Source organism: Streptomyces sp. CA-146814 (genome assembly GCF_050942385.1).
Taxonomy (GTDB): domain Bacteria; phylum Actinomycetota; class Actinomycetes; order Streptomycetales; family Streptomycetaceae; genus Streptomyces.
This window is the reverse complement of sequence record NZ_CP192068.1, coordinates 890,343-946,602: the sequence shown is the minus strand read 5'-3', so window position 1 is coordinate 946,602 and position 56,260 is coordinate 890,343. Positions and strand designations below refer to the sequence as shown.

51 protein-coding genes, 7 tRNA genes and 2 pseudogenes (2 of these 60 only partly in view) are annotated in these 56,260 nt (G+C 71.8%); 39 read left to right on the top strand and 21 right to left on the bottom strand.

Going from position 1 to position 56,260, the window contains the following annotated elements; genetic code table 11:
* Both cobA and ACQP09_RS04130 read left to right on the top strand, forming a co-directional pair.
* Positions 1–530 carry the final stretch of a uroporphyrinogen-III C-methyltransferase gene (gene cobA / locus ACQP09_RS04135; RefSeq protein WP_433396066.1) on the top strand. 766 nt of this gene lie to the left of the window's left edge, so the window shows 530 of its 1,296 coding nt (coding positions 767–1,296); its start codon lies beyond the left edge, outside the window; its stop codon occupies positions 528–530.
* An 83-nt stretch (positions 531–613) separates the two neighbouring features.
* On the top strand, positions 614–1,432 hold the full coding sequence (locus ACQP09_RS04130) for a TrmH family RNA methyltransferase (protein ID WP_433396064.1): 819 nt from the start codon (positions 614–616) through the stop codon (positions 1,430–1,432).
* Positions 1,433–1,454: 22 nt separating this feature from the next.
* On the opposite strand, the gene ACQP09_RS04125 is transcribed toward ACQP09_RS04130, so the two are convergent.
* Positions 1,455–2,789 (bottom strand): protein kinase domain-containing protein, encoded by a 1,335-nt coding sequence (locus ACQP09_RS04125; protein WP_433396062.1) that lies wholly within the window; start codon positions 2,787–2,789, stop codon positions 1,455–1,457.
* Positions 2,790–3,383: 594 nt separating this feature from the next.
* Here ACQP09_RS04125 and ACQP09_RS04120 point away from each other — a divergent pair.
* From ACQP09_RS04120 to ACQP09_RS04110, 3 genes are all read left to right on the top strand, one after another.
* Positions 3,384–3,590, top strand: coding sequence for a hypothetical protein (locus ACQP09_RS04120; protein WP_326706790.1), 207 nt, complete (start codon positions 3,384–3,386; stop codon positions 3,588–3,590).
* 530 nt (positions 3,591–4,120) lie between these two features.
* Positions 4,121–5,092 carry a phosphotransferase family protein gene (locus tag ACQP09_RS04115; protein WP_433406484.1) on the top strand — a complete coding sequence of 324 codons (972 nt, stop codon included), beginning with the start codon at positions 4,121–4,123 and terminating at the stop codon, positions 5,090–5,092.
* Between the two features lie 65 nt (positions 5,093–5,157).
* On the top strand, positions 5,158–5,463 hold the full coding sequence (locus ACQP09_RS04110) for a zf-TFIIB domain-containing protein (protein ID WP_030574246.1): 306 nt from the start codon (positions 5,158–5,160) through the stop codon (positions 5,461–5,463).
* A 56-nt stretch (positions 5,464–5,519) separates the two neighbouring features.
* On the opposite strand, the gene ACQP09_RS04105 is transcribed toward ACQP09_RS04110, so the two are convergent.
* From ACQP09_RS04105 to ACQP09_RS04085, 5 genes are all read right to left on the bottom strand, one after another.
* Positions 5,520–5,594: transfer RNA gene (locus tag ACQP09_RS04105), tRNA-Val, on the bottom strand.
* A gap of 33 nt (positions 5,595–5,627) precedes the next feature.
* A tRNA-Val gene (locus ACQP09_RS04100) sits at positions 5,628–5,699 on the bottom strand.
* A gap of 37 nt (positions 5,700–5,736) precedes the next feature.
* Positions 5,737–5,808: transfer RNA gene (locus ACQP09_RS04095), tRNA-Val, on the bottom strand.
* Position 5,809: 1 nt separating this feature from the next.
* A tRNA-Cys gene (locus ACQP09_RS04090) sits at positions 5,810–5,883 on the bottom strand.
* A gap of 38 nt (positions 5,884–5,921) precedes the next feature.
* A tRNA-Gly gene (locus ACQP09_RS04085) sits at positions 5,922–5,994 on the bottom strand.
* 174 nt (positions 5,995–6,168) lie between these two features.
* Here ACQP09_RS04085 and ACQP09_RS04080 point away from each other — a divergent pair.
* The 3 genes from ACQP09_RS04080 to ACQP09_RS04070 all read left to right on the top strand — a co-directional run bounded on the left by ACQP09_RS04080 (position 6,169) and on the right by ACQP09_RS04070 (position 8,955).
* Positions 6,169–7,227 carry a chorismate-binding protein gene (locus tag ACQP09_RS04080; RefSeq protein ID WP_433406483.1) on the top strand — a complete coding sequence of 353 codons (1,059 nt, stop codon included), beginning with the start codon at positions 6,169–6,171 and terminating at the stop codon, positions 7,225–7,227.
* Entirely contained in the window at positions 7,224–8,045 is an 822-nt protein-coding gene (locus ACQP09_RS04075; protein WP_433396059.1) for an aminotransferase class IV, read from the top strand. Before ACQP09_RS04080 ends, ACQP09_RS04075 begins: the two co-directional genes overlap by 4 nt.
* Positions 8,046–8,118: 73 nt before the next feature.
* On the top strand, positions 8,119–8,955 hold the full coding sequence (locus ACQP09_RS04070; RefSeq protein ID WP_433396057.1) for a GNAT family N-acetyltransferase: 837 nt from the start codon (positions 8,119–8,121) through the stop codon (positions 8,953–8,955).
* A gap of 27 nt (positions 8,956–8,982) precedes the next feature.
* Here the strand turns inward: ACQP09_RS04070 and ACQP09_RS04065 are convergent, their stop codons facing one another.
* Entirely contained in the window at positions 8,983–9,498 is a 516-nt protein-coding gene (locus ACQP09_RS04065; RefSeq protein WP_433396055.1) for a DsbA family protein, read from the bottom strand.
* A gap of 181 nt (positions 9,499–9,679) precedes the next feature.
* Here ACQP09_RS04065 and ACQP09_RS04060 point away from each other — a divergent pair, with 181 nt between their 5' ends.
* Positions 9,680–10,147 (top strand): hypothetical protein, encoded by a 468-nt coding sequence (locus ACQP09_RS04060; RefSeq protein WP_433396053.1) that lies wholly within the window; start codon positions 9,680–9,682, stop codon positions 10,145–10,147.
* 324 nt (positions 10,148–10,471) lie between these two features.
* Here ACQP09_RS04060 and ACQP09_RS04055 read toward each other — a convergent pair whose 3' ends face one another.
* Together ACQP09_RS04055 and ACQP09_RS04050 are read right to left on the bottom strand one after the other, a co-directional pair.
* On the bottom strand, positions 10,472–11,074 hold the full coding sequence (locus tag ACQP09_RS04055) for a CGNR zinc finger domain-containing protein (RefSeq protein WP_433396051.1): 603 nt from the start codon (positions 11,072–11,074) through the stop codon (positions 10,472–10,474).
* A gap of 267 nt (positions 11,075–11,341) precedes the next feature.
* Positions 11,342–11,755, bottom strand: coding sequence for an SsgA family sporulation/cell division regulator (locus ACQP09_RS04050; protein WP_003959770.1), 414 nt, complete (start codon positions 11,753–11,755; stop codon positions 11,342–11,344).
* Between the two features lie 190 nt (positions 11,756–11,945).
* Here ACQP09_RS04050 and ACQP09_RS04045 point away from each other — a divergent pair, with 190 nt between their 5' ends.
* Positions 11,946–12,410: a TIGR02611 family protein gene (locus tag ACQP09_RS04045; protein ID WP_433396049.1), complete on the top strand. Its 465-nt coding sequence runs from the start codon at positions 11,946–11,948 to the stop codon at positions 12,408–12,410.
* A gap of 78 nt (positions 12,411–12,488) precedes the next feature.
* Positions 12,489–12,560 (top strand) — tRNA-Val (locus ACQP09_RS04040).
* Positions 12,561–12,652: 92 nt separating this feature from the next.
* Here ACQP09_RS04040 and ACQP09_RS04035 read toward each other — a convergent pair.
* The gene (locus ACQP09_RS04035; protein WP_433396047.1) at positions 12,653–15,160 is read right to left on the bottom strand and encodes an SCO7613 C-terminal domain-containing membrane protein; all 2,508 of its coding nucleotides are present in this window, start codon (positions 15,158–15,160) and stop codon (positions 12,653–12,655) included.
* Positions 15,161–15,379: 219 nt separating this feature from the next.
* On the opposite strand from ACQP09_RS04035, the gene ACQP09_RS04030 reads away from it, so the two are divergent.
* A tRNA-Val gene (locus ACQP09_RS04030) sits at positions 15,380–15,451 on the top strand.
* Between the two features lie 62 nt (positions 15,452–15,513).
* On the opposite strand, the gene ACQP09_RS04025 is transcribed toward ACQP09_RS04030, so the two are convergent.
* Positions 15,514–16,239, bottom strand: coding sequence for a 3'-5' exonuclease (locus ACQP09_RS04025; RefSeq protein ID WP_433396045.1), 726 nt, complete (start codon positions 16,237–16,239; stop codon positions 15,514–15,516).
* A gap of 195 nt (positions 16,240–16,434) precedes the next feature.
* Here ACQP09_RS04025 and ACQP09_RS04020 point away from each other — a divergent pair, with 195 nt between their 5' ends.
* From ACQP09_RS04020 to thrS, 3 genes are all read left to right on the top strand, one after another.
* Positions 16,435–17,025, top strand: coding sequence for a DUF4365 domain-containing protein (locus ACQP09_RS04020; protein ID WP_433406482.1), 591 nt, complete (start codon positions 16,435–16,437; stop codon positions 17,023–17,025).
* Positions 17,025–18,275, top strand: a complete 1,251-nt coding sequence (locus ACQP09_RS04015; protein WP_433396043.1) for a hypothetical protein — start codon at positions 17,025–17,027, stop codon at positions 18,273–18,275. Before ACQP09_RS04020 ends, ACQP09_RS04015 begins: the two co-directional genes overlap by 1 nt.
* 100 nt (positions 18,276–18,375) lie before the next feature.
* Positions 18,376–20,352, top strand: coding sequence for a threonine--tRNA ligase (gene thrS, locus ACQP09_RS04010; RefSeq protein ID WP_433396041.1), 1,977 nt, complete (start codon positions 18,376–18,378; stop codon positions 20,350–20,352).
* 29 nt (positions 20,353–20,381) lie between these two features.
* Here thrS and ACQP09_RS04005 read toward each other — a convergent pair whose 3' ends face one another.
* Positions 20,382–21,059 carry a potassium channel family protein gene (locus tag ACQP09_RS04005; RefSeq protein WP_433396040.1) on the bottom strand — a complete coding sequence of 226 codons (678 nt, stop codon included), beginning with the start codon at positions 21,057–21,059 and terminating at the stop codon, positions 20,382–20,384.
* A 66-nt stretch (positions 21,060–21,125) separates the two neighbouring features.
* Between ACQP09_RS04005 and ACQP09_RS04000 the strand changes: the two genes are divergently transcribed.
* Positions 21,126–21,686, top strand: coding sequence for an HIT family protein (locus ACQP09_RS04000; RefSeq protein ID WP_404067919.1), 561 nt, complete (start codon positions 21,126–21,128; stop codon positions 21,684–21,686).
* A 51-nt stretch (positions 21,687–21,737) separates the two neighbouring features.
* On the opposite strand, the gene ACQP09_RS03995 is transcribed toward ACQP09_RS04000, so the two are convergent.
* Both ACQP09_RS03995 and ACQP09_RS03990 read right to left on the bottom strand, forming a co-directional pair.
* Positions 21,738–23,408, bottom strand: coding sequence for a hypothetical protein (locus tag ACQP09_RS03995; RefSeq protein WP_433396038.1), 1,671 nt, complete (start codon positions 23,406–23,408; stop codon positions 21,738–21,740).
* A gap of 179 nt (positions 23,409–23,587) precedes the next feature.
* On the bottom strand, positions 23,588–25,810 hold the full coding sequence (locus tag ACQP09_RS03990; RefSeq protein WP_433396036.1) for an elongation factor G-like protein EF-G2: 2,223 nt from the start codon (positions 25,808–25,810) through the stop codon (positions 23,588–23,590).
* A 267-nt stretch (positions 25,811–26,077) separates the two neighbouring features.
* Here ACQP09_RS03990 and pgsA point away from each other — a divergent pair, with 267 nt between their 5' ends.
* From pgsA to ACQP09_RS03915, 15 genes and pseudogenes are all read left to right on the top strand, one after another.
* The gene (pgsA, locus tag ACQP09_RS03985) at positions 26,078–26,740 is read left to right on the top strand and encodes a phosphatidylinositol phosphate synthase (protein WP_433396035.1); all 663 of its coding nucleotides are present in this window, start codon (positions 26,078–26,080) and stop codon (positions 26,738–26,740) included.
* Positions 26,737–27,648: a phosphatidylinositol mannoside acyltransferase gene (locus ACQP09_RS03980; protein ID WP_433396033.1), complete on the top strand. Its 912-nt coding sequence runs from the start codon at positions 26,737–26,739 to the stop codon at positions 27,646–27,648. The genes pgsA and ACQP09_RS03980 overlap by 4 nt, the downstream gene beginning before the upstream one ends.
* A 106-nt stretch (positions 27,649–27,754) precedes the next feature.
* On the top strand, positions 27,755–28,915 hold the full coding sequence (locus ACQP09_RS03975; RefSeq protein WP_433396031.1) for a glycosyltransferase family 4 protein: 1,161 nt from the start codon (positions 27,755–27,757) through the stop codon (positions 28,913–28,915).
* Between the two features lie 65 nt (positions 28,916–28,980).
* Complete coding sequence (locus ACQP09_RS03970; RefSeq protein ID WP_433396029.1) at positions 28,981–29,529, top strand: hypothetical protein; 549 nt, start codon at positions 28,981–28,983, stop codon at positions 29,527–29,529.
* Positions 29,530–29,663: 134 nt separating this feature from the next.
* Positions 29,664–30,584 (top strand): pyridoxal 5'-phosphate synthase lyase subunit PdxS, encoded by a 921-nt coding sequence (pdxS, locus tag ACQP09_RS03965; protein ID WP_030589655.1) that lies wholly within the window; start codon positions 29,664–29,666, stop codon positions 30,582–30,584.
* Between the two features lie 6 nt (positions 30,585–30,590).
* The gene (gene pdxT, locus ACQP09_RS03960) at positions 30,591–31,184 is read left to right on the top strand and encodes a pyridoxal 5'-phosphate synthase glutaminase subunit PdxT (protein ID WP_433396026.1); all 594 of its coding nucleotides are present in this window, start codon (positions 30,591–30,593) and stop codon (positions 31,182–31,184) included.
* A gap of 61 nt (positions 31,185–31,245) precedes the next feature.
* Entirely contained in the window at positions 31,246–31,998 is a 753-nt protein-coding gene (locus ACQP09_RS03955) for a YebC/PmpR family DNA-binding transcriptional regulator (protein ID WP_026242063.1), read from the top strand.
* Between the two features lie 169 nt (positions 31,999–32,167).
* Positions 32,168–32,770 (top strand): annotated as a pseudogene (gene ruvC, locus ACQP09_RS03950) (crossover junction endodeoxyribonuclease RuvC); the annotation flags it as partial.
* Positions 32,771–32,886: 116 nt separating this feature from the next.
* On the top strand, positions 32,887–33,513 hold the full coding sequence (gene ruvA / locus ACQP09_RS03945; RefSeq protein WP_433396024.1) for a Holliday junction branch migration protein RuvA: 627 nt from the start codon (positions 32,887–32,889) through the stop codon (positions 33,511–33,513).
* Between the two features lie 30 nt (positions 33,514–33,543).
* Entirely contained in the window at positions 33,544–34,629 is a 1,086-nt protein-coding gene (gene ruvB / locus ACQP09_RS03940) for a Holliday junction branch migration DNA helicase RuvB (protein WP_432147835.1), read from the top strand.
* 166 nt (positions 34,630–34,795) lie between these two features.
* Positions 34,796–35,290, top strand: a complete 495-nt coding sequence (yajC, locus tag ACQP09_RS03935) for a preprotein translocase subunit YajC (RefSeq protein ID WP_433396022.1) — start codon at positions 34,796–34,798, stop codon at positions 35,288–35,290.
* 150 nt (positions 35,291–35,440) lie between these two features.
* Positions 35,441–37,216, top strand: a complete 1,776-nt coding sequence (gene secD, locus ACQP09_RS03930) for a protein translocase subunit SecD (RefSeq protein ID WP_433396020.1) — start codon at positions 35,441–35,443, stop codon at positions 37,214–37,216.
* Position 37,217: 1 nt separating this feature from the next.
* Positions 37,218–38,306 (top strand): protein translocase subunit SecF, encoded by a 1,089-nt coding sequence (gene secF, locus ACQP09_RS03925; protein WP_317822612.1) that lies wholly within the window; start codon positions 37,218–37,220, stop codon positions 38,304–38,306.
* Positions 38,306–38,857: an adenine phosphoribosyltransferase gene (locus ACQP09_RS03920; protein ID WP_432147839.1), complete on the top strand. Its 552-nt coding sequence runs from the start codon at positions 38,306–38,308 to the stop codon at positions 38,855–38,857. Before secF ends, ACQP09_RS03920 begins: the two co-directional genes overlap by 1 nt.
* A gap of 196 nt (positions 38,858–39,053) precedes the next feature.
* Entirely contained in the window at positions 39,054–41,642 is a 2,589-nt protein-coding gene (locus tag ACQP09_RS03915; RefSeq protein ID WP_433406481.1) for a RelA/SpoT family protein, read from the top strand.
* A gap of 85 nt (positions 41,643–41,727) precedes the next feature.
* On the opposite strand, the gene ACQP09_RS03910 is transcribed toward ACQP09_RS03915, so the two are convergent.
* Both ACQP09_RS03910 and ACQP09_RS03905 read right to left on the bottom strand, forming a co-directional pair.
* The gene (locus ACQP09_RS03910; RefSeq protein ID WP_433396017.1) at positions 41,728–42,957 is read right to left on the bottom strand and encodes a DUF349 domain-containing protein; all 1,230 of its coding nucleotides are present in this window, start codon (positions 42,955–42,957) and stop codon (positions 41,728–41,730) included.
* A gap of 202 nt (positions 42,958–43,159) precedes the next feature.
* Positions 43,160–43,954, bottom strand: a complete 795-nt coding sequence (locus ACQP09_RS03905) for a peptidylprolyl isomerase (protein WP_433396015.1) — start codon at positions 43,952–43,954, stop codon at positions 43,160–43,162.
* A 168-nt stretch (positions 43,955–44,122) separates the two neighbouring features.
* Here ACQP09_RS03905 and ACQP09_RS03900 point away from each other — a divergent pair, with 168 nt between their 5' ends.
* Positions 44,123–44,812 carry an MBL fold metallo-hydrolase gene (locus ACQP09_RS03900; RefSeq protein ID WP_433396013.1) on the top strand — a complete coding sequence of 230 codons (690 nt, stop codon included), beginning with the start codon at positions 44,123–44,125 and terminating at the stop codon, positions 44,810–44,812.
* Between the two features lie 21 nt (positions 44,813–44,833).
* Positions 44,834–46,096, top strand: coding sequence for a histidine--tRNA ligase (gene hisS / locus ACQP09_RS03895; RefSeq protein ID WP_433396011.1), 1,263 nt, complete (start codon positions 44,834–44,836; stop codon positions 46,094–46,096).
* 55 nt (positions 46,097–46,151) lie between these two features.
* Here hisS and ACQP09_RS03890 read toward each other — a convergent pair.
* The 3 genes and pseudogenes from ACQP09_RS03890 to ACQP09_RS03880 form a co-directional block, all read right to left on the bottom strand.
* A pseudogene (locus ACQP09_RS03890) lies at positions 46,152–46,307 on the bottom strand (response regulator transcription factor); the annotation flags it as partial.
* A 71-nt stretch (positions 46,308–46,378) separates the two neighbouring features.
* Positions 46,379–46,933 (bottom strand): response regulator, encoded by a 555-nt coding sequence (locus ACQP09_RS03885; protein WP_433396009.1) that lies wholly within the window; start codon positions 46,931–46,933, stop codon positions 46,379–46,381.
* A complete protein-coding gene (locus ACQP09_RS03880) occupies positions 46,930–48,189 on the bottom strand; it encodes a sensor histidine kinase (protein ID WP_433396007.1) in 1,260 nt (419 codons plus the stop codon). Before ACQP09_RS03880 ends, ACQP09_RS03885 begins: the two co-directional genes overlap by 4 nt.
* Before the next feature lie 268 nt (positions 48,190–48,457).
* On the opposite strand from ACQP09_RS03880, the gene ACQP09_RS03875 reads away from it, so the two are divergent.
* Positions 48,458–49,096 (top strand): vitamin K epoxide reductase family protein, encoded by a 639-nt coding sequence (locus ACQP09_RS03875; RefSeq protein ID WP_433396005.1) that lies wholly within the window; start codon positions 48,458–48,460, stop codon positions 49,094–49,096.
* A 58-nt stretch (positions 49,097–49,154) separates the two neighbouring features.
* Positions 49,155–50,522 (top strand): replication-associated recombination protein A, encoded by a 1,368-nt coding sequence (locus ACQP09_RS03870; protein WP_433396003.1) that lies wholly within the window; start codon positions 49,155–49,157, stop codon positions 50,520–50,522.
* A gap of 55 nt (positions 50,523–50,577) precedes the next feature.
* Here the strand turns inward: ACQP09_RS03870 and ACQP09_RS03865 are convergent, their stop codons facing one another.
* Positions 50,578–51,279 (bottom strand): DUF2470 domain-containing protein, encoded by a 702-nt coding sequence (locus ACQP09_RS03865; RefSeq protein WP_433396001.1) that lies wholly within the window; start codon positions 51,277–51,279, stop codon positions 50,578–50,580.
* Positions 51,280–51,470: 191 nt separating this feature from the next.
* Between ACQP09_RS03865 and rpsD the strand changes: the two genes are divergently transcribed.
* Positions 51,471–52,085 (top strand): 30S ribosomal protein S4, encoded by a 615-nt coding sequence (gene rpsD / locus ACQP09_RS03860; protein WP_015607373.1) that lies wholly within the window; start codon positions 51,471–51,473, stop codon positions 52,083–52,085.
* Positions 52,086–52,102: 17 nt separating this feature from the next.
* Here rpsD and ACQP09_RS03855 read toward each other — a convergent pair whose 3' ends face one another.
* Complete coding sequence (locus tag ACQP09_RS03855) at positions 52,103–54,331, bottom strand: ATP-binding protein (RefSeq protein WP_433395999.1); 2,229 nt, start codon at positions 54,329–54,331, stop codon at positions 52,103–52,105.
* Between the two features lie 255 nt (positions 54,332–54,586).
* Between ACQP09_RS03855 and ACQP09_RS03850 the strand changes: the two genes are divergently transcribed.
* The 3 genes in view from ACQP09_RS03850 to alaS are tightly spaced (at most 7 nt apart) and all read left to right on the top strand, a layout consistent with a single transcriptional unit that may run on beyond the window.
* On the top strand, positions 54,587–55,048 hold the full coding sequence (locus tag ACQP09_RS03850; protein ID WP_390031348.1) for a DUF948 domain-containing protein: 462 nt from the start codon (positions 54,587–54,589) through the stop codon (positions 55,046–55,048).
* 7 nt (positions 55,049–55,055) lie between these two features.
* Positions 55,056–55,400 (top strand): DUF6167 family protein, encoded by a 345-nt coding sequence (locus ACQP09_RS03845; RefSeq protein WP_433395997.1) that lies wholly within the window; start codon positions 55,056–55,058, stop codon positions 55,398–55,400.
* Positions 55,400–56,260 carry the beginning of an alanine--tRNA ligase gene (gene alaS, locus ACQP09_RS03840; RefSeq protein ID WP_433395995.1) on the top strand. It continues 1,809 nt past the right edge of the window, so 861 of the gene's 2,670 nt are visible here — the first part of the coding sequence; it begins with the start codon at positions 55,400–55,402; its stop codon lies off the right edge, out of view. Before ACQP09_RS03845 ends, alaS begins: the two co-directional genes overlap by 1 nt.

The window sequence follows — 56,260 nt, the reverse complement described above, 5'->3', positions numbered from 1 at the left end:
CGGGCAAGGCCGTGGTCCGGCTCAAGGGCGGCGACCCGTTCGTCTTCGGCCGCGGCATGGAGGAGGCCCAGGCGCTCGCCGCCGAGGGCATCCCGTGCACGGTCGTCCCCGGCATCTCCAGCACCATCTCCGTCCCCGGAGCGGCCGGCATCCCGGTCACCCACCGCGGCGTCGCCCATGAGTTCACCGTGGTCAGCGGCCATGTCGCGCCCGAGGACCCGCGCTCCTTGGTCGACTGGGAGGCGATCGCCCGACTGCGCGGCACCCTGGTCCTCCTCATGGCCGTGGACAAGATCGGTGCCATCGCCGCCGCCCTGATCGCCCACGGCAAGGACCCGGCCACCCCGGTCGCCCTCGTCCAGGAGGGCACCACCGCCGCCCAGCGCCGGGTCGACGCGACCCTCGCGGACGTCGGCGAGCGCGCGGCCGCCGAGGACGTGCGCCCGCCCGCCGTGATCGTCATCGGCGACGTCGTCGCCGTCGGCCCGGACTCCGCGCCGCAGCCGGACGACGCCTCACCGGCCGAATGAATCCGCACCCCACCAAGTAACCCGCGGTTACGCATCCCATCCCAGGCGTTGGCACCGCAGACCGGACAAGGCAGTATCACCCTGTGGCAGATCTCATCACCCTCGACGACCCCGACGACCCGCGCCTGAGCGACTACATCGGGCTGACCGACGTCGAGCTGCGGCGACGGCGCGAGCCCGCCGAAGGCCTCTTCATCGCGGAGGGCGAGAAGGTCATCCGCCGCGCCCGGCACGCCGGGTACGAGATGCGCTCGATGCTGCTCTCCGCCAAGTGGGTCGACGTCATGCGCGACGTCATCGACGAGGTCCCGGCCCCGGTGTACGCCGTCGCCCCCGAGCTCGCCGAACGCGTCACCGGCTACCACGTCCACCGCGGAGCGCTCGCCTCCATGCAGCGCAAGCCGCTGCCCACCTCCGACGAACTGCTCACCACCGCCCGCCGCGTGGTGGTCATGGAGTCGGTCAACGACCACACCAACATCGGCGCGATCTTCCGCAGCGCCGCCGCCCTCGGCATGGACGCCGTCCTGCTCTCGCCGGACTGCGCCGACCCGCTCTACCGGCGCTCGGTCAAGGTCTCCATGGGCGCGGTCTTCTCCGTCCCGTACGCCCGGCTGGAAGCCTGGCCCAAGACGCTGGAGACCGTACGGGAAGCAGGCTTCCGGCTCCTCGCCCTCACGCCCGACGCCAAGGCCACCAGCATCGACGAGGCGGCCCCGCACCGGCTGGAGCGGGTCGCGCTGATGCTCGGCGCGGAAGGGGAGGGTCTCTCCACGAAGGCGCTGATGGCCGCCGACGAGTGGGTCCGCATCCCGATGGCGCACGGCGTCGACTCGCTGAACGTCGGCGCGGCGGCCGCGGTCGCCTTCTACGCGGTGGCGACGGGGCGCCCGGAGAGCTGAGACCGGGCCGCCTTCGGCGTACTCAGCGCGACTGCTCGGCCCGCACCTGTTCCTGGGCCTGCTCCTGCATCTGCGAGACCTGGCTCGGCCGCTCGCTCCCGCCCAGTCCGCGCGCCGGCCCCTGGCACCCCTGCGCGGCCGCGATCCCCAGCGCCACCAGCAACGTCACCACCACGAACACCACCAGCCGCTGACGCAGCAGCTTGGGGTTGGCCGGACGCCGTCCCGCCGAGGTCGTACGGGCCCCGGGACGCGTCCCCGGCCTGCCGTTCGTCGCGCCCGGCCGCTTCCCGGACCCCGTGGTGGAGCGCGGCGCCCGCTGCTGCGGCCGGGACCCACCGGTACGCGGCGCGTTCCCGCCCCCGCCCCCGCCCCCCGAACGCGCCGGACGCCGCCCCTGCTGCGGGCGGGACGCCGAGGACGGGCCCTCCGCGCGGCGGGTGTGCTGCTCGGTGTACGGGCCGTCGAGCCGACCGGTGGGCCGGTCCGTGTCCGGGGCCGAACGCTGGGCGGGCGGCCGGCTCTCGTGCAGGCCCTGCGCCTCGCGCGCCGCGATCTCCTTGAGCCGCATGGAGAGTTGGAGCGTGCTCGGCCGCTCCTCCGGATCCTTCGCCAGGCAGGCGCGGATCAGGGGGGCCAGAGCGTCGTGCACCCCGTGGAGCTGCGCCTCCTCGTGCACCACGCGGTAGAGCATCACCTCGGAACTGCCGTGCCCGAAGGGGGAGTCGGCCATCGCGGCATACGCCAGGGTCGCGCCGAGCGAGAAGACGTCCGTCGCCGGGGTCACCGCCGCGCCCCGGACCTGCTCGGGCGCGAGGAAGCCCGGCGACCCCACCGCCGTACCGACATGGGTCAGCGTGCTGGCCCCCGTCGCCCAGGCGATGCCGAAGTCGATGATGCGCGGGCCCTTGGGGGAGAGGAGGATGTTCGACGGCTTCAGGTCCCGGTGGACCACACCGGCCTCGTGCACCGCGACCAGGCCCTCGGAGAGCGCCGCGCCGATCGAGGCGACCTCGGCCGCGGCCAAGGGGCCTTCCTCGGCGACCTTGTCGTGCAGGGACGGGCCGGGGACGTACTGCGTCGCGAACCACGGGCGGTCCGCCTCCAGGTCGGCGGCGACGAGCCGGGCCGTACAGCCGCCCCGGATCCGCCGCGCGGCGGACACCTCGCGGGCGAACCGCGAACGGAACTCCTGGTCCTCCGCCAGGTCGGGCCGGATCACCTTCAGCGCCACCCGCTGACCCCGCCGGTCGGAGCCGAGGTAGACCACGCCCATACCGCCGGCGCCGAGCCGTCGGTGCAGCCGGAACGAGCCGACGAGACGCGGGTCCTCGCGCCGGAGCCGCATCATCGCCATCGTCTGCCCATCCCCGCTGCCTGGTCCGCCTGACGAGGCACAGCTTACGTACCCCGCGCCCGGTGCGCTCAGAGGCCGCGCCCTCACCGGGGATTCGATTGTCCGTGGCCGGCGGGAGAGGTGAAGAGCGGTCAGGGAGCGGCGGTTCCGGGGCCGTCGGCCCGGGCGGTACGGCAAAGGGCCTCCGAACAAGGGGCGTTGGTTCGAGCCACGGTGGCCGGGACGAACCGGTCCGGGGCAGTGCGGATACCACCCGGACGTACACGGTGACGTTCCTTATAGGCCGCCGGGCGGCGCGCTCCACCCTCCTACGGAGGGTGGAGGGAGTGAGTGAAGTCACCCCTCGCGGCCCTTCCCGGGGGTGGTGGCCCCCCTGCGCCCCCTCCGGGATGACCCCAAGACCGGGGGGACCGTCTCCACCCAGGGGAGTACGCCGACCGCCGACCGCTCATCCTCCGGGAGGCCCGGGATTCGGTACGCGGGCATGACGCCCCGTGCTCGCCGGTTACCTAATGTTGAGGTCAAGCGGCGGGCGCAGCACTCGTCCCCCGAGGTCACACGCCCGCCGCCCCCCATCAGGTCAGGAGAGGAACCATGGCGGACACGGCAACGCGGACCATGATCCGCACGCAGGGACGCAAGGCCTACGCCTCGTTCGGCGCCCGCCCGTCCGGCACCCGTCACCCCTTGGTGGCGACGGCCATGGTCCTGCCCCTGGCGGCCCTGCTCGCAGTCGCCTTCGGCGGCTGGGACGCGGTGGTCACACAGGCGTCGTCCGTGGCGGTGATGCTGGGGCGCTGAGCGGCGCCCGGGGTCCGGAAGAGCGGTCCGGACCCAGGCATCAAGGCCAACAGCCCCGTGGGGACGGGGGTGCGGCGGACGGCAGCGTTTGTCCGGTCAGCTGGGGAGCTGACCGGGCATCGCGCTGTATGGGGGCGGTTTTCGGGGGCCGCGTTTCTCTGACGGGTTCCGGGGGCCGCGTTCCCTGATGGGGTCCAGGGGCCGCGTCTCCGTGACGGGCTCCGGGCGGGCGATCGGCTACTCCGTGGCTGTTCGCGGTGGCCGGGGGACACGCCGGTACGGACCGGGCGCCGCCTGAGGTCCGCGCCCCGTCCGGCGGGCTCTACCGCCCTCCGCCCCGCCTGCGGCGTACGCTCGGCGGGGACCGGTGCCAGGGCCGGGACCGACCGCCGCCGGGGGAGCCGTTGCGTACCACCTCAACCTCAGCCGACCGCGAGCCGACCCTTCCTGATCCAGCGGCCGCCGAAGCAGGCTGTGCCCTGCCCGCCGTTCCCCAGCGGGCCATCCCGGACCCGGCCGCCGCCGGGACCATCACCCGCGAGCCCGTCATCCGTGAGCTGGGCGCCCTCGCCCACCGCCTCCGCCACCCGCCCGGCGCCCCCTGCGGCTGCGCGCCGTCGCAGCTTCTGGCCGACCGGCCGGACGGCACCGTGGTCCGCAGCGGCCCGGTCGTGGCCAAGGCCCACGCCGCCGACATCGACCGCGAGGCCCTGGCGGTCCGCCTCGCCCTCGCCTCGGCGCCCCAGCTGGCCGGCATCCTCCTCCCGCCGCTCGCCACCCCGGGCCCGGTCGATACGGCGGGGCCCGTCACCCGTCCCGTCACCTTCTGGCCGTACGGAGCCCCCGTCGACCCCAGGGACCCCGACGCGGCTCCCTGGGCCGCGGCCGCCGTCCTGCTCGCCCGCCTCCACCGAACCGTTTCTCCGCTCCCGGTCCCGGCCCCGCCGATGCGCGGCCCGGTCAAGGCGGCCCGCGCGGTCGCCCGGATGGTGGCCGCACTCCCCGGCACCGGCGCGGTCCTCCCCGTACAGGCCGCCTGGCACGCCCTGCCGGCCTGGGCGCGGGGTGAGGCCGCGCCGCCGGCCGCGCGGTCGGGCTTCCTCTGCCACGGGGATCTGCACCTGGGGCAGCTCGTCCGTCATCCCGTCCCGGACGGGCCCTGGTTGCTCATCGATGTGGACGACGCGGGGCTGGGCGACCCGGCCTGGGACCTCGCCCGGCCCGCCGCCTGGTACGCGGCCGGGGTGCTGGCCCCGGAGGACTGGCTGCTGTTTCTCGACGCCTACCGGTCCGCCGGGGGACCCGCCGTGCCCGCCGGCGGGGACCCCTGGCCGCAACTGGACGTCCCCGCACGCGCGCTGACGGTCCAGACGGCGGCCGTCGCCCTCGCCAAGTGCGCGGCGGAGGGCCGGGAGCCGGACGAGATGGAACAGCTGATGATCGATTCCTGTGCCCGAATCGCTACGTTCCCGCCCGAGTTGGCGGACGGGTCCGCGTCGTAGGCTGAACGGACCGCGGCCGGACGGGCTTTCCGGCGGCGGCACGACGAGGGCGAGGAGCCGAGCCGATGATGCAGTGTCCCAAGTGTCACGCGCAGATGCAGACGTACAACCGCAACGGGGTCCAGATCGAGCAGTGCAGCGGTTGCCGGGGGATATTCCTGGACTACGGCGAGCTGGAGTCGCTGACCCGTCTGGAGTCGCAGTGGGCCCAGCAGGCCCCGCCTCCGCCGCCCGCCCCCCAGGCCTACCCGCAGGCGGCCCCTCCGGCCCACGCTCCCGCCTGGGGCGCCCCGCAGTACGGCCAGCAGCACGGCGGGCACTACGGCCACCGCCGCCAGAAGGGCTTCGGTCGGATGCTCTTCTCGTCCTGACCGCCACCGGCACGACGGAAGAACCCCCGGTCGTGGAGATGACCGGGGGTTCTCGGTGGTGCGCGATACTGGGATTGAACCAGTGACCTCTTCCGTGTCAGGGAAGCGCTCTCCCGCTGAGCTAATCGCGCGGGATGACCATGCGTGTACTGCTGTGTACTGCGTGCGCGATACTGGGATTGAACCAGTGACCTCTTCCGTGTCAGGGAAGCGCTCTCCCGCTGAGCTAATCGCGCGGGTGATCCTTACGGACCGGTGATCCTTGCGGATCAGTGGACGATACTGGGATTGAACCAGTGACCTCTTCCGTGTCAGGGAAGCGCTCTCCCGCTGAGCTAATCGTCCTTGGAGGTGGAGACGGGATTTGAACCCGTGTAGACGGCTTTGCAGGCCGTTGCCTCGCCTCTCGGCCACTCCACCAGGGGTGGGGGTTCGGGAAGAATCCCCCACCTTCTGCGAGCGGACGACCAGGTTCGAACTGGCGACCTCAACCTTGGCAAGGTTGCGCTCTACCAACTGAGCTACGTCCGCTTGTCTTTCCCGGTCCGCTTGCGCGTCCCGGCGACGTGTTGAACTCTAGCGGATTCCCGGGCCAGTACAAAAACGCGTTTGCGCAGATGGTCGCCGTAGCGCCGCCGTACCGTCGCCCCGGCGCAGGTCATCGTGGGCGGTTCTAGACTCAGCAGGGTGTTCCCCCTCGCTCCCATGGCCCGCTTCGGCGGCCTCGTCGCCTCCGGTCTCCAGGATGTGACCCACGATCCCGCCGCTCTCGACTCGTCCGGGTTCTGGGCGGTATGCGTCGATTTCGAGGGCCGTACGGTCTGCGCCCGCTTCTCCTCCGTACGCAAGGAGGAGGTGCCCGCCCCCGTGCCCGGAGCCTGGCGCGGGCCCGGTGCCGGGGAGTGGGCGAGCTCGCTGGACCGTGACGCCTACACGGCGGGCGTGCGGCGGATCCGTGAATACATCGCGGCGGGCGAGGTCTACCAGGCCAACCTCTGCCGGGTCCTCTCCGCACCGCTGCCCGAGGCCGAGCCCGGCCGGGCCGACGTGGACGCCCTGACCGCCCTGCTCGCGCGCGGCAACCCGGCGCCGTACGCAGGAACGATCCGCCTGCCGGATCACGGCGTGGAGGTCACCACCGCGTCGCCCGAGCTGTTCCTGCGACGGGACGGGCGGACCGTCGAATCCGGGCCGATCAAGGGCACCGGGCGTACCGAGGACGATCTCCTGGAGAAGGATCACGCGGAGAACGTCATGATCGTGGACCTGGTCCGCAACGACCTCGGCCGCGTCTGCGCGACCGGCAGCGTCACCGTCCCCGACCTCTGCGTGGTCGAGAAGCACCCGGGCCTCGTCCACCTCGTCTCCACCGTGCGCGCCGAGCTGGCCGAAGGCGCGGGATGGCCGGAGCTGCTGACGGCGGCCTTTCCGCCCGGCTCCGTCACCGGGGCCCCGAAGTCCAGCGCGCTGCGGATCATCGAGGAGCTGGAGCGGTCGCCGCGCGGGCCGTACTGCGGCGCGGTCGGCTGGGTCGACGCCGACCGGCGTACGGCCTCGCTGGCGGTGGGCATACGGACGTTCTGGATCGACCGGACCGGCCCCGCGCCCCTTCTGCGGTTCGGCACCGGCGCCGGTATCACCTGGGGCTCCGACCCGGAGCGCGAGTGGGACGAGACCGAGCTGAAGGCGTCGCGGCTGCTGGCTGTAGCGTCGGGCACGTTCGAGCAGACAGGGTTCGGGCAGACAGGAAGGACCGCGTCATGAGGATTTGGGTCAACGGCGGACTGCGGGACGCCGACGATGCCCGGCTGTCGGTGCTCGACCACGGGCTGACCGTGGGCGACGGCATCTTCGAGACGGTCCGCACCAGCGAGGGCCGGCCCTTCGCCCTCACCCGCCACCTCGACCGCCTCACCCGCTCCGCGCGCGGCCTCGGCCTGCCCGACCCGGACCTGGACGAGGTCCGCCGGGCCGCGACGGCGGTCATCGACGCCAACCCGGCCGCCCTGGGCCGGCTGCGGATCACCTACACCGGCGGCCTCTCCCCGCTCGGCTCCGACCGCGGCACCGCCGGACCCAGCCTGGTCGTGGCGCTCGACGCGGTGAGCCGCCGCCCGGACACCACCGCGGTGATCACGGTCCCCTGGACCCGTAACGAACGTGGCGCGCTGACCGGCCTCAAGACCACCTCGTACGCCGAGAACGTCGTCGCCCTCGCCCGGGCCCGCGAGCGGGGCGCATCCGAGGCGCTCTTCCCGAACACGGCCGGGCGGCTCTGCGAGGGGGCCGGGTCCAACGTGTTCGTCGTGCTGGACGGCCGGATCCACACCCCGCCGGTCGCCTCCGGGTGCCTCGCGGGGATCACCCGTGCGCTGGCCGTGGAGTGGACCGGGGCCGAGGAGAGCGATCTGCCGATGGAGGTGCTCGCCGAGGCCGACGAGATCTTCCTGACCTCCACGCTCCGCGACATCCAGGCCGTGCACCGCGTGGACGACCGGCAGCTGGCGCCGGAGCCCGGGCCGGTGACGGCGAAGGCCATGCGGATCTTCGACGAGCGGGCCGGGAACGACCTGGACCCGTAAGGCCCCGTACACCGGACCGCTAGGGGCCGGAAATGCGCGTGACGTGCGGTCGTGCAGGGGATACAAACCCTTGATGACCACGACACTCCGGCCGTCCGGGCCGCTTCAGCAAGGCGCCGACGGCGCGCGGGCGCGCAGTTACGACGTGTGCGACAACGGCCGGCCCGTCGGCGCCGTGTCGATCAGCACCGACGACGCGTTCGGCGCCTCCGCCGGAGTCGTGCGCTCCCTCGCCGTCGACGAGGCGCGGCGCAGGCGCGGCCGGGGCACGATCGCCGCGCTCGCCGCCGAGGAGGTGCTGAGGGGGTGGGGCTGCACCCATGTACGGACCGAGGTCCCGGCGGGCAACGATCCCGCCCGGCGCCTCGCGGCCGCACTCGGCTACACCGAACGCAGCCGCAACATGGTCAAGACCCTCGGCCCCGACCCCGTACCCCTCCCCGAGGGCCTCACCGCGCGGCCGATGAGCGAGCAGGAGTACGCGGAGTGGCTGCGCGCGGCGGTCCGGTCGTACGCGCAGCAGTGGATCGAGAGGGGCGTACCGCCCGAGCACGCCCGGCTCAAGTCGGAGGCCGACCATGCCGGGAACCTGCCGGACGGTCTGGCGACCGAGAACGTACGGTTCCGGGTGCTGGTCCACGGCGGCGAGGTGGTCGGCCATGTCTGGCTGGCCCTGCGGGAGCTGGAGCCCGGCCGGACCGCCGGTTTCGTCTTCGACGTGGAGGTGCGCGAGGGGCACCGGGGCCGCGGCTTCGGACGGGCCCTGATGCTCCTCGCCGAGGACGAGACCCGCTCCTGGGGCCACGACCGCCTCGGCCTGCACGTCTTCGCCGCCAACACTCCGGCGCTGCGGCTGTACGAGTCGCTCGGCTACGCGACGACGCGGTACAACCTGGCCAAGGCGCTGTAGGCGGCCGCCGCCCTCCGGGCCCCCGCGTCAGTCCTGGGCGGCCAGCAGCCCGTCGATGATCTCCTCGATCCGCTCGCGCAGCCCTTCCTGGCTCTTGCCGCCGTCCAGCCGCTCGTCCCCGATGACATAGGTGGGCGTGCCGGTGACGCCGATCGCCTTGCCCTCCGCCTGGTCGGCGTCGACGATCAGCAGATGGCGGCCGTCGATGAGGGCGGTGTCGAACTCCTCGGTGTCCAGGCCCAGTTCGCGGGCCACGTCGAGCAGCACCGGCTCACCGGCCTTCCCGAGCTCCTCGGTCCTGGACAGGAGCGCCTCGATGTACGGCCAGTCCTGGCCCTGGACGGCGGCCTCCTCGGCGGCCTGCGCAGCGGCGTACGCGTGCCTGTGCTTCTCCAGCGGGAAGTGGCGCAGCCGGATCTCGACGCGGTCGCCGTACCGGGCGCGCACGGCGCGCACATCGCTGAGGGCGCGGTGGCAGTCGGGGCATTCGAGATCGCACCAGACGTCGAGGACGACCGGTGCCGCAGGGGTGGAATCGCTCATGGCGCCAGTCTTCCAGGCCGTGCGGACAGCACCCAATCCGCGGCTGCGGCCGTCGGCGGTGACCGGCACCTGCGGAGGAGCCGGGCCCTGAAATGTCCCTGAAGTGGACCGGCGCCGTGGCCTCCGCACCGGTCGTCGGTGCAGGATGGAGGGGACGTTTCCCCTGCGCCAGGAGGCCCCGATGCTTGCCGAGACCATCTGTTCCGCGGCGTCGGCGGCGGGCCTGGGCATCGCCGCGGTGACCGCCTACCGCAAGCGGTTCCTCACCGCGGCCAGGATCGCCGCCTACTCCCTCGTACCGATCGGGCTCGTTCTGACCGGGGTCGTCGAGTGGCTGTCGGGCATCGCGTTCAAGCCGAGCGTCTGGATCGGCTTCGGTGTGCTCGGCCTCGCCTGGGCGCTCTTCATGACCACCCGGGCCGTCGAGCGCCGCAGCGGCACCACCCGCGCCGAGCGCAAGGCGGCACGGGCCGCCGAGCGCAACGAGGCCGTCGCCCCGGGCGCCTCCGCGCCCTCGCTCGGCGCCGGCAGCCAGGCCCGTCCGGCGGCAGCGGCGCCGGCGGCGAAGCCGAAGAAGAAGCAGGAGGCCGCGGCGCCCGGCGACGACTTCAGCGACATCGAGGCGATCCTGAAGAAGCACGGCATCTGAAACGTCCGAATTTCGCCGGGCCGGCCGAATGCCTGACGGTATCTCGGACGCCGGAGCGAATTCTGAGGACCACGGGACGGTGAACTCCCGGTGCAATGACGAAGGTTGATCGCCAACCGGCCCTCAGGTGAGTCATGATCGCCCCGAGATGGTGGACACATCCCGGGGCGAGGCCCCCGCACCCCCCGCCGAAGAGCCCCGTGGCTGCCTCTTCGCGCTTTCCCAGCCACCCCTGATGATTTTCCTGACGGTCATCGGGAGCCTGCTGCTGATGGCTGCGCTGCATGACCTGTTCCTGTTATGACCCGGCCCGACGGCCTCGCCTCACGCCCCGGCCTCCCGGCGCCGGGCCCGGTACGCGGCGACGTGCAGCCGGTTGCCGCAGGTGCGGCTGGAGCAGTAGCGCCGGGAGCGGTTGCGCGAGAGGTCGACGAAGGCGCGCCCGCAGTCGGGCGCCTCGCAGCGCCGCAGTCGTTCCTGTTCGCCGGCCACGATGATGAAGGCCAGGGCCATCCCGCAGTCGGCGGCGAGGTGGTCGGCGAGCGAGGCGTCCGGCGCGAAGTAGTGCACGTGCCAGTCGTAGCCGTCGTGGTCGGTGAGCTGGGGCGTGGTCCCGGCCGCGGCCACGAGCCGGTTGACGAGGTCGGCCGCGGTACGGGCGTCAGGTGCGGCGAACACGTCGGCGAAGCGGTCCCGGACGTCCCGTACGGCGCCGAGGTCCTTCTCGCCGAGGGTGCCGACGCCGCTGATGTGGTGGCGCTCGGCGAAGGCGTACAGCGCCGCGACATCGGCGAGCCCGTCCTCCAGGCCGTCCACGAGCCCGTCCGTCGGGCCGGAGCCGTCGTCGGGCGGCTCGCTCTCCGGTGCGGTGTTCACCAGATCGACCACCGTGTCGAGGGCGATCCGGGTGTCGTGAGGGATCAGCACGCTTCGCTCCCAGGCCTCCGGCGGGCGGGCGCCTGCCGATGGCGGCTGACTCTACTGGCTCACCCGGCCGCCCCACGGCCCGGTGCGGGCCCGCGGGGGAGCGGAGGTAGGGAAAAGGCCCACCGGTCCGCTCCCGGGCCCTGGCGCACGCACAGGCGCCGTCGCCGCGGTGGGTTCCGCGGCGCCGGCGCCGGTGTCTGCCTTATGTGGTTGTCCGCGCGACGCCGTCTCCCCGAGTCGGACGGCGCCGGCAGCTCTCGGCCTGGCTCAGCTCTCGGCCAGGATGTGGGAGAGCTCCGTGTCGAGATCGAAGTGACGATGCTCGGTGCCGGGCGGAACCGCGGCGTCGGTCCTTTTCAGGAACGACTCCAGGGCTCGCGCCGGAGCCTCGAGCAGGGCTTCTCCCTCTGGAGAGCTCAGGGCGATGCATACGACGCCTTGACCGTGACTACGAGATGGCCAGACGCGGACGTCTCCGGTGCCGGTGGGCCGGTGCAGCCCTTCGGCGAGGAGGTCACGGGCGAAAACCCACTCGACCGTCTCCTCCGCTCCGGTGTGGAAGGTGGCGTGCACGGCATAGGGATCGGCCGTGTCATACCGCAGGCCCGCGGGAACAGGCAGTGAGGACTCGCTCGACACAACGAGGCGCAGGTGCAGCTCGCAGCTGACCGTGGTGTTCATAAGCGCCAGGGCCTTTCGCTCAGTGTGCGCTCGGGGATTCGCACGTCGGCGAAATCGACATGCCACCTACGGTGGCGTTGTAAACCCCTCTGACCCATTTGTGATGCTTCGGGTCCCTCGCCCAGCGGTGTGTAACTTTGAGTCATGCGCCCATTCAAGTGACGACGACGGGTCGGGTAGGTTGAGCTCCATGAATGCGGAGAGTGACGAGCGGATCGAGGCTGCCGAGAAGGCGTCCACGGGGTCCGCTCCGGGGGGCACGACCAGAGTGGAAAAGGTGGAACGCGAGCTGGGATCGCGGGCGCCGGGCTTCATCAAGGCGTCGAAGCCGCTGCACCTGAGCTGGCAGGTCGGCGTCTTCGTCGTCGGCCTCGGTGTCGTGGTGGCCGGTGTGCTGATGCTGGTGCTGCCGGGACCCGGCTGGCTGGTGATCTTCGGCGGTATGGCGATCTGGGCGACCGAGTTCGTCTGGGCCCAGCTGGTGCTGCGCTGGACCAAGCGCAAGGTGACCGAGGCCGCGCAGCGGGCGCTGGATCCCAAGGTCCGGCGGCGCAACATCATCCTCACCACGGTGGGGCTGGTGATCATGGCGGTGCTGGTCGGGATCTACGTCTGGAAGTTCGGCCTCGCCCTGCCGTGGACGGTCGGCGAGTAGGACCGCGGGCCGTCGCCGGCCGGTGCCGGGGACGGTCCGGAAGCACCGCTGACATGGGGTAATGTTTGCGGTGCGCCCGGGCGATTAGCTCAGTGGGAGAGCGCTTCGTTCACACCGAAGAGGTCACTGGTTCGAACCCAGTATCGCCCACCCGGACAGAGGCCCCGAGACATGTTCCATGTCTCGGGGCCTCTGCGTTTCCCCCGGTCCGGGGCCCCGCAGGGCCCCGGACCGGGGGCCGTTCACCGCATCCGGCCCACCACGTCCCTCAGCTTGCGCGCGTCCCGCAGCCGCTGTTCGTACGTGGCTCCCACCGCCAGCAGCAGCAGCCCGGCCAGCGCCGGCGGCAGCCAGCGCGGCAGTGCGCCCGCCACCTGGACGACGTACGGAGCCAGCTCGTGCAGCGCGACCACGGCCAGCACCGATCCGCCGAGCAGCAGCAGCGCCTGGAGCCGGTACTTCGCCCCCAGCAGCGTGATCACCAGCGCCGCCACGCCCAGCAGCAGCGGCCGCAGCCAGTCGGGGTCGGTCCAGGCCACGGCCAGGCTCGGCAGCAGCGTCGCCGCGAGCCCCGGCCCGTACGCCGTCCAGGAGGACGCCTCGGGGTCCCTGCGCCGCCGCAGTACGCCGACCACCAGCGCGGGCACCGTCACCGGCAGGGTGTACGCCTCCGGGGCCGACACCTCCGAGGCGGCCAGCCGGACCCAGGTCGCCGCCACGAACAGCACCGCCGCCAGGTACCCCGCCACCGGCCGCCGCTCCGGGCGCACCGCCGCCCCCGCCGCCAGCACCCCGCACAGCGCGAGCACCAGGGCCAGGAACGGCGCCTCCGGCACCGCGAGCCCGACGGCCACCAGCGCACCCAGCGCCCCGGCCAGCTCCACCGGCAACGCCACCGGGTGCAGCCGCAGCCGCGCCCCCAGCAGCACCGTCACCGCGGGCACCACGAGCAGCAGCGGCGCGGCCTCGTGCGGCGCGAGCCCCAGGGATCCGGCCACGCACCCGGTCAGCGCCGTGCCCCACACCACCGCGGTCACCGCGAGCACCGCCTGCTCCACCACCGCACGCGTCCGCACCGCCGCCCCGGCGAAGAGCACCACCAGCGCCCCGAACACCGCGTACGTCGCGGCCTCCGACGCCAGCGCCAGCAGCCCCACGCTCACCGCCCCGCCGACCGCGCCCACGAGCGCGGTCACCGCCACGGCGGACCGGCCACCGCCCACGGCTCCCGTCGGACCGGCGGGGGAGCCCCCCGCACCCCGCACCGCCACCACCAGCAGCCCCGCCACCAGCGCCGTCTCCAGAGCCACCGCGACCGGATACGGCACCCCCAGCACCGCCGCCGCCAGCAGCAGCGTCCCCCAGCCGAGGGCCAGCGCCCCCGCGCCCGCCGCACCGCGCACCTTCGCACCCGGCGTCACCAGCGGCGCCGCGGTCCGCACCAGCGACGGCCACCACCGGTACGCCGCGCCGAGCAGGCCCGTCACCACCGCGAGCACCACCGGAGCCGTGACCAGCTCCGACCACCCCATCGACTCCCCGAGCGCGGCCTGGAACCCGTCCGGCGCGCCCGCCCACACCTCGGCGACCACCTGGACCGGGCCCAGCAGCACCGCCGCGACCGGAGGCAGCGCCCACACCAGCGCACCGGCCACCACCGCGCCCGCCGCCATCAGCACCCCGCGCCCCGCGCTCCGCGGCAGCCCGGCCCGTACGACGAACAGCAGGGCCAGCCCGCAGAGCAGATACGCCGGAACGTGCCAGCTGCCCGGCACCGCCGCCCGCAGCACGCCGCCGACCGCCGCCACCGCCGCCAGACCGGCCACCGCGCCGCCGATCTGCGCATAGCCGTTCGGGGCTCGCCAGGCTCCGGCCAGCGCCGCCACGGCCGCCGTCAACAGCAGCGCGCCCGGCAGCACCGCACCGAGCGGGCCGTCGGCCGTCAGCGACTCGCCGAGCCCCGTCAGCAGCGCGGCGGACCCCATCACCGCCAGACCGAGGCCCGCCGTGACCCGTGCGCCCAGACGCTTGCCCCACAGCACGATCGCCCCGTCGATCACGGCCGTCACCAGCAGCGCCCAGCCGACCACGATCGCCGGAGCACCGGCCGCCCAGGCGCCGAGCAGCAGCGGCCACTGGACGAAGAACACGGCGGCGGGCAGTGGCAGGTGCAGCTTGCCCAGCGCCAGGCCGTAGGCGGCCCAGAGCGCGGCGAGCACCGCCGAGGCCACGGCGGTGAAGGTGAGCCCGTCGGCGTCCGGCGCCGCCACCGCTTGGACCGCGTAGACGTCCAGCAGCGTGAGGACCAGGGCGAGCGCCGCCAGCGCCTCCGCCGTGGCCGCCAGCTTCCGGCGCAGCAGGACGGCCGGAGCGGCGAGCGCCGCCACGGTGACCAGGGCCAGGACCGCCGACCGGCCGCCGATGCCCATCGAGCCCCAGCTGACGAGGGTGAACGCGACGGCCGCGACCGTCAGCAGCAGCCCGCCGAGCGTCAGCAGCACGTTCTGCGCGCTGCGCGGAGCGGACGGCTTCGCGCTCCGCTCCACGGACCCCCACGCCTGGCCCGGGGCCCAGCCGTGGCCGACGGGCGGGGTGCTCCAGCGCGGTCCGTTCGGCGTCTGCGGCTGCGGCTGCAACGCGCTGACCAGCCAGGCGCGGCGGGTCAGCAGCTGGGCCCGGCGGGCGTCCAGCTGGGCCAGTTCTCGGTCGAGGAGCGCCAGTTCCTCGGCGGGCGGCGGCACATGTTCCATGTACGGGAGTGTCGCCCCGGCCCTCCGCCTCGTACATGCGCTCGCATACTCAGTTTCCGCGTTTCCGCGCCTGAGTAAGCGCCGGTGGAGACGTCGGGTGAGCGCCCGTGGAGACGCGGGGTGAGCGCCCGTGGAGACGTGGGGTGAGCGCCGGCGGAGACGTGTGCGGAAGCGGTTTGAACGAAGCCCGCCGAGCCCTGTATGGTTCAACCCGTTCCCGGGCGATTAGCTCAGTGGGAGAGCGCTTCGTTCACACCGAAGAGGTCACTGGTTCGAACCCAGTATCGCCCACCGGGAGAGCCGGTCCGCCAAGCATCACGGCGGACCGGCTTCTGCTTGTCCGGGCCGCTCGTTCAGGCCGCGGCGGGCAGCTCCGGGCGCAGCGGCCACGCCGGATCCACCGCCTCCGGTGTCCCGCTCCTCGCGAACCACGCCTCCAGGCCGCGCGCCTGCGCCGCGTGCCAAGTGGCCTGGAGCGTGTGGAGTTCGGCCGGTGAGAGCCGCTCCAGCCGGGACGAGAAGCGCCGGCATATCGCGCGTACGAGCTCCAGTGAGGCCGAGGCGTCCGCCGCCGCGTCGTGGGCGCCGTCGAGCGGAACCTCGTACACCTCGCAGAGGTCGGTGAGCGTGCGGCGGCCCTTGCGGTAGCGGTCCAGGTGTTTGTCGAGCACCCGGGGGTCCACCACGCGCAGTGGCACGTCCGCCATATACCCCGCCAGCGACGAGGCCCGGTGCCGCTTCAGCTCGCGGTCCAGCAGCGTCAGGTCGAACGGTGCGTTCATCACGACCAGCGGGCGGCCCGTCGCGCAGCTCTCGGCCAGCGAACGGGCGATCTCGTCCATCACCGGCGCGGGCCAACGGCCGTTGTGCTGCAGGTGATCGTCGGTCAGCCCGTGGATCTCGGTCGCCCCGGCGGGCACCGGGATCCCCGGATTGACCAGCCAGCGGGTGGTGCGGACGCGTCCGCCCGTCGTGTCCTGCGCGACGAGAGCGGCCGAGACGATCCGGTCCCGCTCGACGTCCACGCCTGTCGTCTCCGTGTCAAAAGCGGCCAGCGGCCCTTCGAACCAGTGCATCATCCCCGAACTCCTCGCACCTGCACGGCAGATGGAGTGATTCCTCTGCCCGATATCGGTGATACCCGTGCTGTTTGCCTGATACGCCGTTTGCGGGCGTTCTCCTGCGGTGACAACACAGGTGGGAGCCAAGGAAGTTGCTCCACCACCTCATCCGACGTCACTTCTGACGGCATGTCCGGAAAGGCATACGGGGCCATGGCGTTCGCGCAGCCCGATCCAGGAGGGCTCGCCCGCGCCGAAGGGTTCGGGCCGGTGGACCAGCCGACCGCCACGCTGCGCGGCTCCCTCGCCACCACCGCCTGCATGGAGACCCTCCAGGTGGGCTACCTCCACGCCGTCGCGGCGGCGGCGGGCTGCTCGCTCTCCCAGCCCTTCCCCGACAACGGCATCGACTGGCACGTCAGCCACGGCGCCGCCGCCCACACCGTCGACGACGAGGTGACCATCAAGGTGCAGCTCAAGTGCACCTACCAGATACCGCCGCACCCGGCGGGCGGAGCGTTCTCCTTCACGCTCGACAACGCCCATCTCGTCAAGCTGGCCCGCACCCCGGTCTCGGTGCACAAGATCCTGGTGGTGATGATCGTGCCGCGCAGCCAGGACGAGTGGTTGCGCGCCGGGCCCGGCAGCCTCGATCTGCGGCACTGCTGCTACTGGACCAACCTGGCCGGCCACGCGGTGACGGGCCGGTACCGGACCACCGTGCCCATCCCGACCGCGCGGATCTTCGACGACCGAGCACTCTGCGACATCATGGCCCGGGTCGGGGCCGGAGGGAGACCCTGATGCACCGGTCGATGGACGAACCCACGGGCCCGGCGGAGCTGTTCGGCGCCCGCTCGCATCCTGCCGTGAGCAAGGAGTACGCCGACCCGGGCGGCGACGGCACGCCGCTGCCCGACCCGGCGGTGCTCACCGCGCTCCTGCGCCGCTACGGCTGGCAGCGGCGCGGGGGAGCGGCCGGTCGCTACAGCCGCTGGTCCCCGCCCGGGCCGGGTGCCGGCGCCAGCCTGCTCGTGCCCGAGAACGCCGCCTTCCCCGACACCGACGACCTGCTCTCCGAGGCGCTCACCGCCCTCTCCCGGAGCGCCGCTCCCTCCGCCCGGGACATCCTGGTCTCCCTCGCCGTCCCCAGTGACGAGGTCCGCTGGTGGCGCGAGGTCCCCGAATCGGCGGCCGGGGCGGCGGGCGCCTCGGAATGGGCGGAGGCGGAGGAGCTGCGGTCGGCGGCCCGGCAGATCCTGCTGGCCGGGGCGCTCGCGGCGCGCGGCCGGGCCGGCTACCACGGGGCCCGGCACCGCAGGAAGGCCCGGGCGGCGCTGGACGGCACGCTGATCGGGCCCGCGCCGGGCGGCCGCCGGCTCACCGCGTTCGTGCCCGTCGGCTCCGGGCGTGCCGTCGCCGTACAGCTCTGCCACGCCCTGCACGCCACCCGCGAGGCCGTGGACTACCAGCGGGCCACCGGCGGCATGGAGGCCTTCGACAGCGCGGTGGCGGCGGGCGTCAGCCGGGAACTGACCGAGGCGCTGGTGACCCTGGTGCGCGGCAGTGAAGGGGCCGGGATCGACGTGCGGTGGGCGCCCGCCGCAGGCACCCCGGACGGCTGCCCGGTCCGGCCCGCACCCGTCGAGTTCTCGCCGGGCGACCTGCCCGCCCTGCGCTCCGCCGGAGCCCGCTACCTGCGCGAGGAGCCCGCCGTCCCGGTCCGGATCACCGGTGCGGTGGTCCGGCTCCGCCGCTCCGGGCCGCGTGGCGCCGGGATCGTACGGCTGCGGGTGCTGGCGGGGGCGGAGGTCGCACACGTACGGGTGGAGCTGGACGAGGAGGCGTACCGGATCGCCGGCCACGCCCACCTCGTCGGGTTGACGCTGCGGGTGGAGGGGCGGCTGGAGCGGCGGGGCGGGTTCCGGCGGCTGACCGGGGCGACGCAGGTGGCGCCCGTCCAGGTCGACGAGGCGGAGCGGGACCGGCTGATGAAGTCGCTCCAGGAGAACGTGGACTTCTTCGAGGAGGCGTGCGCGGGGGAGGAGCCGTAGCCCGGCCCGGAAGGCGTTCGCATCGGGGGCTGGGGGCTCGGTACGATTCGTCTTGCCTGGCCAGATGAAGGCAGGCATCCCCCTCAGTCAGGAGAGACCGGTGTCAGACGTCCGTGTGATCATCCAACGCGATTCCGAGCGGGAAGAGCACGTGGTGACGACGGGCACGACCGCCGGTGAGCTCTTCCCCGGTCAGCGCACCGTCGTCGCCGCGCGCATCGGCGGCGAGCTGAAGGACCTCTCGTACGAGCTCCAGGACGGCGAGTCCGTCGAGCCGGTGGAGATCTCCTCCGAGGACGGCCTGAACATCCTGCGCCACTCCACCGCGCACGTCATGGCCCAGGCCGTGCAGGAGCTCTTCCCCGAGGCCAAGCTCGGCATCGGCCCGCCGGTCAAGGACGGCTTCTACTACGACTTCGACGTCGAGAAGCCGTTCACGCCCGAGGACCTCAAGGCCATCGAGAAGAAGATGCAGGAGATCCAGAAGCGGGGTCAGAAGTTCTCCCGCCGCGTGGTCTCCGACGAGGCCGCGCGCGAGGAGCTCGCCGACGAGCCGTACAAGCTGGAGCTCATCGGCATCAAGGGCTCCGCCTCCTCGGACGACGGCGCGGACGTCGAGGTGGGCGGCGGCGAGCTGACCATCTACGACAACCTGGACGCCAAGACCGGCGACCTGTGCTGGAAGGACCTCTGCCGCGGTCCGCACCTGCCGACCACCCGGTTCATCCCGGCGTTCAAGCTGATGCGCAACGCCGCCGCGTACTGGCGCGGCAGCGAGAAGAACCCGATGCTCCAGCGCATCTACGGCACCGCCTGGCCGACCAAGGACGAGCTGAAGGCGCACCTGGAGTTCCTGGAGGAGGCCGCCAAGCGCGACCACCGCAAGCTCGGCAACGAGCTGGACCTCTTCTCCTTCCCCGACCAGATCGGCCCCGGCCTCGCGGTCTTCCACCCCAAGGGCGGCGTCATCCGCCGGGCCATGGAGGACTACTCGCGCCGCCGCCACGAGGAGGAGGGCTACGAGTTCGTCTACAGCCCGCACGCCACCAAGGGCAAGCTCTTCGAGCAGTCCGGCCACCTGGACTGGTACGCCGACGGCATGTACCCGCCCATGCAGCTCGACGACGGGGTGGACTACTACCTCAAGCCGATGAACTGCCCGATGCACAACCTGATCTTCGACGCGCGCGGCCGCTCCTACCGTGAACTGCCGCTGCGCCTCTTCGAGTTCGGCACGGTGTACCGGTACGAGAAGTCGGGCGTCGTGCACGGCCTGACCCGCTCGCGCGGCTTCACGCAGGACGACGCGCACATCTACTGCACCAAGGAGCAGATGGCGGAGGAGCTCGACCGCACGCTCACCTTCGTGCTGAACCTGCTCCGCGACTACGGGCTCACCGACTTCTACCTGGAGCTCTCCACCAAGGACCCGGAGAAGTACGTCGGCTCGGACGACACCTGGGAAGAGGCCACCGAGACGCTCCGCCAGGTCGCCGAGAAGCAGGGCCTGCCCCTGGTCCCGGACCCGGGCGGCGCCGCGTTCTACGGCCCGAAGATCTCCGTGCAGTGCAAGGACGCCATCGGCCGGACCTGGCAGATGTCGACCGTGCAGCTCGACTTCAACCTGCCGGAGCGCTTCGACCTGGAGTACACCGGCCCCGACGGCTCCAAGCAGCGCCCGGTCATGATCCACCGCGCCCTGTTCGGCTCCATCGAGCGCTTCTTCGCCGTGCTCCTGGAGCACTACGCGGGCGCCTTCCCGGTCTGGCTCGCCCCGGTCCAGGCCGTCGGCATCCCGATCGGCGACGCCCACATCCCGTACCTCCAGGAGTTCGCCGCCAAGGCGCGCAAGCAGGGGCTGCGGGTGGACGTGGACGCGTCCTCCGACCGGATGCAGAAGAAGATCCGCAACCAGCAGAAGAACAAGGTTCCTTTCATGATCATCGCTGGTGACGAGGACATGGCCAACGGTGCCGTCTCCTTCCGCTACCGCGACGGTTCGCAGGAGAACGGCATCCCGGTCGACGAGGCCCTCGCCAAGATCGCGAAGGCCGTCGAGGACCGCGTACAGGTCTGATCCGCACGACAGGAGCGGCCCCCGGAGCGCTACCCGCGCTCCGGGGGCCGTTTCTCGTCCTCGCGCGTGAACACCTGGATCAGCCACGACGAGAACGACCCCGTCACCGCTCCCAGCAGCGCCAGCCCGCACGCCATCAGCCCCGCCGCGACCACCCGTCCCCAGAACGTGACCGGTGTGGCGTCCCCGTAACCGACCGTCGTGAGCGTCGCGCACGCCCACCACACCGCGTCGCCGAACGTGCGGATCGAGGCGCCGGGAGCCGTGTGCTCCAAGTGGTAGACGGCGAGCGCGGCGGCGAAGCCGAGCAGGCCGACGGTCATGCCCGCGTACGCCATCACGCGCGCGTACAGGTTCAGCCGCGGCCGGTCGCGGCGGCGTTGCACCGCCTGGTAGACCTGCACCATCCGCAGCGGGCGCAGCAGCGGCAGCAGCAGGACCACCGTGTCGAGCCAGCGCACGCGGAGGAAGCGCGAACCCAGGCCGCTGAGGTGCAGCCGTGCCACGTAGTCGACGAGGAAGAGCAGCCAGGTCGACCAGACGAGGGTCAGCGCGATGTCGTTCCACGGCTCGGCCTCGTGCGGGGTCAGCACCCGGACCGCGTACCCGGTGAGGAAGAGCAGCCCCGCGAGGAAGAGCGGAACCTCCGTGCGCTGCTCCCAGCGGGTCAGCCGGGCGGGTGGCTCGTGGGCGGGGCGGTCGCTCATCGCCTCAGCATCGCGGGCGGCGAAGCGGTGCGGCCCCGGCGACACGCTCCGCCGGAGTGACGCAATATGCTGATCGGCATGACGAGTGAGCCGGAGCAGCAGATCGGCGTGGGGACGCCGGACGCGTTTCAGCGTCTGTGGACGCCCCATCGGATGGCGTACATCCAGGGTCAGGACAAGCCGAGCGGCCCGGGGGCCGAGGACGGCTGCCCGTTCTGTTCGATTCCGGCGAAATCCGACGAGGACGGCCTCGTGGTGGCGCGCGGCGAGCATGTCTACGCGGTGCTGAACCTCTACCCGTACAACGGCGGGCACCTCATGGTCGTCCCCTACCGGCACGTCGCCGACTACACCGAGCTGGACGGTCCGGAGACGGCCGAGCTGGCGGACTTCACCAAGCGGGCGATGGCGGCCCTGCGCACCGCCTCCGGGGCGCACGGCTTCAACATCGGGATGAACCAGGGCTCGGTCGCCGGGGCCGGGATCGCCGCCCATCTGCACCAGCACCTGGTGCCGCGCTGGGGCGGGGACACCAACTTCATGCCGGTGATAGGCCACACCAAGGTGCTGCCGCAGCTGCTGGGCGACACCCGGGCGATGCTGGCGGGCGCCTGGCCGGCGGGCTGAGGATCCGGGCCGGTACGGAGGAGGGGTGCCCCTCCTCCGTACGTACGCCGCCTACGCGTCGTACACGTCGGCCTTGCGCGGGGACGGGTCCTGGACGAGGCCGCTCAGTATCATCGAGCGGTTGTCGAAGCGCTCGGTGTCCACGCCGTTCTCCGCGAGGACCCGCATCGCCGCCGAGTGGACCACGCGCAGCACCGGCGTCGCCGCGCGCATCGCGTCGTCCGCCATGAAGCGGTGGTTCCACGGCTTGGCCGCCCAGGCGTGCCGCAGTCCGAAGGGCTCCGGCAGCACTATCTTCCCGCCCAGGTAGTCCAGCACCGGCGGATACCAGGTGAAGGGCGCCCGCAGCGCGAGCCGGACGACCTCCCGCGCCTCCACCACCGGCAGCTGGATGTCCCGGGTCTCCCAGAACCTCACGGTCTTGTTGACCGTCTTCGTCCGAGCCGCCGGCTTGGCGAAGAACAGCCCGTGCACCGGGCCCAGCGCGTGGCCGGTGACCTCGATGCGCAGCGTCTCGTGGAGCACGGTCACCGTGATCATCATCGTGATCACCAGCTGGCCGTCCCAGAGCGTGAACTGCACGCCCAGGTAGTGCCGGTCACCGCTGCCGAACTGCTGGTGGTTGCAGATCCGCTGTATCTCGTGCGGCTTCACCTGGAAGGTCGCCACGTCCTCGCCGTCCGGGCGGGAGACGGAGTCGGCGTTCTCGCCGATGGGGGAGACGATCCAGTGCTTCACGGACGGCTTGGGGAAGCCGCCGGTGTTCAGCGGGCCGCGCTCCAGCATCTTCAGCTGGTCGTGGATGATCCGGATCAGGTCCCAGCTGCGGAACTGGTGGATCTCCTTCGTCGGGTCCTTCGGCGTCAGCTCCTCGGCCAGCTGCCAGCTGCCCCACCGGGTGCCCATGCCGAGGATGCCCTTGGGGCCGGCGTAGAAGACCGCGTTGGACTGCTGCTCGGCGGAGAGCTTCTCCAGCGACTGGCGCAGCTCCTCACGCGCGGTCTCGTTGGGGTTCTTCGGCACCGCCTCCGGGATCTTCGCGATCACCCCGGTGCCGGACAGCAGCCCGTCCCAGCGCGCCCGCAGATCGCGGGCCGAGGTCTCCGCGACCCGCTTGGCGAGGAACCAGCCGATCAGCGGTGCGACGATCGCCCCCCGCACGTAGAGCGGCCAGAAGCGGTCCGTCGGCAGCTTCCACAGCAGGATCAGCGCGCCGATCCCGAACGCGGCGAGCAGCACCGTGCCGACCGCCCGGAACGCGGGGTCCTTGGACCTGGCCAGCGTGTCCTTGATCCGGAAGGCGATGACCCAGGCGATCATGCCCGGCAGGAACAGGAAGCCGAACACCACCGTGATCAGCGTCAGCCGGGTGTCGCGCGCCTTGCGGAGGTTGTTCGCGGACAGGCAGTGCTCCACCACCGTCTGCGGATCGGTGCCGAAGGACTGGATGAGCGCCTTGCGGGAGCCGCCGAGCATGCGCTCCTGGACGGCCCGGGAGAACGCCTCACCGAGATTCGGCTTGAAGTAGTCGGACTTGAAGAGCTTGGAGGCGCCCGGCTTCACCGTCGACTTGTGCCAGTCGCTGTTGGCGTCGAGGATCACGTCCACCGGGCTGTCCCGGTACGCCGCCGAGGCCAGGGCATTGGTCGCCACCGACTGGCCGCCGGACCCCTGGATCGGGATCTGCGCCCCGGGTGAGAAGTCGAATACGTCGCTGGCCACTGTCTGTCGCCCCCACTCGCCGCACGGTCTGCTCCTGCGGTGTGCCCAACTACCGTACGCGGCATACCTTCTGAGCTGCGCCCACAGCGTATCGTCCGGACCCTCGTACCGTCCGTCACCCAACAGGACGCGGGCGGTGTTTGCGACAGTGCGCCGGTCACGCGCCGGGTGATCCGTCGCTAGGGCCTGTCTGACAGCTCCGCGCGGACCTTCTCCGCGAGCTGCGGCGGCATCGCCTCGAACCGTGCGTGCGTACGGTCGAACCGGCCGGTGCCGTGGGTCAGGGAGCGCAGGTCGAGCGCGTACCGGCCGATCTCCGTCTCCGGCACCTCCGCCCGTACGAGGGTGCGTCCGCCCGGACTCTGCTCGGTGCCCACCACCCGGCCGCGCCGCCCGGACAGGTCGCTCATCACCGGGCCCACGTAATCGTCCGGGACCAGCACGGCGACCTCGCAGACCGGTTCCAGGAGCTGGACGCGGGCGTCCGCGGCGGCCTCGCGCAGAGCGAGCGCACCGGCGGTCTGGAAGGCGGCGTCGGAGGAGTCCACCGAGTGCGCCTTGCCGTCGAGCAGCGTGACCCGCACGTCGACGAGCGGATGTCCGGCGGACAGGCCGCGGGCGGCCTGGGCCCGTACGCCCTTCTCCACCGACGGGATGAACTGGCGCGGCACCGAACCGCCGACCACCTTGTCCACGAACTCGATGCCGCTGCCCGCGGGCAGCGGCTCCACCTCGATCGCGCAGATCGCGAACTGCCCGTGCCCGCCGGACTGTTTGACATGCCGTCCGCGCCCGGCTCCCCGCCCGCGACACGTCTCGCGCAGCGCGACCCGGTGCGGTTCGGCGTCGACCTGGACGCCGAACCGGCTGCGCAGCCGCTCCAGCGCGACCTCCTGGTGGGCCTCGCCCAGGCACCACAGGACGACCTGGTGGGTGTCCGGGTTCTGCTCCAGGCGCAGGGTCGGGTCCTCCGCGACCAGCCGGGCCAGCGCGTGTGAGAGCTTGTCCTCGTCCGCCTTTCCGTGCGCCCGTACGGCCGTCGGGAGCAGCGGGTCCGGGGTCGACCAGGGCTCGATGAGGACCGGGGCGCCGGAGGCGGAGAGCGTGTCTCCGGTCTCCGCCTCGCCGAGCCGGGCCACGCAGACCAGATCGCCGGCGACGCACCGGTCCACCGGATGCTGCTGCCGGCCGAACGGCGAGGTCAGCGCGGTCACCCGGACCTCCGCCTCGTGACAGGGGTGCGGCTCCCGGCCCGCCGCGTCCAGGCCGTGGCCGCACAGGTGCACGGTGTCGTCGGGCCGCAGCGTGCCGGAGAAGACCCGCACCAGCGAGATCCGGCCCGCGTACGGGTCGGACGACGTCTTGACGACCTCCGCGAGCAGCGGGCCGTCCGGATCGCAGGCCGGGGCGGTCCTGGGCTCGCCGGAGGGTGTGGTGACGGTGGGCGGGGTGCGCTCGAGCGGGGTCGGGAAGCCGCGCGTGATCAGCTCCAGCAGCTCCACCGTGCCGATGCCCTGCCGGGCGCCCTCGGCGGCCGGAGCGGCGGCCAGCACCGGAAAGAAGGTGCCCCGGGCCACGGCCCGCTCCAGGTCCGCGATCAGTGTCGATATATCGATGGTGTTGCCTCCGCCGTCGAGGTAGCGGTCCATCAGCGACTCGTCCTCGCTCTCGGCGATGATCCCTTCGATCAGCCGGTTGCGGGCCTGCGTGAGCGCCTCCTCCTGATCCGGCGCGGGCGGCAGCTCGGCCCGCTCCCCGGAGGAGTAGTCCAGGATCCGCTGTGTGAGCAGCCCGGTCAGTCCGGTGAGCGGCGCGTGCCCGTCGGCGGCCTCCGGGCCGAGGACCGGCAGATAGAGAGGCAGTACGGCATCGGGGTCGTCCCCGCCGAACGTCTCCGCGCAGATCCGGGTCATCTCCGCGAAGGAGGTGCGCGCGGTGTCGAGATGGGTGACGACGATCGCCCTCGGCATCCCGACGAGCGCGCACTCCTCCCACACCGCGCGCGTGGTCGCGGCCACGGACTCGGCCTCCTGGGCCGCCGAGACGACGAAGAGGGCCGCGTCCGCCGCCCGCAGACCGGCCCGCAGCTCCCCGACGAAGTCGGCGTACCCAGGTGTGTCCAGGAGGTTGACCTTGCAGCCGTCCCAGGCCACCGGGACCGCCGAGAGGTGGACGGAGCGGTGCCGGCGCCGCTCGATCTCGTCGTGGTCGGAGACGGTCGCCCCGTCCTCGACCCGGCCCGCCCGGTTGAGTGCCCCCGCCGTCAGGGCCAGGGCCTCGACCAAGGTGGTCTTGCCCGAACCGCTGTGGCCGACCAGCACCACGTTCCGTACGGCGGCGGGATGGCCGGCCGCCGGTACTCCTCCGGCGGCCCCGGTGTGTGCGTGCGTCTTCTCGCCCATGGTGTGCCTCCCGGTGGGTCACGCGGTACGGGAGGGGGAGCAGCCGACCGCGCTGGACGGCGGATACGGGGAGAGCCGCCGAGGCGGCCTCGGTCCTTCGAGCTTGGCACCCGGGCGCCGACGCGTCCATACGTCGGGCGAGGCCGCCGGGCTTCCGGCGACACCGCTGCGAAGGGTGCCCGTCCGGTGGAGGGCACCGGTCGTGACTACGATGGGCCAGCCGGTGGCCGATGGGGCCGCTCGGCCAGCCGAACCCTCGGGAAAGCCATGCTGAACAAGTACGCGCGTGCATTTTTCACGCGTGTCCTCACCCCGTTCGCCGCCCTGCTGCTCCGCCTCGGGGTCAGCCCCGACGCGGTCACTCTCATCGGCACGGCCGGAGTGATGGCAGGTGCGCTGGTCTTTTTCCCGATGGGGGAGTTCTTCTGGGGCACCATCGTCATCACGCTCTTCGTCTTCTCCGACCTGGTCGACGGCAACATGGCCCGGCAGGCCGGGATCTCCAGCCGCTGGGGCGCGTTCCTGGACTCGACGCTGGACCGGGTCGCGGACGGCGCGATCTTCGCCGGCTTCGCCCTCTGGTACGCGGGCAGCGGTGACGACAACATCCTCTGCGCCGTCGCGATCTTCTGCCTGGCCAGCGGTCAGGTGGTCTCGTACACGAAGGCGCGCGGCGAGTCGATCGGCCTGCCGGTCGCGGTGAACGGGCTGGTGGAGCGCGCCGAACGCCTGGTCATCTCGCTGGTCGCCGCCGGTCTCGCCGGACTGCACGCCTTCGGTGTCCCGCACATCGACATCCTGCTCCCGATCGCGCTGTGGATCGTCGCCGTGGGCTCCCTGGTGACGCTGGTCCAGCGCGTGGTGACCGTACGCCGTGAATCCGCCGAGGCCGATGCCGCCTCGGCCGCCGGCGGACCGGCCGACCGGTGAGCGCGCTCAAGGGCCGGATCACCGACGGTCTGTACGGGCTCGGCTGGGGCGCGGTGAAGAAGCTGCCCGAGCCCGCCGCCGAGGCCTTCTTCCGTACGATCGCGGACCGGGTCTGGAAGCGGCGCGGCAAGAGCGTGCTGCGCCTGGAGTCGAACCTGGCGCGGGTCGTCCCGGACGCGGGCCCGGAGCGGCTGGCCGAGCTGTCCAAGGCCGGGATGCGCTCGTACATGCGGTACTGGATGGAGTCGTTCCGGCTGCCGACCTGGACCCCGGAGCGCATCAAGGCGAGCATCGACGTCAAGGACGCCCACCACCTGACCGAGGGCCTGGACGCCGGGAACGGTGTGATCATCGCCCTGCCGCACCTCGGCAACTGGGACCTCGCCGGAGCCTGGGTCACCACCGACCTGAAGGTCCCCTTCACCACCGTCGCCGAGCGGCTGAAGCCCGAATCGCTCTACGACCGGTTCGTCGCCTACCGCGAGGGCCTCGGCATGGAGGTCCTGCCGCACAGCGGCGGAGCGGCCTTCGGCACGCTGGCCCGGCGGCTGCGCGCGGGCGGTCTGGTCTGCCTGGTCGCCGACCGGGACCTCTCCGCCTCCGGCGTCGAGGTGTCGTTCTTCGGCGCCACCGCCCGGATGCCGGCCGGACCGGCGCTGCTCGCTCAGCAGACGGGCGCGCTGCTGCTGCCGGTGACCCTCTGGTACGACGGCACTCCGGTGATGGGAGCGCGCGTCCACCCGGCGATCGAGGCACCGGAGGAAGGCACCCGCGCGGAGAAGACCGCCGCCATGACACAGGGGCTGGCCGACGCCTTCGCCGGCGGCATCGCCGAACACCCGGAGGACTGGCACATGCTCCAGCGGCTCTGGCTGGACGACCTGGACCCCCGGGGAGAGCGCACGTGACGACCGAAGCCCGGGGAGCGCACGTGAATGCCGGACGCCGGGGAGAGCACATGGCCACCGGACTCTGCGGAGAGCACATGAAGACCGGACTCCCGGGAGAGCGCACGTGAAGATCGGCATCGTCTGCCCGTACTCCTGGGACGTCCCCGGCGGCGTCCAGTTCCACATCCGGGACCTGGCCGAGCACCTCATCGGCCTCGGCCACACCGTCTCCGTCCTGGCCCCGGCCGACGACGAGACCCCGCTGCCGCCGTACGTCGTCTCGGCGGGCCGGGCCGTCCCCGTCCCGTACAACGGCTCCGTCGCCCGGCTGAACTTCGGTTTCCTCTCCGCCGCGCGGGTCCGGCGCTGGCTCCACGACGGCACCTTCGACGTCATCCACATCCACGAGCCGACCTCCCCCTCGCTCGGCCTGCTCGCGTGCTGGTCGGCGCAGGGCCCGATCGTGGCGACCTTCCACACCTCCAACCCGCGCTCCCGGGCCATGATCGCCGCGTATCCGATCCTCCAGCCCGCCCTGGAGAAGATCAGCGCGCGGATCGCGGTGAGCGAGTACGCCCGGCGCACGCTGGTCGAGCACCTCGGCGGGGACGCCGTGGTCATCCCGAACGGTGTCGACGTCGGCTTCTTCGCCAAGGCCGAGCCGAAGGCCGAGTGGCAGGGCGGGACCCTCGGCTTCATCGGCCGCATCGACGAACCCCGCAAGGGCCTGCCCGTCCTGATGAAGGCCCTGCCCGCCATCCTCGCCGCCCACCCCGAGGCCCGGCTGCTGGTCGCCGGGCGCGGGGACGAGGAGGAGGCGGTGGCCTCGCTGCCGAAGGAGCTGCGCGAGCGCGTGGAGTTCCTCGGCATGGTCAGCGACGAGGACAAGGCCCGGCTGCTGCGCAGCGTCGATGTGTACGTGGCCCCGAACACCGGCGGCGAGAGCTTCGGCATCATCCTGGTGGAGGCGCTGTCGGCGGGTGCGCCGGTCCTCGCGAGCGACCTGGACGCCTTCGCGCAGGTGCTGGACCAGGGCGCGGCGGGCGACCTCTTCGCCAACGAGGACGCCGACGCGCTGGCCGCCGCCGCGATCCGGCTGCTGGGCGACCCGGAGCGCCGGGCCGGACTGCGGGAGCGCGGCGAGGCGCACGTACGGCGGTTCGACTGGGGGACCGTGGGGGCCGACATCCTCGCGGTGTACGAGACGGTGACGGACGGGGCCGCGTCGGTCGCGGAGGACGAGCGGTCGGGGCTGCGGGCCCGGTTCGGGCTGGCGCGGGACTGAGGGGACGTGCACCCGGCGGGTTCCCGTGAAAGGGCGGGGCCGCGTCGACGGTAGCGTGTGGGCCCGTGACCGTAACCCTCATCGTCTGGATCGTCGTCGCCCTCATCGCGATCGGCGTCTACCTCAGCTGGACCGCCGGCCGCCTGGACCGCCTGCACTCCCGGATCGACGCCGCCCGCGCCGCGCTCGACGCCCAACTCCTGCGCCGCGCCTCGGTCACCCAGGAGCTGGCCACCTCCGGCGTCCTGGACCCGGCCGCCTCCATCGTCCTGTACGAGGCCGCGCACGCCGCCCGCCAGGCCGAGGAGGACCACCGCGAGGTCGCCGAGAGCGAGCTGAGCGCCGCCCTGCGCGCCGTCTTCGGCGAACCGGCCCAGGTGGAGGCGGTGAAGGAGGTCCCCGGCGGCGAGGACGCGGCCACCGAACTGGCCGCCGCCGTACGCCGCGTACCGATGGCCCGGCGCTTCCACAACGACTCCGTGCGCGCGGCCCGGGCGCTGCGCCGACACCGTACCGTACGGCTGTTCCGGCTGGCCGGACACGCCCCGTTCCCGCTCGCCTTCGAGATGGACGACGCGCCTCCCACCGCGCTCGCGGACCGCCCCGGAACCTAGTCCTGGGCGGAACTGGAACCTGGTCCTGGGCGGAAAACGATCCACGCCCTCCCTATTGGCCCTTGCTGTGGACTGCTCCCACAGCGTTTGCTCGGCGATGCAGTAATCCAGCGTCTTTCACCGAGTGAGGTCCCGTGTCCACGCTTCCCAGCACCCCGCAGTCCGCCGAGTCCGCCGCCACCGGCACCGCCCGCGTCAAGCGCGGTATGGCCGAGCAGCTCAAGGGCGGCGTGATCATGGACGTCGTCGACGCCGAGCAGGCGAAGATCGCCGAGGACGCGGGCGCCGTGGCCGTCATGGCCCTGGAGCGGGTCCCGGCCGACATCCGCAAGGACGGCGGCGTGGCCCGGATGTCCGACCCCAACATGATCGAGGAGATCATCGGGGCCGTCTCCATCCCGGTCATGGCCAAGTCCCGCATCGGCCACTTCGTCGAGGCCCAGGTCCTCCAGTCCCTCGGCGTCGACTACATCGACGAGTCCGAGGTCCTGACCCCGGCCGACGAGGTCAACCACAGCGACAAGTTCGCCTTCACCACCCCCTTCGTCTGCGGTGCCACCAACCTGGGCGAGGCCCTGCGCCGCATCGCCGAGGGCGCGGCCATGATCCGCTCGAAGGGCGAGGCCGGCACCGGCAACGTCGTCGAGGCCGTCCGCCACCTGCGCCAGATCAAGAACGAGATCGCCCGCCTGCGCGGCTTCGACAACAACGAGCTGTACGCCGCCGCCAAGGACCTCCGCGCCCCCTACGAGCTGGTCAAGGAGGTCGCCGAGCTCGGCAAGCTGCCGGTCGTGCTGTTCTCCGCCGGTGGTGTGGCCACCCCGGCCGACGCCGCGCTGATGCGCCAGCTCGGTGCCGAGGGCGTCTTCGTCGGCTCCGGCATCTTCAAGTCCGGCGACCCGGCCAAGCGCGCCGCCGCCATCGTGAAGGCCACCACCTTCTACGACGACCCGAAGGTCATCGCGGACGCCTCCCGCAACCTGGGCGAGGCCATGGTCGGCATCAACTGCGACACCCTGCCCGAGTCCGAGCGCTACGCCAACCGCGGCTGGTAACCACTGATGAGCGACACCCCTGTGATCGGCGTCCTCGCACTCCAGGGCGACGTACGGGAGCACCTGATCGCCCTGGCCTCGGCGGACGCCCTGGCCAGGCCGGTCCGGCGCCCCGAGGAGCTGGCGGAGGTCGACGGCCTGGTCATCCCCGGCGGCGAGTCGACCACCATGTCCAAGCTGGCGGTCCTCTTCGGCATGATGGAGCCGCTCCGCGAGCGGGTCCGCGCCGGGATGCCGGTCTACGGCACCTGCGCCGGGATGATCCTGCTGGCGGAGAAGATCCTGGACCCGCGCTCGGGCCAGGAGACCGTCGGCGGCATCGACATGATCGTGCGGCGCAACGCCTTCGGCCGGCAGAACGAGTCCTTCGAGGCCGCGGTCGAGGTCGACGGCATCGACGGCGGCCCGGTGGAAGGCGTCTTCATCCGCGCGCCCTGGGTGGAGTCCGTCGGGGCCGAGGCCGAGGTCATCGCCGAGCACGGTGGCCACATCGTGGCCGTACGGCAGCGAAATGTCCTCGCCACGTCGTTCCATCCCGAACTGACCGGCGACCACCGCATGCACGCTCTGTTCGTGGAGATGGTGCGCGCAGTGAAGTGAGCGGACCCCGGTAGGATCTCTCGGGTTCGACTCGATTTTGGTGACGCGAAGGAGAAGGCAGATGTCCGGCCACTCTAAATGGGCTACGACGAAGCACAAGAAGGCCGTGATTGACGCCAAGCGCGGCAAGCTCTTCGCGAAGCTGATCAAGAACATCGAGGTCGCGGCGCGCTCCGGCGGCGTGGACCCCGATGGCAACCCGACGCTCGTCGACGCCATCCAGAAGGCGAAGAAGAGCTCCGTCCCGAACAAGAACATCGACTCCGCGGTCAAGCGCGGCGGCGGTCTCGAAGCGGGCGGCGCCGACTACGAGACGATCATGTACGAGGGTTACGGCCCCAACGGTGTCGCGGTGCTCATCGAGTGCCTCACCGACAACCGCAACCGCGCCGCCTCCGACGTACGTGTCGCGATGACCCGGAACGGCGGCTCGATGGCCGACCCGGGCTCCGTCTCGTACCTCTTCAACCGCAAGGGCGTCGTGATCGTCCCCAAGGGCGAGCTGGGCGAGGACGACGTCCTCGGCGCGGTGCTCGACGCGGGCGCCGAGGAGGTCAACGACCTCGGCGAGACCTTCGAGGTGGTCAGCGAGGCCACCGACATGGTCGCGGTGCGCACGGCACTCCAGGAGGCGGGCATCGACTACGACTCCGCCGAGGCCAACTTCCTGCCGACCATGCAGGTCGAGCTGGACGAAGAGGGCGCGCGCAAGATCTTCAAGCTCATCGACGCGCTGGAGGACAGCGACGACGTGCAGAACGTCTTCGCCAACTTCGACGTCTCCGACGAGGTCATGGAGAAGGTCGACGCCTGAGGCGCGGCCGGCACAGCACGGTTCGACGGGCCGACGGGGACACACCCCGTCGGCCCGTCGTCTTGTCGGTCCAGGCGGTTCGGTTCCGACGATTTGTCAGTGCGAGCCGATAGCCTGCGGGAACAGATGAACGAGTGGGCGTGGTGAGCGCCGAGGACAAGGGGGCTCCATGCGGGTTCTGGGTGTCGACCCCGGGCTGACCCGGTGCGGTGTCGGCGTGGTCGAAGGGGTCGCGGGCCGCCCGCTGACCATGCTCGGCGTCGGCGTCGTGCGCACCCCGGCCGACGCGGAGCTCGGCGACCGGCTCGTCGCCATCGAGCGCGGCATAGAGGCCTGGCTCGACGAGCACTCCCCGGGTTACGTGGCGGTGGAGCGGGTCTTCGCCCAGCACAACGTCCGTACGGTGATGGGCACGGCCCAGGCCAGCGCGGTGGCCATGCTCTGCGCCGCCCGCCGAGGCATCCCGGTCGCCCTGCACACGCCCAGCGAGGTCAAGGCCGCCGTCACCGGATCGGGCCGCGCGGAGAAGGCGCAGGTCGGAGCCATGGTGACCCGGCTGCTGAGGCTGGACGCGCCCCCCAAGCCCGCCGACGCCGCCGACGCCCTGGCACTCGCGATCTGCCACATCTGGCGGGCACCCGCACAGAACCGCCTGCAACAGGCGGTCGCGGCCCACCGCGCCCCGAGCGCCTCCCGCACGCAGGCCACGCCCGGCATCTCCCGTACGCCCGGCATCTCCCGTACGCCCGGCGCATCCCGCACGCCCCGTACGGCAGACACGACCGGAGCGCCCCGCACGTCCGGCACCGCCCCCGCGCCCGGCGCGTCCGACACGCCCCGTACCTCTGACGCGTCCCGCACCCCCCGCACGCTGAAAGGCCCCACCGCATGATCGCCTTCGTCTCCGGCCCGGTGGCCGCGCTCGCCCCGACCACGGCCGTCATCGAGGTCGGCGGCATCGGCATGGCCCTCCAGTGCACCCCGCAGACCCTGGCCGGCCTACGCATCGGCCAGGAGGCCAGGCTCGCCACCTCGCTCGTCGTCCGGGAGGACTCCCTCACCCTGTACGGCTTCGCGGACGACGACGAGCGGCAGGTCTTCGAGCTGCTCCAGACCGCCAGCGGCGTCGGCCCCCGGCTCGCCCAGGCCATGCTGGCCACCCACAGCCCCGACGCGCTGCGCTTGGCCGTCTCCACCGGTGACGAGAAGGCGCTGACCGCCGTCTCCGGCATCGGGAAGAAGGGCGCGCAGAAGCTGCTGCTGGAGCTCAAGGACCGGCTCGGCGCACCGGTCGGCGCGCACATCGGCCAGCAGGGCGTCGGCACGCCCGTCACCTCCGGCTGGCGCGACCAGCTCCAGGCCGCACTCATCGGCCTCGGCTACGCGAGCCGCGAGGCCGAGGAGGCCGTCAACGCCGTCGCCCCGCAGGCCGAGGCAGCCGTCGCCGAAGGCACCGCACCCCCGGTGCCGCAGCTGCTGCGGGCCGCCCTGCAGACTCTCAACCGCGCACGCTGACCGGCACCGAACCACCGAAGAGGCCCCTGAATGAACTGGGACGAGACCGGACCCGAGACCGACGAGCCCACCGGGCCCGTCTTCGACGACCGGCTGGTCGACGCGGACGCCGACGGTGAGGACACCGCGGTCGAGGCGGCCCTGCGCCCCAAGGACCTGGAGGAGTTCGTCGGCCAGGAGAAGGTCCGCGAACAGCTCGACCTGGTCCTCAAGGCGGCCCGCGCCCGCGGCGCCACCGCCGACCACGTCCTGCTCTCCGGCGCCCCCGGCCTCGGCAAGACCACGCTCTCGATGATCATCGCGGCGGAGATGAACGCCCCGATCCGGATCACCTCGGGCCCCGCCATCCAGCACGCCGGCGACCTCGCGGCGATCCTCTCCTCGCTCCAGGAGGGCGAGGTCCTCTTCCTCGACGAGATCCACCGCATGTCCCGGCCCGCCGAGGAGATGCTCTACATGGCGATGGAGGACTTCCGCGTCGACGTCATCGTCGGCAAGGGCCCCGGCGCCACCGCGATCCCGCTCGAACTGCCGCCCTTCACCCTGGTCGGCGCCACCACCCGGGCCGGCCTCCTGCCGCCGCCGCTGCGCGACCGCTTCGGCTTCACCGGCCACATGGAGTTCTACGCCCCCACCGAGCTGGAGCGCGTCATCCACCGCTCCGCCCGCCTCCTGGACGTCGGCATCGACGTGGACGGCGCCGCCGAGATCGCCGGCCGCTCCCGCGGCACGCCCCGCATCGCCAACCGCCTGCTGCGCCGCGTCCGCGACTACGCCCAGGTCAAGGCCGAGGGCACGATCGACCGGGAGATCGCCGCCGCGGCCCTCAAGGTGTACGAGGTCGACGCCCGCGGACTCGACCGGCTCGACCGCGCGGTCCTCGGCGCCCTGCTGAAGCTCTTCGGCGGCGGACCGGTCGGCCTGTCCACCCTCGCGGTCGCCGTGGGGGAGGAGCGCGAGACCGTCGAGGAGGTCGCCGAGCCCTTCCTCGTACGGGAAGGACTGCTGGCCAGGACGCCGCGCGGCCGGGTGGCCACCCCGGCCGCCTGGGCCCACCTGGGACTCGTTCCGCCGTCCCACGGAGCAAAGGGACAACAGGGTCTGTTCGGGGCGTGATACGTCACAGGTTGACCCACAGCGGAACCAGGGTGCGATGCTGGGCGTTGTTCCATCGATGCGGACTCATCTAGACTCCGCCGATGCCGCCCTTACAGGTCGGTGTACCCACCCCCGTAAATACAGGCCGCATTCCAGCGCGGTCGTGCGAAGGAATCCCCGTCCCGTGGATCTCATTACTCTCCTCCCCTTCATCGTGCTCATCGGGGCCATGTTCCTGATGACCCGCTCCGCCAAGAAGAAGCAGGCGGCGGCCGCGCAGATGCGCAACGACATGCAGCCCGGCACCGGCGTCCGGACGATCGGGGGCATGTACGCGACCGTCAAGGAAGTCCACGACGACACCGTGCTCCTCGAGGTCGCCCCCGGCGTCCACGCCATCTACGCGAAGAACGCGATCGGTGCCGTCCTGGACGACGCGGAGTACAACCGCATCGTGCACGGTGACGACGAGGAGCTGGACGCGGACGGCACGGTCGTTCCCGACGACGCCTCCTCGCTGACCGGTGAGTCCGACACGGACAAGGCCGAGGTCGCCAAGATCGACCTCGGCAAGGACGAGGCGGCCGACGACGACGCCGAGACCGAGGACGCCGCGGCCAAGGACGTCAAGGACACCAAGGGCGAGGGCAAGGCCGACGGCGAGACCGGCACCAAGTAAGTCTCACGATCCCGGGGACGTCGCGCGCCCACCGGCGCGCGGCGTCCCCGGGACCGTGCAGGTCGTCTGCGGGGGCGGGTCCCCACAACACTTCGTGGCCGCTCGGGCGCGTACCCGGCGCGGGGCGGTTGGACAGGGAGAAACGAGAAGGTGGCAGCACCCAAGAAGGGCCGAGGGCCGTCCGGCGGTCAGGGGAGGCCGGGGCGTGCCCTGGTTCTGATCCTCATCGCCATGGTCGCGCTCACCGGCGGGATGTTCCTGTCCGGGCACACCGCGCCGCGGCTGGGCATCGACCTCGCCGGCGGGACGTCGATCACGCTCAAGGCGAAGAACCAGCCCGGCAAGCCGAACGCGATCAACCCGACCAACATGGACACCGCGGTCGGGATCATCGAGCGGCGTGTCAACGGTCTGGGCGTCTCCGAGGCAGAGGTCCAGACCCAGGGCAGCGACAACATCATCGTCAACATCCCCAAGGGGACCAACTCCGAGCAGGCCCGGGAGCAGGTCGGTACGACCGCCCAGCTCTACTTCCGGCCCGTTCTGACGGTGGCGGCGAGCGGCCCCGAGCAGCCCGCGCCCTCCGGCTCCCCGACCCCTTCGGGCAGCGCCACGCCGAAGCCCGGCGCGTCCGCCACGCCGGACGACAAGGACCAGGGCGAGGAGGCCACCGGCGAGGAGGCCACCCCCTCCCCGAGCGCCACCACGCAGGGCCGTGCGGTCAGCGAGGGACTGAAGAAGGCCCCCACCCCGACGCCCACGGGCTCCGGCGAGCCCAAGCCGTCCGACTCTCCCGAGGCCTCGCCCTCCGCGGACCCGGCGACGGCCAAGCTCCAGGAGGAGTTCGCCAAGCTCAACTGCGCCGACCCCGGGCAGCGTGCGACGGCGGGCAAGGACGCCCTGCCCACCGACTCCATCGTCGCCTGCGGCTCGAACGTGCCCGGCAGCTACGAGAAGTACATCCTCGGCCCGGCCGAGGTCTCCGGCGGCGACGTCGACGACGCCCAGGGCGCCATCGACCAGCAGACCGGTGAGTGGATCGTGTCGATGGAGTTCAGCTCCGCCGGCGCCAAGAAGTTCCAGACGATCACCAGCCGGCTCTCGCAGCAGCAGCCGCCGATGAACCAGTTCGCCATCGTTCTCGACGGCGACGTCGTCTCCGCGCCCTCGGTGCGCACGGCGCTCAGCAAGAACGCCCAGATCTCCGGCAGCTTCACCCAGCAGTCCGCCGAGGACCTCGGCAACATCCTGTCCTACGGTGCGCTCCCGCTGACCTTCGAGGAGGTCAGCGTCACCACCGTGACCGCCGCCCTCGGCAGCGAGCAGCTCAAGGGCGGCCTGATCGCCGGTGCCATCGGTCTGGCGCTGGTCGTGATCTACCTGGTCGCCTACTACCGCGGGCTGGCGTTCATCGCCCTGCTCAGCCTGCTGGTCTCCGGTGTCCTGACGTACACGATCATGTCCTTGCTGGGCCCGGCCATCGGCTTCGCGCTGAACCTCCCGGCGGTCTGCGGTGCCATCGTCGCCATCGGTATCACCGCGGACTCCTTCATCGTGTACTTCGAACGCGTGAGAGACGAGATCCGCGAGGGCCGCACCCTGCGCCCGGCCATCGAGCGCGCCTGGCCCCGGGCCCGGCGCACCATCCTGGTCTCCGACTTCGTGTCGTTCCTGGCGGCCGCGGTGCTCTTCCTCGTCACCGTCGGCAAGGTCCAGGGCTTCGCGTTCACGCTCGGCCTGACCACGCTGCTCGACGTCGTCGTGGTGTTCTTCTTCACCAAGCCCCTGATGACGCTGATGGGCCGGACGAAGTTCTTCTCCCAGGGCGGTTCCTGGTCCGGTCTGGACCCGAAGCGGCTCGGCGCCCAGCCGCCGCTGCGCCGCTCGCGCCGTGTCAGCGCTTCCACCGAACCGAAGGAGGCGTGAGATGTCGCGACTCGGCAATCTCGGCGCCCGGCTCTACCGAGGCGAGGTCGGTTACGACTTCATCCGCAACCGCAAGATCTGGTACGGCGTCTCGATACTGATCACCATCACGGCCATCGTCGCCGTGGCGGTCGGCGGCCTGAACATGGGCATCGAGTTCAAGGGCGGCGCGGTCTTCACGACCGACACCAAGGCCAAGATCTCCACGGCCCAGGCGACGGACGTGGCGACCGAGGCCTCGGGCCACATGGCCATCGTCCAGGAGCTCGGCAACGGCGGTCTCCGTATCCAGATCACCGAGGTCGACACGGCCAAGGCCAACGAGATCAAGGAGACCCTCTCCGACGAGCTCGGTATCCCGGCCGAGGAGATCAACGCGGACCTGGTCGGCCCCAGCTGGGGTGAGCAGATCGCCAACAAGGCATGGACGGGTCTCGGGGTCTTCATGATCCTGGTGGTGGTCTATCTGGCCATCGCCTTCGAGTGGCGGATGGCCGTCGCCGCCCTCATCGCGCTGATCCACGACATCACCATCACGGTCGGTGTCTACGCGCTGGTCGGCTTCGAGGTCACGCCGGGTACGGTGATCGGTCTGCTGACCATTCTCGGTTACTCCCTGTACGACACGGTGGTGGTCTTCGACAGCCTCAAGGAGGGCCAGAAGGACATCACCAAGCAGACCCGCTTCACGTACAGCGAGATCGCCAACCGGTCGATCAACAGCACGCTGGTCCGCTCGATCAACACCACCGTGGTGGCGCTGCTGCCGGTGGCCGGCCTGCTGTTCATCGGTGGCGGTGTCCTCGGCGCCGGCATGCTGAACGACATCTCGCTGTCGCTCTTCGTCGGCCTCGCCGCCGGTGCGTACTCCTCGATCTTCATCGCCACGCCGCTCGTCGCCGACCTCAAGGAGCGCGAGCCGCAGATGAAGGCTCTGAAGAAGCGGGTCCTCGCCAAGCGCGCGGCCGCGGCCGCCCGGGGCGAGTCCCCGGAGGACAACGGTCCCGAGGAGCCGCGTGAGGACGCCGCGACCGCGGGCACGGCCATCGGCCGCCCGCGTTCGCACGGCCGCACGCCGGGGAAGCGCTGATGACCAGCACCGCCGAGTCGACCAGGGAGCTGCTGCTCAGCCGGATCCGCGATGTCGCGGACTATCCGAAGCCGGGCGTGGTGTTCAAGGACATCACGCCGCTGCTGGCGGACCCGGTGGCCTTCACGGCGCTCACCGACGCCCTCGCGGAGCTGTGCGTACGGCACGGCGCCACGAAGATCGTCGGCCTGGAGGCCCGCGGCTTCATCCTGGCCGCGCCCGTCGCGGTCCGGGCGGGCATCGGCTTCGTACCGGTCCGCAAGGCCGGGAAGCTGCCCGGAGCCACGCTCGCGCAGGCGTACGAGCTGGAGTACGGCAGCGCGGAGATCGAGATCCACGCCGAGGACCTCACCGCCGAGGACCGGATCATGGTCATCGACGACGTCCTGGCCACCGGCGGTACCGCCGAGGCCTCGCTGGAGCTCATCCGGCGGGCCGGCGCCCAGGTCGCGGGCGTCTCGGTCCTCATGGAGCTCGGCTTCCTCGCGGGCCGGGCCCGGCTGGAGCCGGGGCTGCGCGGCGCTCCGCTGGAAGCGCTGATCACGGTCTGAGAACCTCCGTACGGAAAGGGCGGGCACCCGGGAACATCCGGGTGCCCGCCCTTCGTTCTCCAAGCTCTCACCGTCCCCGGGCGAGGTCGCGCCGGGGGATCGTTACCATGGGCTCTCCGGGTACCCCGGATCCGCACGAGGAGCGCTCTTGCCAGACGAGGCCCAGTCAGCCGCCGCCCCGCAGCCCGACAAGCCCGTGGCGTCCCCCGCCACGCCCGGGAAGGCCGCGCCCTCGAACGCGCCGAAGCCCGCGCCCCCGGAGCCCGATCCGGCCTCCGAGCGCCCCCCGGCCGCCGCGCAGCCGTCCCAGCCTCCCCAGCCGCCTCAGCCGAAGAATCCGGCCACTCCGACGAGCCCGCCGCCGAGCGCGAACGCCTCCGGGACCAAGGCACAGGCCCCCGCCACACCGCAGCCGAAGCCCCCGGCCCCCACGCCTCCGCCGCCCGTGAAGCCCGCCGTCCCGGCCGGATCCGCACCCCGCTCCGGCGGCTCCTCCAACCGGGTCCGGGCCCGCCTCGCCCGCCTGGGCGTACAGCGTTCCAGCCCGTACAACCCGGTCCTGGAGCCTCTCCTCCGTACGGTCCGGGGCAACGACCCCAAGATCGAGACGGCCACCCTCCGCCAGATCGAGCGCGCCTACCAGGTGGCCGAGCGCTGGCACCGCGGCCAGAAGCGCAAGAGCGGCGACCCGTACATCACGCACCCTCTCGCCGTCACCACGATCCTCGCCGAGCTGGGTATGGATCCGGCCACGCTGATGGCCGGGCTGCTCCACGACACCGTCGAGGACACCGAGTACGGCCTGGACACCCTCAAGCGCGAGTTCGGCGACCAGGTCGCGCTCCTCGTCGACGGCGTCACCAAGCTGGACAAGGTCAAGTTCGGCGAGGCCGCGCAGGCCGAGACCGTACGCAAGATGGTCGTCGCCATGGCCAAGGACCCCCGGGTCCTGGTCATCAAGCTCGCGGACCGCCTGCACAACATGCGCACCATGCGCTACCTCAAGCGCGAGAAGCAGGAGAAGAAGGCCCGCGAGACGCTGGAGATCTACGCCCCGCTGGCACACCGGCTGGGCATGAACACCATCAAGTGGGAGCTGGAGGACCTCGCCTTCGCGATCCTCTACCCGAAGATGTACGACGAGATCGTCCGCCTCGTCGCCGAGCGGGCCCCCAAGCGCGACGAGTATCTCGCCATAGTGACCGACGAGGTCCAGGCCGACCTGCGCGCCGCCCGCATCAAGGCCACCGTCACCGGCCGCCCCAAGCACTACTACAGCGTCTACCAGAAGATGATCGTGCGAGGCCGCGACTTCGCCGAGATCTACGACCTGGTGGGCATCCGCGTCCTCGTGGACACCGTCCGCGACTGCTATGCGGCGCTCGGCACCGTCCACGCCCGGTGGAACCCGGTGCCCGGGCGGTTCAAGGACTACATCGCGATGCCGAAGTTCAACATGTACCAGTCGCTGCACACCACGGTGATCGGTCCCAGCGGCAAGCCCGTCGAGCTCCAGATCCGTACGTTCGACATGCACCGCCGCGCCGAGTACGGCATCGCCGCCCACTGGAAGTACAAGCAGGAGGCCGTCGCGGGCGCCTCCAAGGTCCGCACCGACGTCCCCAAGAACACCGGACGCGGCCAGGACACCGTCAACGACATGGCGTGGCTGCGCCAGCTCCTGGACTGGCAGAAGGAGACCGAGGACCCCAGCGAGTTCCTGGAGTCCCTGCGCTTCGACCTCTCGCGCAACGAGGTCTTCGTCTTCACGCCGAAGGGCGACGTGATAGCGCTGCCCGCCGGTGCGACGCCGGTCGACTTCGCGTACGCGGTCCACACCGAGGTCGGCCACCGGACCATAGGAGCACGCGTCAACGGGCGGCTCGTCCCGCTCGAATCGACGCTCGACAACGGCGACCTGGTCGAGGTCTTCACCTCCAAGGCGGCCGGCGCCGGACCCTCCCGGGACTGGCTCGGCTTCGTCAAGTCGCCGCGCGCCCGCAACAAGATCCGCGCCTGGTTCTCCAAGGAGCGCCGCGACGAGGCCATCGAGCAGGGCAAGGACGCCATCGCGCGGGCCATGCGCAAGCAGAACCTGCCGATCCAGCGCATCCTCACCGGCGACTCGCTGGTCACCCTCGCCCACGAGATGCGCTATCCGGACATCTCCTCGCTGTACGCGGCGATCGGCGAGGGCCATGTCGCGGCGGCCGGCGTCGTCCAGAAGCTGGTGCAGGCGCTCGGCGGCCATGACGAGGCCAACGAGGACCTGGCCGAATCCACCCCGCCCTCGCACGGCGGCCGCAGCAAGCGCCGCGCCAACGCGGACCCCGGCGTCGTCGTCAAGGGCGTCGAGGACGTCTGGGTCAAGCTCGCCCGCTGCTGTACGCCGGTCCCCGGCGACCCGATCATCGGCTTCGTCACCCGGGGCAGCGGCGTCTCGGTGCACCGCGCCGACTGCGTCAACGTGGAGTCCCTCTCACAGCAGCCCGAGCGGATCCTCGACGTCGAGTGGGCGCCCACCCAGTCCTCGGTCTTCCTGGTCGCCATCCAGGTCGAGGCGCTGGACCGCTCCCGGCTCCTCTCCGACGTCACGCGGATCCTCTCCGACCAGCACGTCAACATCCTGTCGGCGGCCGTCCAGACCTCCCGCGACCGGGTGGCCACCTCCCGCTTCACCTTCGAGATGGGCGACCCGAAGCACCTGGGCCACGTCCTGAAGGCGGTACGCGGCGTGGAGGGCGTCTACGACGTCTACCGGGTCACGTCGGCGCGCAGGCCGTAAGAAGAGCACTCGGCCCGCAGGCCGTAACAGCGGCAAACGGAGAGGCCCCGGTACGCGACGCGTACCGGGGCCTCTCCACGGGGCCTCAGCCGCCGAACTCCTCCAGGCCCTTCAACGCCTGGTCCAGCAGCGCCTGCCGGCCCTCCAGCTCCTTGGCCAGCTTGTCCGCGCGGGCGTTGTTGCCCTGGGCGCGCGCGGTGTCGATCTGGCCGCGCAGCTTGTCCACGGCCGCCTGGAGCTGACCGGTCAGACCCGCGGCGCGGGCCCGCGCCTCCGGGTTCGTCCGGCGCCACTCGGACTCCTCGGACTCCTGGAGCGCCCGCTCCACCGCCTGCATCCGGCCCTCGACCTTGGGCCGTGCGTCACGCGGTACGTGGCCGATGGCCTCCCAGCGCTCGTTGATACCCCGGAAGGTGGCGCGGGCCGCCTTCAGGTCCTTCACCGGCACCAGCTTCTCGGCCTCGGCGGCGAGCTCCTCCTTGAGCTTGAGGTTCTCGCCCTGCTCGGCGTCGCGCTCGGCGAACACCTCGCCGCGGGCGGCGAAGAAGACGTCCTGGGCACCGCGGAAACGGTTCCACAGGTCGTCCTCGGCCTCGCGCTGGGCGCGGCCCGCCGCCTTCCACTCGGTCATCAGGTCGCGGTAGCGCGCGGCCGTGCCGACCCAGTCCGTCGAACCGGAGAGCGACTCGGCCTCGGTGACCAGCTTCTCCTTGGCCTTGCGGGCCTCCTCGCGCTGGGCGTCCAGCGCGGCGAAGTGGGCCTTGCGCCGCTTGGAGAACGCCGAGCGGGCGTGCGAGAAGCGGTGCCACAGCTCGTCGTCCGACTTGCGGTCCAGGCGGGGGAGACCCTTCCAGGTGTCCACCAGTGCCCGCAGCCGCTCACCGGCGGAGCGCCACTGCTCGCTCTGCGCCAGCTCCTCCGCCTCGGCGACCAGCGCCTCCTTGGCGTGCTTGGCCTCGTCGGTCTGCTTGGCCTTGAGGACCTTGCGCTCCTCGCGCCGTGCCTCGACCGTCGCCACGAGCGCGTCCAGCCGCTTGCGCAGCGCGTCCAGGTCGCCCACCGCGTGGTGCTCGTCCACCTGCTGCCGCAGGTGGTCGATCGCGGTCGTCGCGTCCTTCGCCGACAGATCGGTGGTCTTCACCCGCCGTTCGAGGAGGCCGATCTCGACCACAATGCCGTCGTACTTGCGCTCGAAATAGGCCAGAGCCTCCTCAGGCGAACCGGCCTGCCACGATCCGACGACCTGCTCGCCGTCGGCTGTACGCACGTACACGGTGCCCGTCTCGTCGACGCGGCCCCACGGGTCGCTGCTCACAGCGCCTCCTCCACCTGATGCCTGCGAGGGGGTTCGCCCCCCGGGCATCGTCCACAGTTTCCTCGGGCGGGCCTCGCCCGCCCTGCACAACGCCAATCTAGGCGACCGGCCACCCGGCTGTCCGCACTCCGCGCGGCCGAAATTATCCGCTCCCGCCCGGCGGCCCCGGGTGCGCGAGCCGCCCCGGGGCCGTGCGGCCGGATCAGCTCTTCTCCACGGTCGCCTTCTCGATCTCCACGGCCTTCTTCGGCGCACCGTCGCCCGCGCCGCCCTCGACACCCGCGGCGGCGACCTTCTCCACGGCCTTCAGCGAAGCCTTGTCGAGCTTGCCGAACGGGGTGTAGGTCGGAGTCAGCTTGGTGTCCTTGTAGACCAGGAAGAACTGGCTGCCGCCGGAGCCCGGCTGGCCGGTGTTGGCCATCGCCACCGTGCCCGCCGGGAACGTCACCGTGCCGTCGGCGCCGGCCTCGCCGAGCGCCGTCAGGTTCTCGTCCGGGATGTTGTAGCCGGGGCCGCCGGTGCCGTCGCCCTTGGGGTCACCGCACTGCAGGACGAAGATGCCTTGGGTGGTGAGGCGGTGGCACTTGGTCCCGTCGAAGTAGCCCTTGTCGGCGAGCGCCTTGAAGGAGTTCGCCGTACGCGGGGTCTTCGCCGCGTCGATGGCGAACGCTATGTCGCCCTGGCTCGTCCCCAGCGACATGGTGTACGTCGCCTTCTTGTCGATCTCCATCGGCGGCTCGGGAGCCTTGCTCTCGCTCTCCGAGGGCGTCGGCTCCGGGCTCTGGCTCGCGGCCGCGTCCGTCTTCTTGTCGTCCTTGCCGTCGTCCTTGCCCGCCACGACGAACGCGCTCACACCGACGACGGCGGCCACGGCCACCGACGCCGCGACGATCGCGGTGATGCGCCTCGTCCGGCGACGGGCTTCCTCCCGGCGCTTCTGCTGGCGCTCGAACTTCTCCCGGGCGAGCTGCCGCCTCCGCTGTTCGCTGCTGGACACCGGTTGGGCTCCTTGTTACGTCGTGACGTCGGGGGTACGTCGTGGGAATCGGGGCTGGGCTGCCCGTACCGTATATGGGTTACCTGTGTCATGAGGAGCGCCGGTAGGCTCTGAACTGCTGCGACCCATGCCGCCACCGCATCCTCCGGACGAACATTAAGGACGATCGTGCTCATTGCCGGGTTCCCCGCCGGGGCCTGGGGGACCAATTGCTATCTGGTCGCCCCCGCCGCCGGTGAGGAGTGCGTGATCATCGACCCGGGCCACCAGGCCGCCCAAGGTGTCGAGGAAGCGCTGAAGAAGCATCGGCTCAAGCCCGTCGCCGTCGTGCTCACCCACGGCCACATCGACCATGTCGCCTCGGTCGTCCCCGTCTGCGGCGCCCATGACGTCCCCGCCTGGATCCACCCCGAGGACCGCTACATGATGAGCGACCCGGAGAAGGCGCTCGGCCGCTCCATCGGGATGCCGCTCATGGGCGAGCTGACCGTGGGCGAGCCGGACGACGTCAAGGAGCTGACCGACGGCTCGAAGCTGACCCTGGCCGGGCTGGAGCTCGGCGTCTCGCACGCGCCCGGCCATACCAAGGGGTCGGTGACGTTCGGGATGCCCGAGGCCGCGGACATCCCGCCGGTCCTCTTCTCGGGCGACCTGCTCTTCGCCGGCTCCGTCGGACGTACCGACCTGCCCGGCGGCGACCACGCCGAGCTGTTGACGTCGCTGGCCCGCGTGTGCCTGCCGCTCGACGACTCGACCGTGGTGCTGTCCGGCCACGGCCCCCAGACGACCATCGGCCGCGAGCGCGCCACCAACCCGTTCCTGAACGGTCTGGACGCGTCGCCGCGCCGAGGACTGTAGAAGACGAGAGACGTAACTTACGTGAGCACCTTCCAGGCCCCCAAGGGCACGTACGACCTGACCCCGCCGGACTCCGCGAAGTTCCTGGCGGTGCGCGAGGCCATCGCTGCGCCGCTGCGCGACTCCGGCTACGGCTACATCGAGACGCCCGGCTTCGAGGACGTCGAGCTCTTCGCGCGCGGTGTCGGTGAGTCCACCGACATCGTCACCAAGGAGATGTACACCCTCACCACCAAGGGCGGCGCCGAGCTGGCGCTGCGCCCCGAGGGCACCGCGTCCGTCCTGCGCGCCGCCCTGGAGGCCAACCTCCACAAGGCCGGCAACCTCCCGGTCAAGCTCTGGTACTCCGGCTCGTACTACCGCTACGAGCGTCCGCAGAAGGGCCGCTACCGCCACTTCTCGCAGGTCGGCGCCGAGGCCATCGGCACCGAGGACCCGGTCCTGGACGCCGAGCTGATCATCCTGGCCGACCAGGCGTACCGCTCGCTCGGCCTGCGCCAGTTCCGCATCCTGCTGAACTCGCTCGGCGACAAGGAGTGCCGTCCCGTCTACCGCGAGGCGCTCCAGACCTTCCTGCGCGACCTCGACCTCGACGAGGAGACCCGCCGCCGCATCGAGATCAACCCGCTGCGCGTCCTGGACGACAAGCGGCCCGACGTACAGAAGCAGCTCACCGACGCGCCCAAGCTCCGCGACCACCTCTGCGACGCCTGCAAGGCGTACCACGAGGAGGTCCGCGCGCTGCTGACGGCGGCCGGAGTCGCGTACGAGGACGACGAGAAGCTCGTCCGCGGCCTCGACTACTACACCCGCACCACCTTCGAGTTCGTCCACGACGGCCTGGGCTCGCAGTCCGCGGTGGGCGGCGGCGGCCGCTACGACGGTCTCTCCGAGATGATCGGCGGCCCCGCGCTGCCGTCGGTCGGCTGGGCCCTCGGCGTGGACCGCACGGTCCTCGCGCTGGAGGCCGAGGGCGTCGAGCTGGACCTGCCCGTCACCACCAGCGTCTACGCGGTCCCGCTCGGCGAGGAGGCCCGCCGGGCCCTCTTCTCCGTCGTCACCAAACTGCGCCGCGCGGGCATCGCCGCCGACTTCGCCTTCGGCGGCCGCGGCCTGAAGGGCGCGATGAAGAGCGCCAACCGCTCGGGCGCCCGCTACACCCTGGTGGCCGGCGAACGCGACCTGGCCGAGGGAGCCGTCCAGCTCAAGGACATGGAGTCCGGCGAGCAGAGCGCGGTGCCGCTCGCCGAGGTCGTCGCGGAGCTGAAGAAGCGGCTGGGCTGAGCCGGTCGGACGTACGGGGCGCGGACGGAAGCCTTCCGTCCGCGCCCCGCCCGTTTCAGAGCAGCCCCTGCCGCATCGCCCCCGTCACCGCAGTCGTCCGGTCGTTGACGCCCAGCTTCCCGAAGGCCCGCAGCAGATGGGTCTTCACCGTCGACTCCCCGATGAACAGCCGCCGCCCGATCTCCGCGTTGGTGCACCCCTCCGCCACCAGGGCCTTTCGTTTGGATCAGGCTGGATCAGGGAGCGGGGTCCGGGCGTTCAGCTGCAAGGCGGAGGAAGGAGTCACTGCGGAGCATTGGCGACCGACGACAACGCCGCAGATGTGCGTGCCGGGCCCCGCGAGCCCGGCATGATCCAAACGAGAGGCCCTGGCCGCAGCACCTGCGTCTCCCGCTCCGAGAGCCGGGGCAGCTCCGGCACCGACCGCAGCCGGTCCACGAGCCGGGTCGCCACCGATGGCGCCAGCACCGTCTCACCCCGGGCCGCCGCCCGCACCGCCTCCGCCAGCTCCGCCCGCCCCAGATCCTTGAGCAGATAGCCGGACGCTCCCGCTTCCACGGCCCGCAGGATGTCGCTGTCGCTCTCGTACGTGGTCAGCACGACCACCTTGCACGGCAGCCCCGCCGCCCGGATCCGGCGGATGGACTCCACGCCCCCGCCGCCCGGCATCCGCAGGTCCATGAGCACGATGTCCGGCAGCAGGTCGGCACAGAGCGCCTCGGCCTGCGGACCGCTCGACGCCTCGCCGACCACCTGGAGACCGGGAGCGGTGTCGAGCATCCCGCGCAGCCCTTCCCGTACGACGGGGTGGTCGTCGGCCAGCAGGACACGGATCATCGATGGCTCCTCGGCGTCGGCGGCTTCGTGGGGAGGCGTACGGTCACCGTCGTGCCCGAGCCGGGAGCGCTGCGGACGCACGCACGGCCGCCCGCCTCCTCGGCCCTGGCCCGCAGCCCGGCGAGGCCGTACCCCTCGTGCGGCGACCGGGCGTCGAAGCCGCGGCCCCCGTCCCGTACGGACAGGGTCAGGGCGTCGGAGGCGTACGTCAGCAGGACGGTCACCGGTACGGCGCCTCCCGCGTGCTTACGGGTGTTGGCGAGGGCCTCCTGGCAGGCGCGCAGGGCCACCACCTCATGCGCGGTGGGCAGCGGCCGGGCGGTGCCGGTCACCGTCAGCCGGGCCGGGGCGCCGGTCTGCGCGGAGTGCCGCCCGGTCAGCCGGCGCAGGGCGTCGGCGAGCGAGGCGCCGGCCAGATCGGCGGGCGAGCCCCCGGCGACCAGCGCCCGCGCCTCGGCGAGATTCTCCCGGGCGGTCCGCACCATCAGCGCCACATGGCGCCGGGCGCGCGGCGGATCGTCGTCCAGCTCGGACTCGACGGCCTGGGAGAGCATGAGCAGGCTGGTGAACCCCTGGGCGAGCGTGTCGTGGATCTCCCGCGACATCCGCTCCCGCTCCGCCAGCGCGCCGTGCGCCGCCGACAGCCGGGCGATCTCTCCCCGGCCCGCCTCCAGTTCGGCGATCAGCGCGGCCCTCTCCCGGCTCTGGCCGATGATCCGGATCGTCCAGCGGCCCAGGAACGCGGCGAAGGCGAAGGTCGCCGCCGCCAACAGCAGCCGGAACCCCGCCTCACCCGCCGCCGGGCGCCACACCAGCACCCACCCCACGTACGGCACCGCGCCCAGGACACCCAGCACCCGCAGTGCGGCGCTCAGCCGCAGCAGTGTGAAGCACTGCGGGGCGAGCGCGAAGGTCACCAGCTGCGTCTCGCCGACCAGCACCGCCGCGGGCAGGAAGAGCAGGACGGCCCCGAGGACGTAGCGCCGGCCTCGCGCTCCGGCCGCCGTGTCGTCGAGCAGCGCCGGACGTCCGGCCCACAGGTACCAGGGCAGCGTCAGCCCGACGAGCGCGGCCGCCACCACCCTCAGCGGCCAGGACGGCTCGGCCGCGCCGAGCACCAGGACGACCGTGACCGCCCAGACCGCGCCGAAGTAGCCGTCCCAGGGGCGCAGCGGGTCGGCCCACTCATCGGGCTCCCGCGCTCCGGAGGCACCGGTGGGCTCTTCGCGTAACAGGTCGGCGGACACAGCGGCCATCCTCCGGCGCCCGGGCCGGTGCGGGAAGGGGCGGTGCGGGAAGGGGCGGGCCTCGCGCGTGGCCGATTCCCCCGCCGTCAACCACACAGAGGTCGATTCATCCTCACGTACATCCACCGCATGTTTGGTCATGGGCCCGAGCATCCAATGGTGGCCGCGATTTCCCGCCCACCTCCCGTACACCTTTATGTCCACCGAACGGCTGACCCGTCCAGGGGTGCGGCACAATGACCGTGCCCGGCTGACCACTCAGTGATGGAACGGCGATATGACGACTGCAGCGGTAGACCACCACTCCCCGTCCCACCTGGACGAGGACGGCGGTAAGCGCACCTTCGGGGCCGGACGGGGACTTGCCCTGCTTCTGGTGATCACCGGCGCGGCCGGTCTGCTGGCCTCCTGGGTCATCACCATCGACAAGTTCAAGCTGCTGGAGGACCCCTCCTTCACGCCCGGCTGCAGCCTCAACCCGGTCGTCGCGTGCGGCAACATCATGAAGAGCGAGCAGGCCGCGGCGTTCGGGTTCCCCAACCCGATGCTCGGCTTGGTCACGTACGGCATGGTCATCGCCATCGGGATCGGCCTGCTCGCCGGCGCGCGCTACCGCAGCTGGTTCTGGCTCGGGCTCAACGCGGGCACCCTGTTCGGCGTCGGCTTCTGCACCTGGCTCCAGTACCAGTCGCTGTACAACATCAACTCGCTCTGCCTGTGGTGCTGCCTGGCCTGGGTCGCGACGATCATCATGTTCTGCTACGTGACCACGCACAACGTCAAGCACCGCATCCTTCCCGCGCCCGCGTGGCTGCGGAACGGGCTGACCGAGTTCCACTGGGTGCCGCCGGTGCTGTGGATCGGGATCATCGGGATGCTGATCCTGACGCGCTGGTGGGACTTCTGGACCAGCTGAGCCCGGTCGGCCCACCGGCCCTGCGGCACGGTCAGTGGGGTCGCATAGGCTTCATGACGTGGAGCCCGACCTCTTTACCGCAGCCGCCGAAGACCGCCAGGAGAAGGACCCGTCCAGCAGCCCCCTCGCTGTCCGGATGCGTCCGCGCGTCCTGGACGAGGTCGTCGGCCAGCAGCATCTGCTCAAGCCGGGATCGCCGCTGCGCCGGCTCGTCGAGGGGAGCGGCGGTCCGGCCGGGGCCTCGTCGGTGATCCTGTGGGGTCCGCCCGGCACCGGGAAGACGACCCTGGCGTACGTGGTCAGCAAGGCCACCAACAAGCGCTTCGTGGAGCTCTCCGCGATCACCGCGGGCGTCAAGGAGGTCCGGGCCGTCATCGAGAGCGCGCGGCGAGCCACCGGTGGCTTCGGCAAGGAGACCGTCCTCTTCCTGGACGAGATCCACCGCTTCTCCAAGGCCCAGCAGGACTCCCTGCTCCCCGCCGTGGAGAACCGCTGGGTGACGCTGATCGCCGCCACCACCGAGAATCCGTACTTCTCGATCATCTCGCCGCTGCTCTCGCGCTCCCTGCTCCTCACCCTGGAGCCGCTTACCGACGACGACCTGCGCGATCTGCTGCGCCGGGCGCTGACCGACGAGCGTGGGCTCGGCGGGGCCGTCACGCTGCCCGAGGACGCGGAGGCGCATCTCCTGCGGATCGCGGGCGGCGACGCGCGCCGGGTGCTCACCGCCCTGGAGGCGGCGGCCGGTGCGGCGCTCGCCACGCACGAGGCGGAGATCACGCTGGAGACGGTCGAGGCGACCGTCGACCGGGCCGCCGTGAAGTACGACCGCGACGGCGACCAGCACTACGACGTGGCCAGCGCGCTCATCAAGTCGATCCGCGGCTCCGACGTGGACGCCGCCCTGCACTACCTGGCCCGGATGATCGAGGCGGGGGAGGACCCCCGGTTCATCGCCCGGCGGTTGATGATCTCCGCCAGCGAGGACATCGGCCTCGCCGACCCCACCGCGCTGCCGACGGCCGTGGCGGCCGCCCAGGCCGTCGCGATGATCGGCTTCCCGGAGGCGGCGCTGACCCTGAGCCACGCCACGATCGCCCTGGCGCTCGCGCCGAAGTCCAACGCGGCGACACTCGCGATCTCCGCCGCGCAGGAGGACGTACGCAAGGGGCTGGCCGGCCCCGTCCCGGCCCATCTGCGGGACGGTCACTACAAGGGCGCCGCCAAGCTCGGCCACGCCCAGGGCTATGTCTATCCGCACGACGTCCAGGGCGGCATCGCCGCCCAGCAGTACGCCCCGGACGCGGTCCGCGACCGGCAGTACTACACCCCTACCCGGCACGGCGCCGAGGCGAGGTACGCGGACGTGGTCGAGCGGGTCCGCGAGCGCCTGGGCCGTACCTCCCAAGGCGCGGACCCGTCCTGACGTACGCGTACCGGCGGAGCGGACCCGTCCTGACCCGACGGCGGCGGTGCCGGTATCAGGACGCGGCCGCCTCGAAGAGCGTGTGCATCGCCCGGCGCAGCTCGGTGACGTCCCGTACCGGCTCCGGGAACTCGAAGCGGGCGTCGAAGCACGACCCCTTGTCCTCCACGAAGCGCACCCGCAGCCCGAAGCGGTCCAGCGCCACGGGCACGGCGGTGGGCTGGTGGGAGGAGCAGGCCCGCGCGGTGCGCTCGCCGAGCAGCCCGCACAGCGTGCGCATCTGCTCGTCGTGGGCGGAGTGCAGATGCTGGAGCAGCTCAGCCTCGTGGCCGGCGAGCGGATCGGGGGAGGCGTCCCGGAAGTCCTCCGCCTCGATGTCCTCGGCGCCCCAGAGGTCGTCCACGTACGCCTCGCCGAACTCCAGGCGCAGCATCATCCGGCCGGGCTCCGCGAGACCGGGTACGGAGGTGAGCCAGCCGGAGACCCAGACGCGGCCGCGGATGCGGTGCGGTACGGAGACCGGAGCGACGTCCGTGATCTCCAGCACGGCCGTCAGTTCGTCGCCCTGTGCGTGCGTCGCGGCCCGGACCGCCGGGGAGTCCGCGGGGAATGCGAGGAACAGGTCGCCCTCGGGACCGACGCTCCTGCTGTCCGGGATCAGCGGTTCGGCGCGGGCCAGATCGAGCCCCGGTACGACCAGCAGTGCGGAGCAGGTACTCTGTACGAGAGTTCGTGTGCGCTCGGCTGCTGACGGCATCCGAGTGGTATCAAGCCCGCTGGGACGCGGCTGACCACGATCAGATCGGCCTTCCGTCGTAGCAGCACCCTCTGAAGAGGTGCTGCCGCTGTCTGTGCTGTCCGTGACGTGAGTGGTGTTCCCAGGGCGAGACATGCGATCTCCTTGAGTAAGGTAAGCCTAACCTAACCTACAACGGAGGTCTGGAGAACGTGCCTAACCAGTCGCGTCCCAAGGTCAAGAAGTCGCGTGCCCTCGGCATCGCTCTGACGCCCAAGGCTGTCAAGTACTTCGAAGCGCGTCCGTACCCGCCGGGCGAGCACGGCCGTGGCCGCAAGCAGAACTCGGACTACAAGGTCCGTCTGCTGGAGAAGCAGCGCCTGCGTGCGCAGTACGACATCAGCGAGCGCCAGATGGCGCGCGCCTACGACCGCGCCAAGAAGGCCGAAGGCAAGACGGGCGAGGCGCTGGTCGTCGAGCTCGAGCGCCGCCTCGACGCCCTGGTCCTGCGTTCGGGCATCGCCCGCACCATCTACCAGGCCCGCCAGATGGTCGTCCACGGCCACATCGAGGTCAACGGTGGCAAGGTCGACAAGCCGTCCTTCCGCGTGCGCCCCGACGACGTCGTCCAGGTCCGCGAGCGCAGCCGCACCAAGGTCCCCTTCCAGGTGGCCCGCGAGGGTGGTTACGACACCGACGGTGAGACCCCGCGCTACCTCCAGGTGAACCTGAAGGCCCTGGCCTTCCGCCTGGACCGGGACCCGAACCGCAAGGAGATCCCGGTGATCTGCGACGAGCAGCTCGTCGTCGAGTACTACGCCCGCTGATCCAGGCGTAGCCGCTCTCACCAGCGCTCCGGCCCGCCCCTCCCGGTCATCCGGGAGGCGGCGGGCCTTCGCGTTCCCCCGGCAGCGGGACCACCGTCCGCCCCGGGCGTGTCGCGGCGCTCCCGGCCACCGCCGCCACCGCCCCCACTCAGCGCCCGCTCGACCGCCGCCGCCCGGTCCAGCCGCCGCCCGGCCCGCAGCCCCGTCTCGTACGCCGCGTCCCCCAGCTCCCGCCGCACCTGCTCTTCGCACTCCACGCGCGGCCGCCCGAAATACACCGAGCCGAACAGCGGCAGCCCCACCGACGGCCAGATCCGCTCCGCCGCCCCCTGCAGCACCGCGGCCTCCCCGGCATCGCCCTCCACCGCCGTCACCAGCGCCAGCAGCTCCAGCGAGAGCGCCGTGGCCAGCAGGTCGTCGAAGGTCCGGCCGATCGTCAGGCACTCCCCGAGCATCCGCCGCGCCCGCTCCGGCCGGCCCCGCCGCAGCGCCGCGTACGCCAGCACATAGAGCGCGTACGCCAGCGCCCACCGCTCCCCGTGGTCCTCGCAGACCTCCCTGACCTCCTCGCAGATGTCCGCCGCCGCGTCCAGATCCCCCTGGAACGCCACCGCCATGGCCAGCTCCACCTGCGCCATCACCACATTGCTGTTCAGCTCGCCGATCTCCCGATAGCGGCCGAGCGCGTCCCGCAGCAGCTCCTCGGCGCGCGCCGGATCGTCCGTGACGATCGCCAGACAGCCGGTGCGGTGCACCGCGTACGCCACCGCCGTGGCGTCCCCGGACCGCTCGGCCTCCTCCCGGCACTCCTGGAGCGCCGACACCGCGCCCACCGCGTCGCCCTGGAGCACCGCCACATACCCGAGCACCCACAGCACCTTGAGCCGCGAGGCGTCGTACGGGGTCGGCTCCTCCAGTACGTGCTCCAGCCAGTACCGCCCCTCCGACAGCCGCCCGCACCCGGCCCAGTAGAACCAGAGCGAACCCGCCAGATGATGTGCCAGATGGACCTCGTCGGGGCTCTCCATGGAGCACTCCATCGCCCGCCGGAGGTTCGGCAGCTCGCTGCCGATCCGGGCCGCCACCTCCGCCTGGCGCGGCGAGAACCAGTCCAGCTCGCACCAGGTCGCCAGACCCAGGAACCAGTCCCGGTGGCGCCGCCGCATCCGCCGGGTGTCGCCGGTCGCCGCCAGCCACTCGGCGCCGTACTCACGGACCGACTCCAGCAGCCGGTAGCGCGTGCCGGCCGCACCGTCCTCACGCTCCACCACCGACTGGGCCAGCAGCTCCTCCAGCACATCGAGCACCGAGTCGGCCGGCAGACCGGCGCCGCCGCAGACGTACTCGGCGGCCTCCAGGTCGAACTGCCCGGCGAAGACCGAGAGCCGCGCCCACAGCAGCCGCTGCTCGGGCGTGCACAGCTCATGGCTCCAGCCGATCGCCGTACGCAGCGCCCGGTGGCGGAGCGGAGCGCCACGGCTGCCGCCGGTCAGCAGCCGGAACCGGTCGTCCAGGCGCAGCAGCACCTGGTCGACCGAGAGCGCGCGCAGCCGCCCGGCGGCCAGCTCCAGCGCCAGCGGAATCCCGTCGAGGCGGTGGCAGAGCTCCAGCACGGCCGCCCGCTCCGCGCCCGTCGGCTCCCACTCCGGCCGCACCGAGCGGGCCCGCTCGGCGAAGAGCTCCACCGCGTCCTCGTCGCACATAGGCGCGAGGGTGAACGTCACTTCGCCGTCCACCAGGAGCGGCCGCCGCCCGGCCGCGAGCACCCGGAGCCCCGGCGCCCGGCGCAGCAACTCCCGTACGAGATCGGCGCAGGCGTCCACCAGGTGCTCGAAGCCGTCCAGCACCAGCAGCGCCTGCCGCTCCCGGAGGTGTTCGACGAGGACCGTGCGCGGCGTACGGCCGGTGTGGTCGGTCAGCCCCAGCGCATCGGCCACGGCGTGTTCCAGCAGGCCGGAGTCGTGGACGGGGGACAGTTCGGCGAGCCAGACGCCGTCGCAGTACCGTTTCTCCAGCAGGGCGGCGACCCTGCTGACACACCGGGTCTTGCCCACGCCCGCCACTCCGGCGACAGTGACCAGCCGGGACTCCTCCAGCAGCCCGCCCAGCGCCGCCAGTTCCTCCTCGCGGCCCACGAACCGGTTCAGCTCCGCCGGGACATTGCCGGTGGGGGCCGAGGAAGTGGGGGCCGGGGAAGGGGAGTCCGGATCATCCGGGTTCATGGCAGGGTGCTGCAGGCGTCGCATGAAACACGCAGGGTACTGGCCCGCATGCTCTCCGTACAATCGCGCCGTCGAACTATGGTCCCGCCCACGGAGAATGCGCCGGGGCCCGCCGGGAATGCGGTAGGGGAGGAGATGCGGGGCGCGATAGGCTCGTGGGACGACGATCGGGCGTGCGGGCGGGAGCCGGCCGCACCGGCGGAGACGAGCCCCCGCGGGGGCCGAGCGACAAGCAGACAAGCGACGAACAGGAAGCGGTGCACTGTGTCCGGTGGAGAGGTGGCCGGGATCCTCGTGGCCGTCTTCTGGGCGATCCTGGTCTCGTTCCTCGCCGTGGTGCTGGTGAGGCTGGCCCAGACGCTCAAGGCGACCACCAAGCTGGTGGCGGACGTGACCGAACAGGCCGTTCCGCTGCTGGCCGACGCCTCGGCGACGGTCCGTTCCGCGCAGACCCAGCTGGACAAGGTCGACGCCATCGCGAGCGACGTCCAGGAGGTCACCTCCAACGCCTCCGCGCTCTCCACCACCGTCGCCTCCACCTTCGGCGGCCCTCTCGTCAAGGTGGCCGCCTTCGGCTACGGCGTCCGGCAGGCGCTGGGCCGCCGCACCGCCCCCGAGCCCGAACCGGAACCGGCGCGTGGCCGCTCCTCCGTCCGCCGCACGGTGATCGTCGGCCGGACCGTCCCCTCGGCGCGCGGACGCAAGCGCGAACGCCGAAACCCCCGCGGACAGAAGGACTGATCCAGCGATGTTCCGCCGCACGTTCTGGTTCACCGCCGGCGCAGCCGCCGGTGTGTGGGCCACCACCAAGGTCAACCGCAAGATCAAGCAGCTGACGCCCGAGAGCCTGGCCGCACAGGCCGCGGACAAGGCGATCGAGACCGGCCACAAGCTCAAGGACTTCGCCCTCGACGTCCGCGACAACATGGTCCGGCGCGAAGCCGAACTGGGCGGCGCGCTGGGCCTGGAGGCACCGGTCGACCCCGACCTCCCCGTACAGCGGCACCACGCCGTCGAGGCGGCCGATCCCGCCCACCCGAACACGTACCGCAAGCTCCCCTACAACTCGAACAACCGGAATGAGGACCACTAATGGAGTCGGCTGAAATTCGCCGCCGCTGGCTGAGCTTCTTCGAGGAGCGCGGCCACACCGTCGTGCCTTCGGCGTCGCTCATCGCGGACGATCCGACTCTGCTGCTGGTCCCCGCAGGCATGGTCCCCTTCAAGCCGTACTTCCTCGGCGAGGTCAAGCCGCCCGCCCCGCGCGTCACCAGCGTGCAGAAGTGCGTGCGTACGCCGGACATCGAAGAGGTCGGCAAGACCACCCGCCACGGCACCTTCTTCCAGATGTGCGGGAACTTCTCCTTCGGCGACTACTTCAAGGAAGGCGCCATCCAGCTCGCCTGGGAGGCGCTGACCAACTCCGTCGAGGACGGCGGCTTCGGCCTGGAGCCCGAGAAGCTCTGGATCACCGTCTATCTCGACGACGACGAGGCCGAGGCCATCTGGCGCGACAAGATCGGCGTCCCCGCCGAGCGCATCCAGCGCCTGGGCAAGAAGGACAACTTCTGGTCCATGGGCGTCCCCGGACCCTGCGGCCCGTGCTCCGAGATCAACTACGACCGCGGCCCCGAGTTCGGTGTCGAGGGCGGCCCGGCCGTCAACGACGAGCGGTACGTGGAGATCTGGAACCTGGTCTTCATGCAGTACGAGCGCGGCGCCGGCGACGGCAAGGAGGACTTCCCGATCCTCGGGGACCTGCCGTCGAAGAACATCGACACCGGTCTCGGCCTGGAACGCCTCGCGATGATCCTCCAGGGCGTACAGAACATGTACGAGACCGACACCCTGCGCGTCGTCATGGACAAGGCCACCGAGCTGACCGGCGTCCGGTACGGCGCGGAGAACGGCACGGACGTCTCGCTCCGCGTCGTCGCCGACCACATCCGTACG

Excerpts from the sequence above, each read along its gene's own strand:
- ACQP09_RS04125 (WP_433396062.1), bottom strand. The coding sequence starts at position 2,789 with ATGGCGATGATGCGGCTCCGGCGCGAGGACCCGCGTCTCGTCGGCTCG.
- ACQP09_RS04120 (WP_326706790.1), top strand. The coding sequence starts at position 3,384 with ATGGCGGACACGGCAACGCGGACCATGATCCGCACGCAGGGACGCAAG.
- ACQP09_RS04110 (WP_030574246.1), top strand. The coding sequence starts at position 5,158 with ATGATGCAGTGTCCCAAGTGTCACGCGCAGATGCAGACGTACAACCGC.
- ACQP09_RS04080 (WP_433406483.1), top strand. The coding sequence starts at position 6,169 with ATGGCCCGCTTCGGCGGCCTCGTCGCCTCCGGTCTCCAGGATGTGACC.
- ACQP09_RS04075 (WP_433396059.1), top strand. The coding sequence starts at position 7,224 with ATGAGGATTTGGGTCAACGGCGGACTGCGGGACGCCGACGATGCCCGG.
- ACQP09_RS04070 (WP_433396057.1), top strand. The coding sequence starts at position 8,119 with ATGACCACGACACTCCGGCCGTCCGGGCCGCTTCAGCAAGGCGCCGAC.
- ACQP09_RS04065 (WP_433396055.1), bottom strand. The coding sequence starts at position 9,498 with ATGAGCGATTCCACCCCTGCGGCACCGGTCGTCCTCGACGTCTGGTGC.
- ACQP09_RS04060 (WP_433396053.1), top strand. The coding sequence starts at position 9,680 with ATGCTTGCCGAGACCATCTGTTCCGCGGCGTCGGCGGCGGGCCTGGGC.
- ACQP09_RS04050 (WP_003959770.1), bottom strand. The coding sequence starts at position 11,755 with ATGAACACCACGGTCAGCTGCGAGCTGCACCTGCGCCTCGTTGTGTCG.
- ACQP09_RS04045 (WP_433396049.1), top strand. The coding sequence starts at position 11,946 with ATGAATGCGGAGAGTGACGAGCGGATCGAGGCTGCCGAGAAGGCGTCC.
- ACQP09_RS04035 (WP_433396047.1), bottom strand. The coding sequence starts at position 15,160 with ATGGAACATGTGCCGCCGCCCGCCGAGGAACTGGCGCTCCTCGACCGA.
- ACQP09_RS04025 (WP_433396045.1), bottom strand. The coding sequence starts at position 16,239 with ATGATGCACTGGTTCGAAGGGCCGCTGGCCGCTTTTGACACGGAGACG.
- ACQP09_RS04020 (WP_433406482.1), top strand. The coding sequence starts at position 16,435 with ATGGCGTTCGCGCAGCCCGATCCAGGAGGGCTCGCCCGCGCCGAAGGG.
- ACQP09_RS04015 (WP_433396043.1), top strand. The coding sequence starts at position 17,025 with ATGCACCGGTCGATGGACGAACCCACGGGCCCGGCGGAGCTGTTCGGC.
- ACQP09_RS04005 (WP_433396040.1), bottom strand. The coding sequence starts at position 21,059 with ATGAGCGACCGCCCCGCCCACGAGCCACCCGCCCGGCTGACCCGCTGG.
- ACQP09_RS04000 (WP_404067919.1), top strand. The coding sequence starts at position 21,126 with ATGCTGATCGGCATGACGAGTGAGCCGGAGCAGCAGATCGGCGTGGGG.
- ACQP09_RS03990 (WP_433396036.1), bottom strand. The coding sequence starts at position 25,810 with ATGGGCGAGAAGACGCACGCACACACCGGGGCCGCCGGAGGAGTACCG.
- pgsA (WP_433396035.1), top strand. The coding sequence starts at position 26,078 with ATGCTGAACAAGTACGCGCGTGCATTTTTCACGCGTGTCCTCACCCCG.
- pdxT (WP_433396026.1), top strand. The coding sequence starts at position 30,591 with ATGAGCGACACCCCTGTGATCGGCGTCCTCGCACTCCAGGGCGACGTA.
- ACQP09_RS03955 (WP_026242063.1), top strand. The coding sequence starts at position 31,246 with ATGTCCGGCCACTCTAAATGGGCTACGACGAAGCACAAGAAGGCCGTG.
- ruvA (WP_433396024.1), top strand. The coding sequence starts at position 32,887 with ATGATCGCCTTCGTCTCCGGCCCGGTGGCCGCGCTCGCCCCGACCACG.
- ruvB (WP_432147835.1), top strand. The coding sequence starts at position 33,544 with ATGAACTGGGACGAGACCGGACCCGAGACCGACGAGCCCACCGGGCCC.
- secF (WP_317822612.1), top strand. The coding sequence starts at position 37,218 with ATGTCGCGACTCGGCAATCTCGGCGCCCGGCTCTACCGAGGCGAGGTC.
- ACQP09_RS03920 (WP_432147839.1), top strand. The coding sequence starts at position 38,306 with ATGACCAGCACCGCCGAGTCGACCAGGGAGCTGCTGCTCAGCCGGATC.
- ACQP09_RS03885 (WP_433396009.1), bottom strand. The coding sequence starts at position 46,933 with ATGATCCGTGTCCTGCTGGCCGACGACCACCCCGTCGTACGGGAAGGG.
- ACQP09_RS03880 (WP_433396007.1), bottom strand. The coding sequence starts at position 48,189 with ATGGCCGCTGTGTCCGCCGACCTGTTACGCGAAGAGCCCACCGGTGCC.
- ACQP09_RS03875 (WP_433396005.1), top strand. The coding sequence starts at position 48,458 with ATGACGACTGCAGCGGTAGACCACCACTCCCCGTCCCACCTGGACGAG.
- ACQP09_RS03865 (WP_433396001.1), bottom strand. The coding sequence starts at position 51,279 with ATGCCGTCAGCAGCCGAGCGCACACGAACTCTCGTACAGAGTACCTGC.
- ACQP09_RS03855 (WP_433395999.1), bottom strand. The coding sequence starts at position 54,331 with ATGCGACGCCTGCAGCACCCTGCCATGAACCCGGATGATCCGGACTCC.
- ACQP09_RS03845 (WP_433395997.1), top strand. The coding sequence starts at position 55,056 with ATGTTCCGCCGCACGTTCTGGTTCACCGCCGGCGCAGCCGCCGGTGTG.